This is a genomic window from Nocardia asteroides (assembly GCA_019930625.1).
In the GTDB taxonomy this organism is placed as follows: domain Bacteria; phylum Actinomycetota; class Actinomycetes; order Mycobacteriales; family Mycobacteriaceae; genus Nocardia; species Nocardia sputi.
Window position 1 is genome coordinate 6784892 of record CP082844.1, and the last position, 56298, is coordinate 6841189.

57 protein-coding genes and 1 pseudogene (2 of these 58 only partly in view) are annotated in these 56298 nt (G+C 68.2%); 19 read left to right on the top strand and 39 right to left on the bottom strand.

All coding sequences use genetic code 11. The annotated features are described in order from the left end of the window. Positions 1-214, bottom strand: the 5' portion of a protein-coding gene (locus tag K8O92_30610) for a hypothetical protein (protein UAK32034.1). It extends 2 nt beyond the left edge of the window; 214 of the gene's 216 nt are visible here — the first part of the coding sequence; its start codon is at positions 212-214; its stop codon straddles the left edge of the window (only 1 of its three bases is visible, at position 1). Between the two features lie 251 nt (positions 215-465). Here K8O92_30610 and K8O92_30615 point away from each other — a divergent pair, with 251 nt between their 5' ends. Beyond that, positions 466-1056 (top strand): DUF3558 domain-containing protein, encoded by a 591-nt coding sequence (locus K8O92_30615; protein ID UAK32035.1) that lies wholly within the window; start codon positions 466-468, stop codon positions 1054-1056. A gap of 18 nt (positions 1057-1074) precedes the next feature. Here K8O92_30615 and K8O92_30620 read toward each other — a convergent pair whose 3' ends face one another. Further along, positions 1075-1428 (bottom strand): cupin domain-containing protein, encoded by a 354-nt coding sequence (locus tag K8O92_30620; protein UAK32036.1) that lies wholly within the window; start codon positions 1426-1428, stop codon positions 1075-1077. A gap of 120 nt (positions 1429-1548) precedes the next feature. On the opposite strand from K8O92_30620, the gene K8O92_30625 reads away from it, so the two are divergent. Then, a complete protein-coding gene (locus K8O92_30625; protein ID UAK32037.1) occupies positions 1549-2547 on the top strand; it encodes an aldo/keto reductase in 999 nt (332 codons plus the stop codon). Positions 2548-2644: 97 nt separating this feature from the next. On the opposite strand, the gene K8O92_30630 is transcribed toward K8O92_30625, so the two are convergent. From K8O92_30630 to K8O92_30655, 6 genes and pseudogenes are all read right to left on the bottom strand, one after another. Continuing rightward, the gene (locus K8O92_30630) at positions 2645-3886 is read right to left on the bottom strand and encodes an oxygenase MpaB family protein (GenBank protein UAK32038.1); all 1242 of its coding nucleotides are present in this window, start codon (positions 3884-3886) and stop codon (positions 2645-2647) included. 964 nt (positions 3887-4850) lie between these two features. After that, positions 4851-5051: a hypothetical protein gene (locus tag K8O92_30635; protein UAK32039.1), complete on the bottom strand. Its 201-nt coding sequence runs from the start codon at positions 5049-5051 to the stop codon at positions 4851-4853. A gap of 154 nt (positions 5052-5205) precedes the next feature. Further along, the gene (locus K8O92_30640; GenBank protein ID UAK32040.1) at positions 5206-5745 is read right to left on the bottom strand and encodes an ATP-binding protein; all 540 of its coding nucleotides are present in this window, start codon (positions 5743-5745) and stop codon (positions 5206-5208) included. Positions 5746-6101: 356 nt separating this feature from the next. Then, a complete protein-coding gene (locus K8O92_30645) occupies positions 6102-7340 on the bottom strand; it encodes a PepSY domain-containing protein (protein UAK32041.1) in 1239 nt (412 codons plus the stop codon). 279 nt (positions 7341-7619) lie between these two features. After that, positions 7620-7727 (bottom strand): annotated as a pseudogene (locus tag K8O92_30650) (TetR/AcrR family transcriptional regulator). A gap of 286 nt (positions 7728-8013) precedes the next feature. Beyond that, on the bottom strand, positions 8014-8490 hold the full coding sequence (locus K8O92_30655; protein ID UAK32042.1) for an SRPBCC family protein: 477 nt from the start codon (positions 8488-8490) through the stop codon (positions 8014-8016). 112 nt (positions 8491-8602) lie between these two features. Between K8O92_30655 and fabG the strand changes: the two genes are divergently transcribed. From fabG to K8O92_30675, 4 genes are read left to right on the top strand one after another with little or no spacing between them, the layout of a single operon-like run. Then, positions 8603-9355, top strand: a complete 753-nt coding sequence (gene fabG, locus K8O92_30660; protein ID UAK32043.1) for a 3-oxoacyl-ACP reductase FabG — start codon at positions 8603-8605, stop codon at positions 9353-9355. A 44-nt stretch (positions 9356-9399) separates the two neighbouring features. Continuing rightward, complete coding sequence (locus K8O92_30665; GenBank protein UAK32044.1) at positions 9400-10266, top strand: sugar ABC transporter permease; 867 nt, start codon at positions 9400-9402, stop codon at positions 10264-10266. Beyond that, positions 10256-11077 carry a carbohydrate ABC transporter permease gene (locus tag K8O92_30670; GenBank protein UAK32045.1) on the top strand — a complete coding sequence of 274 codons (822 nt, stop codon included), beginning with the start codon at positions 10256-10258 and terminating at the stop codon, positions 11075-11077. The genes K8O92_30665 and K8O92_30670 overlap by 11 nt, the downstream gene beginning before the upstream one ends. Beyond that, the gene (locus tag K8O92_30675; protein ID UAK32046.1) at positions 11074-12348 is read left to right on the top strand and encodes a sugar ABC transporter substrate-binding protein; all 1275 of its coding nucleotides are present in this window, start codon (positions 11074-11076) and stop codon (positions 12346-12348) included. Before K8O92_30670 ends, K8O92_30675 begins: the two co-directional genes overlap by 4 nt. A 55-nt stretch (positions 12349-12403) precedes the next feature. On the opposite strand, the gene K8O92_30680 is transcribed toward K8O92_30675, so the two are convergent. The 6 genes from K8O92_30680 to K8O92_30705 form a co-directional block, all read right to left on the bottom strand. Then, positions 12404-14155 (bottom strand): hypothetical protein, encoded by a 1752-nt coding sequence (locus K8O92_30680; protein ID UAK36032.1) that lies wholly within the window; start codon positions 14153-14155, stop codon positions 12404-12406. Positions 14156-14313: 158 nt separating this feature from the next. Then, on the bottom strand, positions 14314-14994 hold the full coding sequence (locus K8O92_30685) for a hypothetical protein (GenBank protein ID UAK32047.1): 681 nt from the start codon (positions 14992-14994) through the stop codon (positions 14314-14316). 126 nt (positions 14995-15120) lie between these two features. Then, entirely contained in the window at positions 15121-16026 is a 906-nt protein-coding gene (bla, locus tag K8O92_30690) for a class A beta-lactamase (GenBank protein ID UAK32048.1), read from the bottom strand. A 67-nt stretch (positions 16027-16093) separates the two neighbouring features. Beyond that, complete coding sequence (locus K8O92_30695; GenBank protein UAK32049.1) at positions 16094-17257, bottom strand: hypothetical protein; 1164 nt, start codon at positions 17255-17257, stop codon at positions 16094-16096. Between the two features lie 33 nt (positions 17258-17290). Next, positions 17291-18208, bottom strand: coding sequence for a metal ABC transporter substrate-binding protein (locus tag K8O92_30700; protein ID UAK32050.1), 918 nt, complete (start codon positions 18206-18208; stop codon positions 17291-17293). Further along, positions 18205-20211 (bottom strand): metal ABC transporter permease, encoded by a 2007-nt coding sequence (locus K8O92_30705; protein UAK32051.1) that lies wholly within the window; start codon positions 20209-20211, stop codon positions 18205-18207. The genes K8O92_30700 and K8O92_30705 overlap by 4 nt, the downstream gene beginning before the upstream one ends. Before the next feature lie 57 nt (positions 20212-20268). Between K8O92_30705 and K8O92_30710 the strand changes: the two genes are divergently transcribed. Continuing rightward, the gene (locus K8O92_30710) at positions 20269-20964 is read left to right on the top strand and encodes an ATP-binding cassette domain-containing protein (protein ID UAK32052.1); all 696 of its coding nucleotides are present in this window, start codon (positions 20269-20271) and stop codon (positions 20962-20964) included. Here the strand turns inward: K8O92_30710 and K8O92_30715 are convergent. After that, positions 20961-22160 carry an MCE family protein gene (locus K8O92_30715; GenBank protein ID UAK36033.1) on the bottom strand — a complete coding sequence of 400 codons (1200 nt, stop codon included), beginning with the start codon at positions 22158-22160 and terminating at the stop codon, positions 20961-20963. The genes K8O92_30710 and K8O92_30715 overlap by 4 nt on opposite strands. 182 nt (positions 22161-22342) lie before the next feature. On the opposite strand from K8O92_30715, the gene K8O92_30720 reads away from it, so the two are divergent. After that, positions 22343-23710 (top strand): cytochrome P450, encoded by a 1368-nt coding sequence (locus tag K8O92_30720; protein UAK32053.1) that lies wholly within the window; start codon positions 22343-22345, stop codon positions 23708-23710. A gap of 52 nt (positions 23711-23762) precedes the next feature. On the opposite strand, the gene K8O92_30725 is transcribed toward K8O92_30720, so the two are convergent. From K8O92_30725 to K8O92_30755, 7 genes are all read right to left on the bottom strand, one after another. Next, entirely contained in the window at positions 23763-24989 is a 1227-nt protein-coding gene (locus tag K8O92_30725; GenBank protein UAK32054.1) for a cytochrome P450, read from the bottom strand. A gap of 31 nt (positions 24990-25020) precedes the next feature. After that, positions 25021-26151 carry a dihydrodipicolinate reductase gene (locus K8O92_30730; protein UAK32055.1) on the bottom strand — a complete coding sequence of 377 codons (1131 nt, stop codon included), beginning with the start codon at positions 26149-26151 and terminating at the stop codon, positions 25021-25023. Between the two features lies 1 nt (position 26152). Next, on the bottom strand, positions 26153-27760 hold the full coding sequence (locus K8O92_30735; GenBank protein UAK32056.1) for an acyl-CoA synthetase: 1608 nt from the start codon (positions 27758-27760) through the stop codon (positions 26153-26155). A 24-nt stretch (positions 27761-27784) separates the two neighbouring features. Beyond that, positions 27785-29035, bottom strand: coding sequence for a hypothetical protein (locus tag K8O92_30740; GenBank protein UAK32057.1), 1251 nt, complete (start codon positions 29033-29035; stop codon positions 27785-27787). Between the two features lie 5 nt (positions 29036-29040). Beyond that, entirely contained in the window at positions 29041-29592 is a 552-nt protein-coding gene (locus tag K8O92_30745; protein UAK32058.1) for a nuclear transport factor 2 family protein, read from the bottom strand. Next, complete coding sequence (locus K8O92_30750) at positions 29592-29816, bottom strand: ferredoxin (protein UAK32059.1); 225 nt, start codon at positions 29814-29816, stop codon at positions 29592-29594. Before K8O92_30750 ends, K8O92_30745 begins: the two co-directional genes overlap by 1 nt. A 61-nt stretch (positions 29817-29877) precedes the next feature. After that, positions 29878-31080 carry a cytochrome P450 gene (locus K8O92_30755; GenBank protein ID UAK32060.1) on the bottom strand — a complete coding sequence of 401 codons (1203 nt, stop codon included), beginning with the start codon at positions 31078-31080 and terminating at the stop codon, positions 29878-29880. A gap of 352 nt (positions 31081-31432) precedes the next feature. Between K8O92_30755 and K8O92_30760 the strand changes: the two genes are divergently transcribed. Further along, positions 31433-32308: an LLM class F420-dependent oxidoreductase gene (locus tag K8O92_30760; protein ID UAK36034.1), complete on the top strand. Its 876-nt coding sequence runs from the start codon at positions 31433-31435 to the stop codon at positions 32306-32308. 93 nt (positions 32309-32401) lie between these two features. Continuing rightward, positions 32402-32980 carry a TetR/AcrR family transcriptional regulator gene (locus K8O92_30765; GenBank protein ID UAK32061.1) on the top strand — a complete coding sequence of 193 codons (579 nt, stop codon included), beginning with the start codon at positions 32402-32404 and terminating at the stop codon, positions 32978-32980. 16 nt (positions 32981-32996) lie between these two features. Here K8O92_30765 and K8O92_30770 read toward each other — a convergent pair whose 3' ends face one another. After that, the gene (locus K8O92_30770; GenBank protein ID UAK32062.1) at positions 32997-33863 is read right to left on the bottom strand and encodes a mycofactocin-coupled SDR family oxidoreductase; all 867 of its coding nucleotides are present in this window, start codon (positions 33861-33863) and stop codon (positions 32997-32999) included. Between the two features lie 183 nt (positions 33864-34046). Between K8O92_30770 and K8O92_30775 the strand changes: the two genes are divergently transcribed. The 3 genes from K8O92_30775 (at position 34047) to K8O92_30785 (ending at position 36010) form a co-directional block, all read left to right on the top strand. Then, a complete protein-coding gene (locus K8O92_30775; GenBank protein ID UAK32063.1) occupies positions 34047-34532 on the top strand; it encodes a nitroreductase family deazaflavin-dependent oxidoreductase in 486 nt (161 codons plus the stop codon). A 137-nt stretch (positions 34533-34669) separates the two neighbouring features. Further along, the gene (locus tag K8O92_30780; protein ID UAK32064.1) at positions 34670-35053 is read left to right on the top strand and encodes a helix-turn-helix domain-containing protein; all 384 of its coding nucleotides are present in this window, start codon (positions 34670-34672) and stop codon (positions 35051-35053) included. 192 nt (positions 35054-35245) lie between these two features. Continuing rightward, positions 35246-36010 (top strand): hypothetical protein, encoded by a 765-nt coding sequence (locus K8O92_30785; protein UAK32065.1) that lies wholly within the window; start codon positions 35246-35248, stop codon positions 36008-36010. A gap of 57 nt (positions 36011-36067) precedes the next feature. Here the strand turns inward: K8O92_30785 and K8O92_30790 are convergent, their stop codons facing one another. Further along, positions 36068-36562, bottom strand: coding sequence for a hypothetical protein (locus K8O92_30790; GenBank protein ID UAK32066.1), 495 nt, complete (start codon positions 36560-36562; stop codon positions 36068-36070). Positions 36563-36887: 325 nt separating this feature from the next. On the opposite strand from K8O92_30790, the gene K8O92_30795 reads away from it, so the two are divergent. Both K8O92_30795 and K8O92_30800 read left to right on the top strand, forming a co-directional pair. Beyond that, positions 36888-37538, top strand: a complete 651-nt coding sequence (locus K8O92_30795; protein UAK32067.1) for a hypothetical protein — start codon at positions 36888-36890, stop codon at positions 37536-37538. A 194-nt stretch (positions 37539-37732) separates the two neighbouring features. Then, positions 37733-39091 (top strand): wax ester/triacylglycerol synthase family O-acyltransferase, encoded by a 1359-nt coding sequence (locus tag K8O92_30800; GenBank protein ID UAK32068.1) that lies wholly within the window; start codon positions 37733-37735, stop codon positions 39089-39091. Between the two features lie 60 nt (positions 39092-39151). Here K8O92_30800 and K8O92_30805 read toward each other — a convergent pair whose 3' ends face one another. Next, positions 39152-41170, bottom strand: a complete 2019-nt coding sequence (locus K8O92_30805) for an AMP-binding protein (protein ID UAK36035.1) — start codon at positions 41168-41170, stop codon at positions 39152-39154. Between the two features lie 386 nt (positions 41171-41556). Here K8O92_30805 and K8O92_30810 point away from each other — a divergent pair, with 386 nt between their 5' ends. After that, a complete protein-coding gene (locus K8O92_30810; protein ID UAK32069.1) occupies positions 41557-41790 on the top strand; it encodes a hypothetical protein in 234 nt (77 codons plus the stop codon). 5 nt (positions 41791-41795) lie between these two features. On the opposite strand, the gene K8O92_30815 is transcribed toward K8O92_30810, so the two are convergent. The 3 genes from K8O92_30815 to K8O92_30825 all read right to left on the bottom strand — a co-directional run bounded on the left by K8O92_30815 (position 41796) and on the right by K8O92_30825 (position 43541). Then, positions 41796-42635 carry an RNA polymerase sigma factor SigF gene (locus tag K8O92_30815; GenBank protein ID UAK32070.1) on the bottom strand — a complete coding sequence of 280 codons (840 nt, stop codon included), beginning with the start codon at positions 42633-42635 and terminating at the stop codon, positions 41796-41798. Next, positions 42625-42972 carry an anti-sigma factor gene (locus tag K8O92_30820; protein ID UAK36036.1) on the bottom strand — a complete coding sequence of 116 codons (348 nt, stop codon included), beginning with the start codon at positions 42970-42972 and terminating at the stop codon, positions 42625-42627. The genes K8O92_30815 and K8O92_30820 overlap by 11 nt, the downstream gene beginning before the upstream one ends. An 89-nt stretch (positions 42973-43061) precedes the next feature. Next, entirely contained in the window at positions 43062-43541 is a 480-nt protein-coding gene (locus K8O92_30825; protein UAK32071.1) for a DNA starvation/stationary phase protection protein, read from the bottom strand. A 242-nt stretch (positions 43542-43783) separates the two neighbouring features. On the opposite strand from K8O92_30825, the gene K8O92_30830 reads away from it, so the two are divergent. Together K8O92_30830 and K8O92_30835 are read left to right on the top strand one after the other, a co-directional pair. Further along, entirely contained in the window at positions 43784-44731 is a 948-nt protein-coding gene (locus K8O92_30830) for an NAD(P)/FAD-dependent oxidoreductase (GenBank protein UAK32072.1), read from the top strand. A 63-nt stretch (positions 44732-44794) separates the two neighbouring features. Further along, a complete protein-coding gene (locus tag K8O92_30835) occupies positions 44795-46243 on the top strand; it encodes a mannitol dehydrogenase family protein (GenBank protein UAK32073.1) in 1449 nt (482 codons plus the stop codon). Here K8O92_30835 and K8O92_30840 read toward each other — a convergent pair. Further along, entirely contained in the window at positions 46240-46998 is a 759-nt protein-coding gene (locus K8O92_30840) for an acyl-[acyl-carrier-protein] thioesterase (protein UAK32074.1), read from the bottom strand. The two genes, K8O92_30835 and K8O92_30840, sit on opposite strands and share 4 nt — an antisense overlap. 264 nt (positions 46999-47262) lie before the next feature. Between K8O92_30840 and K8O92_30845 the strand changes: the two genes are divergently transcribed. Next, complete coding sequence (locus K8O92_30845) at positions 47263-47412, top strand: hypothetical protein (protein UAK32075.1); 150 nt, start codon at positions 47263-47265, stop codon at positions 47410-47412. A gap of 51 nt (positions 47413-47463) precedes the next feature. Here K8O92_30845 and der read toward each other — a convergent pair whose 3' ends face one another. The 10 genes from der to K8O92_30895 form a co-directional block, all read right to left on the bottom strand. Beyond that, on the bottom strand, positions 47464-48882 hold the full coding sequence (gene der, locus K8O92_30850) for a ribosome biogenesis GTPase Der (GenBank protein ID UAK32076.1): 1419 nt from the start codon (positions 48880-48882) through the stop codon (positions 47464-47466). After that, entirely contained in the window at positions 48879-49586 is a 708-nt protein-coding gene (gene cmk / locus K8O92_30855) for a (d)CMP kinase (GenBank protein UAK36037.1), read from the bottom strand. The genes der and cmk overlap by 4 nt, the downstream gene beginning before the upstream one ends. A 35-nt stretch (positions 49587-49621) precedes the next feature. Further along, positions 49622-50701: a pseudouridine synthase gene (locus tag K8O92_30860; protein UAK32077.1), complete on the bottom strand. Its 1080-nt coding sequence runs from the start codon at positions 50699-50701 to the stop codon at positions 49622-49624. 12 nt (positions 50702-50713) lie between these two features. Beyond that, complete coding sequence (gene scpB, locus K8O92_30865) at positions 50714-51295, bottom strand: SMC-Scp complex subunit ScpB (protein UAK36038.1); 582 nt, start codon at positions 51293-51295, stop codon at positions 50714-50716. Positions 51296-51422: 127 nt separating this feature from the next. Then, on the bottom strand, positions 51423-52229 hold the full coding sequence (locus K8O92_30870) for a segregation/condensation protein A (protein ID UAK36039.1): 807 nt from the start codon (positions 52227-52229) through the stop codon (positions 51423-51425). A gap of 701 nt (positions 52230-52930) precedes the next feature. After that, on the bottom strand, positions 52931-53683 hold the full coding sequence (locus K8O92_30875; GenBank protein ID UAK36040.1) for a ParA family protein: 753 nt from the start codon (positions 53681-53683) through the stop codon (positions 52931-52933). Positions 53684-54065: 382 nt separating this feature from the next. Further along, the gene (locus K8O92_30880) at positions 54066-54530 is read right to left on the bottom strand and encodes a cupin domain-containing protein (protein ID UAK32078.1); all 465 of its coding nucleotides are present in this window, start codon (positions 54528-54530) and stop codon (positions 54066-54068) included. Positions 54531-54659: 129 nt separating this feature from the next. Next, complete coding sequence (gene xerD / locus K8O92_30885; protein ID UAK32079.1) at positions 54660-55604, bottom strand: site-specific tyrosine recombinase XerD; 945 nt, start codon at positions 55602-55604, stop codon at positions 54660-54662. A 7-nt stretch (positions 55605-55611) separates the two neighbouring features. Further along, the gene (locus K8O92_30890; GenBank protein UAK32080.1) at positions 55612-56268 is read right to left on the bottom strand and encodes an NUDIX hydrolase; all 657 of its coding nucleotides are present in this window, start codon (positions 56266-56268) and stop codon (positions 55612-55614) included. 4 nt (positions 56269-56272) lie between these two features. Beyond that, on the bottom strand, positions 56273-56298 hold the 3' portion of the coding sequence (locus K8O92_30895) for a CTP synthase (protein ID UAK32081.1). 1696 nt of this gene lie beyond the right edge of the window; the window shows 26 of its 1722 coding nt (coding positions 1697-1722); its start codon lies beyond the right edge, outside the window; the stop codon is at positions 56273-56275.

The window sequence follows — 56298 nt, forward strand, 5'->3', positions numbered from 1 at the left end:
ACTCGTCGAAAGCCGTGCGAGCAGAGAACTGGCCGAGATCCCCAGACGCGACCCGTCCACTGACCACGCCGACCGGGCACAGGCGGAAATGTTCTTCGAGTTGCTCGTCGCGGAGGCCGAAGAACTGGACTCGTTCATCAAAGCGATGGCGCGGACAGGGGCGAATCCGGTGCAACACGCCACCGAATTGCGTCGGCTCCGGACCGAACTTCACGAGGTTCTGCGTTGCATCGCGCAGCTTCGCCGCCGCTTCCCCGGGATAGCCGCTGGGGGATCGTCCTCCGCGAGGGAAATAGCACCCGATGTCGCGGTTGCGACATAGAGCGCCGCGGCCGGGGAACCAAGTCTGCTCACCGACCCCGTCGAGTGGATCTGGAAACGCCGGATCCGAGCGTCGGCAATGCTCGACCTGTGCGACTTCTGCTGGGGTCGTGTAACTCTGATGTGATCGAGCGGGAGGTGACGGTGACGCGAAGGGTGCGACGCGACCGGGCGTGGCTGGTCGTCGGGGCGGTCGTGGTGGCGGTGACCGGGTGCGACACTCCCGCTGCGACCGAACCCGCGGCCTCGCCGAGTTCGGCGACGACACCGGCGCTGGGGCCGCCCCCGTGGACGGTCGCGGAGCTGACCGATCATCCATGCGCGGTGCTGGGCCCCGACGAGATCGCCGGTTTCGTGCTCGAACCCCACGAGGTGCGCGCCGAGACCCCGCCGCAGGCGTTGCCGCGCTGCTCGTGGTTCTCGGTGCAGACGTCCCAGGCAGGCCGGTTCAACATCGGGTTCGCCCCGCGCAGTAGCGGCCTGACCGATCTGTCACAGCGCACGCGGCCCGACCCGCTCGAGACCGAGATCGAGATCGGGGGCCGCCGCGCCACCCTGCGACCGGAGATCCGCCCCGACGGCCGCAACGGCGGATGCGGCACCCACGTCTCGGTGCCCTCGGGCGGCTCGTTCCACCTCGGGATCGTCGCCCCCGGCATAGCCACGGGTGTCGACTGGGACGTGTGCGCCAAGACCGTCGCGGTGGCCACGGCCATCTCCGCACGCCTGCGCTGAACCCCGCCACCAGGCCGCCTACCCGGCCGGGTAGAAGACGAACAGTGTGCAGCCGGTCGTGGTCGCGGGCACGTGCCAGGACCCGGCCGGGGCGTGCAGGAACGTTCCGGCCGGGTAATCCCGCACGCCGTCGTTGAACGTGCCCGCGACGACGTAGACCTCCTCCGGGCCGGGCTCATGGACGTCGCGGCGCGGCCACGACGTGCCCGGGTCCATCTCCAGCACGTTGGCGTGCGCGCCACCCGGTCCGGTCCAGAGGGGACGCAGCCGGATTCCTGGAAAGAGTTCGCGGACAGGTGAATCGGCGACGAATACGGAGGTGTAGCCCTCGGCGGTGAACCTGCGCCGCCGCTTCCGCGACCAGGTGGGCACGACCCCGGGCGCCTACCGGCGCACGTTCCGGAGGCCATAGCGCGGAGAGTGGACGCGGCGCCGGCTTACTGGCACTGCCACGGCCTGTCTACGGCCGCGTCGGCGAGGCATGCTGCACTCATGATGCGATATCGACTGTTCGGCCGAACCGGTCTGCGTGTATCCGAACTCGCGCTGGGCACCATGGCGATCGACGACATCGATGAATACCGGCGAATCGTGCACGTGTTCGCCGACGCCGGAGGCAACTTCATCGACACGGCCTCGGCCTACGGTGCGAGTGAGGAGATGCTCGGCACGGTGCTCGACGACCGCGACCGATTCGTCATCGGCACCAAGTACACGTTGACCCGCGATGCGAGCGACCCGAATGCCTCGGGCAATCACCGCAAGAACCTGATCAAATCGCTCGAGCAGAGCCTGCGACGCCTACGCACCGACTACATCGACGTGTACTGGGCGCACGTCTGGGACCGGCACACGCCGATCGAGGAAACGATGCACGCGCTCGATGACGTGGTGCGCGCCGGCAAAGTGCTGTACCTCGGCATCTCCGATGCCCCCGCATGGGTCGTGGCCCAGGCCAACACCCTGGCCGAATGCCGGGCCCGGACACCGTTCTCCGGCTTGCAGGTGCCCTACAACTTGCTGCAACGCGATATCGAAAGAGAACTGCTGCCGATGGCCGAGGCGTTCGGCATGACCGTGACCACCTGGGCACCGCTGGCCCGCGGGATCCTGTCCGGCACCACAGGGCGACGCACCGACCCCGGCCGGTACACCGAACGGGAGCACGCCGCAGCCGCGGCTGTCGGCACCGTCGCGGCCGAACTCGGTGTGCCCCCGGCCCATGTGGCGCTCGCCTGGACCCGCCACCGGTCGCCCGCCGTCCTACCGATCATCGGAGTCAGCAGCGCGGCCCAGCTCACCCAGAACCTCGACGCCGCCGCCCTCGCGCTACCGGCCGACGCGGCAGCCACGCTGGAGGCGGCAGTCCCGTTCGAACTCGGATTCCCGCGCGATTTCATCGTCGAATGCGACCGGTCCGCACATGTTTACGGCGACACGGTGTCCAGGGTCGACGCCCGACCGATAGTCCCGTCCGGATACGGCGCATGATCTGGCACGGCCTACAGATCCCGCTGTTCTCGCCGCACGGAAGGTTCGATGAGCCGGTCAGCTACAGCGGCAGGCGAAGTCGTTCACCACACCTGGGTCAGCGGGGTGGTCGGCTCATGTCTCGGTTCATCGTCGGGAGCTCGATGCTGATCGGCATTCGTAGTTCGGCCAGGTAGATCAGTGCTGCTTGACGAAGGAATTCGTCGAACAGCCAGTAGGCGTCCGGCGCGAGCGGGACCACGGGCAGCAGGCCTTCGCGCACGGCGATGAAAGGGCCCCAGCTCACCCGCAGCAGCGGGTCCCAGACCGGTTCCCTGGCGATGGCCAGCCCGTCGGCGATCTTGTCGCCGAGCAGGAAGCGGGTGAACGCGCCGAGCACCGGCTTGCTGAGAATGGCCAGGTCGAGGTTGACGCCCAGGCGCAGGAGCCGGTCGGCCAGTTTGGCGCCTTCCGGGGTCGGCGCCAGTATGGGATCCAGGACCTGCGCAGCCTGGGAGTTGGCCTCGGCCCAGGAATTGGGGATGTACTCGTCGCGGATGCCGAGCATGTGCGCGCAGACCTGCCACGAGTGCAGGAATGCCTCCGACTCGTGCGCCGGAATCGGCACCTTCCACGCGGTCAGGTGCCGCATGACGGTCGTCGGCAGGCTGTGCCAGGTGACCATCATGTCGTTCTGGCTGATGGGGATGTCCTCGTCGGCGGAGTGCACCCAGTGTGGGGACTGCGGCAGCAGATGACGCACTGCCGCGTGCACCAACCGGGTCTTGACGCAGGTGACGACCATTTCGCCATCGGGGCCGTAGGCATTCGCGGTCCCGATGTCGTAGCCGAGTTTCGCGGTCTTGAGGATGCGGTCCTTCAGATCGTGACCGCCCTTGGAGTAGTAGACCGCGCGCGCCTCCTTGGGAATGACCGTGCTCATCATGCCGCTGGCCAGCCCGTAGAGCACACCCAGATACAATCCCCGCTTCTTGTTGAACTCGATCGCGGTGCCCAGCTTGCCCTGATCGGCCCAGGGTGGCAGTCGGCGGGCGTACTCCATGAAATCCCGCAATTCCGACGGCAGACCAGCAGGCAACGGCTGACCGTTCCTGGTCCAGGTCCGCAACAACCCATTGATCATGGGGACTTCACCCCGGTCGATCAACGAAGCCACCAGCTCGTCGGCTTCGGGATCCCACACGGTCATCGGGTCGGCCCCTGCACCGGTACCGGCCACCGAACCCTCCGGGGACCACGTCCACGGCTCCGCCCGTGCGGGACTCACCATCGCCAACGCGCCGAACGCACCCAACACGCCACCGGCCTTCAACGCGTTGCGCCTACTGAGGTCATCCATGTTTTCGCTACTCCTCATTGAGCCCGAGCGCGACCGCGATGATGCGACGAAAGTTGGCTGCGCTCGTTCCACTCCGTCGCAGAGTGATAAGAACAGTCATTAACTTATCAAGCAACCGCGCATGATGTCAGGACTTTCCGCAACTTGCTCGTACTTGACCTCCCCGCAATCCGAATCTGGCTCACTCGGTGGAATCATGCAGTTTGAACAGCACATCAGCGGCAATCATTGTTAGCTCACACCCGTCGGCGCCGTCGGGGAGGGCAAGGCGAGTTACCGTCAACACGTCCGACCTCCAGTTACTGACAGGCACTAATAGCCAGTTACATAGCTAGCAGATGACACCGCAGGTCTCGGTGCGGCACTTCCCGTGCTGTTCGAAGTACTGTTCGGGGTCGGCACGATCGCGGCGAGCGTCGAGATCGCGCTGAATCGGAAACCAGCGCGCGAACATTCGGCCTCGTGACGTCAGCACGGCGGTCGGTGCCCGCTAGCGCCGACGCGGCGCATCGGGCCCGGTCGCATCGGAAGCCATACCGGGAGTGCTGAGCGGACGTGTTGATGCGCGAGGGCGATGCGTACGGGGGTGGGTGACTCCTGTGGCGCTGCGGCCTATCTGTGCGTCGAACCGGGGCCGGGGAGAACAGCTCGGCAACCGCATCGACGAGGTGCGCCGTATCGCGGCGGGCCTGTTCTACCTGATCGGCATCCCGTTGGGCATCGCGACGCTGCCGCTCTGGCCACTCGGTGGCGGTACCGGCGCAATGCGATCACGGCTCGGCTCTTGCTCCGCTGCGCGGACATCCGGCGCTGCTCGATCGGCTCACCCGATGACGCTGATCGGACTGATGACTTCGAGCCTGGTGGCTGTCGTGCCGCAGCGGCCGGCGCAGCCGGTTGCGGCGAACCGATGACACGAAACGGGCCGGGCCGGTTGTTCCGCCCGGCCCGTATTCGATCGGTGTCAGCGATTGGCGTGGCTGTGCTCGCCGCCACGCACCTTGGCTTCGGTGGGCTGAGCTTCGGCGCCCTTGCGTCCGGCCGCGCTGGGATCGGCGGAGTTGCTGCCGCCGAAGCTGCCGGTGCTGGCCTGGCCGCCGCGGCGCGCCTGCTCCTCGGTGTCGGAACGGTTGCCGAACTGCCCGGGGTTGTTCTTGTCTGCCATCACTTGCTCCTTTCGGTAGCGGATGAAACCGACTGTGGCTCTTTGCGCCACATCCGTGCACTACCCGGGTCGGGGTAGGCGAATCAGCCTCGAGGCTTCTTCACACGATCGAAAAGAACTGTCCGGATCGGACTTCGGCGCGGACGCGCTGGTTTCACGCCAAGCGGTGTTCGCCTGCTGCGAGGACACGCCGGACTTCGGCGGCTGTCTGTTCCGCGTCGAGGTGCCCGGTGTCGATCGCGTGGCGCTCGAGGTCTCCGAGTTGCTCGAACGCGGTGTATAGGCCGGTGATCGCGTCGACATCCTTCAGCTCGCGGTCGGCGCGCCGCTGCGCGCGTGACAGCGTGATGTCCAGGCCGGGCCGGAGAACCACGTAAGACAGAGCCAGGCGGTCACGTTCGGCGGCCGCACGAAACGGCGGCAGGAACCACGGCCCGACGATTCCGTCGACCACGACGTCGTAGCCGCCGCGGGCGAACGTCGCGACGGTTGCGACGATCGCGTCCACGACCACTTCGTTCTGCCGTTGCGCTTCGGGCAGGTAGGGCAGGACGAATCCGGTGCGGATCGAGCGATAGAACAAGTCGGTCGTCACATGCACTGTCGGAACATGCGCGCCGGAGGCCAGGAGCTCGGCCACAGTCGTCTTCCCCGCGCCGGGCGGGCCGGTCAGGATGGTCACTTCTCGGTTCACGATCCGGAAGTTAGTCGCGGGATCGGGCGAGAAACAGTCTTTTTCCGCGCTTCAGCCGTGCGCCCGATCCACGCTCTCGAGCGCCTGAGGTGGGCAGTCGTTTCCGCCCGCTCGCCGTCTCTGCCACGGTCTCACCGGCAGCGGCCGCGGAAGGTCTCTCGGCGGGTCACGAGCGGGGGGTGTCGAGTTTGTCGATGTCGGCGAGTACCTTTTTCGAGGTAGCCGCGTAGCAGCTCGCGGTCCAGATCGTCGCTGACCGCCAGCGCGAGATCGACCGGGTCGGGCCGGATGTCGACTTCGGTGAAGGCTTCATCGCGCAGAGCCTGTAGTTCCCGCTGACCTTCGCGGGTGTATGGCTACGCTCTCGCGCGTTCGCGGCGGAATCGGGTTCGACGCCGCAAGAGCCAGGTCGACAATCCGGTGACAGCGAGCGCGAGCGGAGTCAGGCCGAAGGCCAGCCATACCAGTCGCCACCACCCGTTCACCATCCAGCCGAAGTGCGCGGGCTCGAAGACCTTGGCGTAGAAGGTATTCGCGAGCGGCCGGTCGTGGCTGGCGTCGACCACCTTGATGTCGGACTCGTCGTAGACGTTCACATACACCATGACGTCACCGCTGTAGAAGAGGCGGTGTTCGCGGGGCGAGTAGGCGCCGGCGACGGTGGCGCGATAGTACGGAGCGGCGTCCGTGGGTAGCAGCAGGTAGGCCAGTCGGCCCGGCGCGGCTCGGTGCACGATCGCACCCACCTCGCCGATGGGTATCGGCGCCCGGCCGGTGTCGACCGTACGCGGCACGAAGAACTTTTCGGTCCGAAGGAGATTCGCGTTGCCACCGGTCGCGACGAGCCAGGCCCGCTGCACGGCGGGCAATTCGATGGTGATGCCGGTGATCCCCCACATCAACAGGAACGGCACGGCGAGGACGCCGATGACGTTGTGCAGGTCGCGGTCGCGTGCGAAGCGGCCCTTCCGCCATCGGACGCGAAACCCGTGGCGCAGCCGTTTGAGCGACGGCCACCAGATGACCGCACCGGACACCGCGAGCGATACCAGCAGTAGGCCGAGCAAGCCCAGAATTATTGCCGCCCAGGTGATGTCGATGAGCGGAGCCTGGTTCTCCAGCATGGGTATCACGCCCGAGTAGCGCGCGCAGCCGAAGGCGCAGTCGTGCAGATTGACCAGCCAGCCCAGCACACCGTCGGTCAGGTTCGCCCGCCCGTTGATCCGCCCGGTACCCGGATCCACCGAGTACGCGGCGGTGTACTGCGCGTTACCGATGACGATCACACCGCCGTCCATGCCGACCCAGCCGACGTCGAAACCTGGATCGGTCTCCCGCACCAGCGTGACGGCTCGCTCGGTATCGATCACCGGCGGCGCGTCCGTGTGGTGATAGAAGGAGGCGTGCCGGGCTCGGAACAGTTCGGCGCGGTAGAGCAGGATCGCGCCCGACGTCGACTGGACGACAAGGACCACGCCGAGAATCAACGCGGACCAGCGATGTATCGAGATCAGTTTGCGCCGCAGCGGCTTTCGGGACCGCTTCGATCGGACGGCCCGCGGGCCCGGCTCGTGTACCACCGCCGTCGCATTCATAAGGGTAGGCTAACTTGAAAAGCAGGCCTTCCCAGCGTGGGCAGCATGTCGACCGCCCGCCCTCGGCGTTCTTTCCGCCCTGCGGACCGGGCCGCACGCGCCCGACACCCTCAGTCCGGCCGGGCATCGGTATCGGCATCGGCATCGAGCCCCCGTGCCTACCTACGGCTTCGGCTCCCGTTAGCCGGCACACGGCGCGGCGAGCCTCGGGCGCGGTGACGTCCCACCCGCGCGGCGCGCACCGCGCTGATCCGGATCCTCCAGCTTCTCCGCGATGAGGGCGTCGAAGCCGCTCTCCGCGAAGACCTCCCGTGCCGCCTGGATCAGAGCCGCCCGGTTGCCGGCCGCCGCCTTCGGCCCCCTGTTCACACGGCGTGGCGAGGTCATCGGGCAAGGTTACCGGACCACCACCGACCAGCCGCATGCGCGCCGAACGCCCGGCTCGAACGGGCATGCGGCCGTGACGTGATCGCCCCGATCGACGCGCAGCGGTGATTTCGCGCCTCTTCCCGGGGGGTTACCTGCCGTGCAGTCCGCGCCGAGTCACGCTCGTGAGGTCAGCCCGGACGACCACGTCGTGCCTGTGCACGCCGTTCGGGCACCAGATCGAGACCTGTGTCGGGCCACGGAAAATTGGCGACGACCAGGTTGCACGGGGCAGGGACCGCGAGGCTCACGGTGTCGCCGGATTCGCTTCCTGTTCGACCAGTGCCGCGAGGCGGTCGAGCGAGGCCGAGAGCTTGTCGGCGGTGGTCGCACGGGCGCGGACGAGGCGCTTCTCGTCGGTCAGCGATGTCCAGTCATAGGTGTGGGTCACCCGGGTGCGGCCCTCGCCCACCGGTTCCAGCTCCCAGCGCCACAGGTGGCCGGGCGGCTGACTGCCGGGCTCCGACGGGCGCCACGCGATTCGGCTGCCCTCCTCGAACTCCACCACGTGGTTGTCGCGCACGGCGCCGTTGGTCAGTGTCGTGCTGAACACCGACCCGGCTTGCCGCACTCGCTGCCCGATGGCGGCCTGCGCCAGATTGTCGTTGCCGTCCCAGCGCGGCTGCTGGGCCGGATCCGCGATGAGCTCGAAGATTGCCGCGGCGCTCGCGCCGATCTCGCGGCTGGCGCTGACGATGCGGGGTACGTCGTTCTGATCGGTCACCTGGCGATCGAATCACCGGGTCGACCGCCGAGCAAGCCTTCTGCTCGAGAATGTGGTAATTCAGCGGTACGGAATGACCGCCTCGACATCCGATCGACGAAGGGACGCGCTCATGGCCGAGCGAGTTGCAGTAGTGTCCGGCGCCGCACGAGGAATCGGTGCGGCGATCGCCCAGCGATTGGCGGCGGACGGGCTACGGCTCGGCGTGCTGGACCTCGACGCGGCCGCGTGCGCCGACACCGTCCGCGCGATCACCGAGGCGGGCGGGCAGGCCGTCGCGCTCGGCGCAGACGTGTCGAACGAGGAGTCGGTCGCCGCCGCCGTCGGGCGACTGGAGGATGAGCTGGGCGCGCCGACCGTCGTGGTGAACAACGCGGGCATCCTCCGGGACAACCTGTTGTTCAAGATGAGCGTCGGCGACTGGGACGCGGTGATGAACGTGCACCTGCGCGGAGCCTTCCTGCTCACCCGCGCGGTGCAGAAGTACATGGTCGAGCAGAAGTGGGGCCGGGTCGTCAACATGTCCAGCACCTCGGCGCTCGGCAATCGCGGCCAGGCCAACTACTCGGCGGCCAAGGCGGGCCTGCAAGGTTTCACCAAGACCCTGGCCTTCGAGCTGGGCAAGTTCGGCGTCACGGCCAACGCGATCGCTCCGGGGTTCATCGTCACCGATATGACCGCCGCCACCGCCGACCGCGTCGGCGTCTCGTTCGAGGACTTCCAGAAGGCCGCCGCCGCGCAGATTCCCGTGCAGCGTGTCGGCACTCCCGAGGACATCGCGCACACCGCCTCGTTTCTCGTGAGCGAGGGCGCTGGTTTCGTTTCCGGCCAGGTGATCTACGTGGCGGGCGGCCCGACCGACTGACGCCCGCCGGGCGGCGGCGGGCGGGGGCGGTAACGTCGCAGCACATGAACCGGCGTGCGGCTCGTCGTAGCGTGACGAGCTATGTCCTCCTGCTGCCGAGCCTGATCGGCGTCGGGGCGTTCCTGCTGCTGCCGATCCTGGTGGTGGCATGGCTCAGTCTGCACAGTTGGAACCTGTTGGGGCCCAGGGAGTTCGTGGGCCTGCGCAATTGGCGCTCGGTGCTGGGCGACGCCGCGTTCGGCCATGCCCTGCTGGTGACGCTCGCGTTGACGGTGATCGTGGTGCCCGCGCAGACCGTGCTGGGTTTCACGATCGCGGCTCCGCTCGCGCGACGGCGCGGCGCGCGGAGTCTGCGGGTGATGTACGCGCTGCCGTGGATGTGCGCGCCGGTGGCGGTGGGTGTGGTGTGGCAGTGGATGTTCGCGCCGACCGGGGGCGTCGTCAACGCCGTGCTCGGGCGGCGTATCGAATGGTTGTCGGATCCGGCGCTGGCGCTGCCGTCGGTGGCCGCGGTGAGCGTGTGGGCGAACTTCGGGTACGTGGCTCTGTTCTTCGTGGCCGGGATCCGCGCGATACCCGGCGAGATCCTCGACGCGGGGGCGCTGGACGGGGCGACCGGCTGGCGCCGGACCCGCTGGCTGATCCTGCCGCTGCTGCGTCCCACCATGTTCTTCGTCCTCGTCACCGGCGTGCTGAGCGCGTTCCAGACCTTCGACACCGTCTACGCGTTGACCAAGGGCGGGCCCGGCGATCGCACGGATGTGGTCGCGATGCGCATCTTCTCCGAGGCGTTCGACGCCGCACGGCCGGGCCGGGCCGCCGTCATGGCGCTGGTGGTCTTCGCGGTGATGTTCGCGATCACCGTGGCGCAGCACCGCTACTTCCGGAATCGGACCACCTATGAGTTCTGATCGCCTTCGTTCGGCGGCGGCGTACGCGGCGCTCTCGGCCGCGGCGTTGCTGACCGTGGCGCCGCTGCTGCTCAGCGCGCTCACGGCGGTGAAGACGCCGGACCAGTTCGCAACCGGGTCACCGCTGGCCCTGCCGCATCCGGCCACCGCGGACAACTTCCGGACCGTGCTCGACTACGGATTCGGGCGGGCGGTGCTGGTGACCGCGCTGATGACGGTGTTCGTCACGGGCGGCCAGCTGATCACCTCGGTACTCGCGGCTTATGCGTTCGCCCGCACCGACTTCCCGGGCCGTGACGCGCTGTTCTGGGTGTATCTGGCCACGATGATGGTGCCGCCGATGGTGACGTTGATCCCGCTGTATCTGATGTTCGCGGAAGTGGGCCTGCTCAACACTTTCTGGGCGCTGGTGCTGCCGTTCGTGTTCGGCTCGCCCTACGCGATCTTCTTGCTGCGCCAGTACTTTCGCGCGATTCCGCAGGAGTTGATCGGTGCGGCGCGGCTCGACGGCGCCAACACCCTGGACATCATCGTGCATGTGATGGTGCCGATGAGCCGGCCGGTGCTGGCGACGCTGACGCTCATCACGGTCGTCTCGCAGTGGAACAACTTCATGTGGCCGCTGGTCGCGAGCAGCGGCCGCTCGTGGCAGGTGCTGACGGTGGCGACGGCGAATCTTCAGACCCGGTACAACGCGCAGTGGACGTTGGTGCTGGCAGCCACGACGCTGGCCATCGCGCCGCTGGTGGCGCTGTTCGTGGTCTTCCAGCGGCAGGTGCTGCGGTCGATCGCGTGGACGGGGGTCAAATGAGAACCTCGACCCGCCTGGCGCTCGCCCTCGCGCTCGCCGCGGCCCTGCTGGTCGCGGCCGCCTTGTGGCTCGGTCGCGGCGGCGACGGGTCCGGCCGCACGGTGGTGGGGTTGCGGATCTGGGACGAGAGTTTCGTTCCGGTTTACCGTGCCTCGCTCGCGGAGTTCGAGCGGGCGAATCCGGACGTCGAAGTGCGGATCACGGTGGTGCCGTGGGCGTCCTACCAGCAGAAGTTGCGCCTGGACGTCGCCGGGGGCACCGCCGACGACTTGTTCTGGACCAACTTGTACGAGGACTACGCCGATGCCGGGCGTTTGATCGACATGGGGGCGGCGCTGGGTCCCGAAGCCGCGCGATCCTGGGACCCCTCGGCGGTCCTGCGCTACACGCGCGGCGGAAAGCTTTGGGCCGTACCGCAATTCGTGGATGCCGGCACAGCGGTGTACTACAACCGGGAATTGCTCGCGGCCGCGCACGTCGATCCCGCGGAGCTGACCGCGGTGCGGTGGAGTCCGAGCGACGACGACACCTTCCGGCCGCTGCTGCGCAAGCTGGCGGCGGCCTCCCCGTGGGCGTACAACGCGGGCCATGATTTCCAGTCCATCGAGCTGCCGTTTCTGGGTTCCGCGGGCGCCGCTTTCCAGGACGACCGGGACCGCTTCGTCTTCGACAGCCCGCAGGGCGTATCGGCGTTCGCCTATCTGGTGCGGTTGATCGCCGACGGGCTCGCGCCCGCACCCGCGGATACGAACACCAACCCCGAGTTCGCGAAGAATGCCTTCCTCCAAGGCAAACTGGCGCTGCTCCAGTCGGGGACGTTCAATCTCGCGCAGATCTCCCAGCAGGCCCGGTTCGAGTGGGGTGTAGCGCTGTTGCCGGAAGGGCCGACTGGGCGAGTGAGCACGAACAACGCGATCGGCGTGGCAGGCAACGCCGCCACCCGCCATCCGGACGCGGTGCGCCGGGTGCTGGCCTGGCTCGGAAGCGGCGCGGGCAATCGCCACCTGGCCGAGAACGGCGCCACCATCCCGGCGGTCGTCGCCGAACAACAGCGCTATCGCGACTACTGGCGCGGGAAAGGGATAGACGTCTCCCCCTTCTTCGATGTGCTGCGCGGCCCGCGCATCTCTTCCAGTGGCGGTCCAGGTTTTCCGGCCGCACTCCGCGCCGTCGAACCCCTTCTCGCCGAGATGTATCTGGGCCGGATCCCGGTGCCGGAGGCGCTGTCGCGCGCCCGCACCGCGGCCGAGGCCGCCGTCGCCGGGAACTGAGCGAGCACGTGATCGCCGGGCCGCGCCGCTTGCGATATGACGCCGCGGTGGTGGTTCAGTTGTCGTAGGAGGCGACGCCGACCGGTCCGACGCCGACGCACAGATCCAGTCCGGTCGTCCGGGAGGCGATCCGAAGTGCGGATCCGCCTCCGACGAGGCGGACGAACACGGTGTTGGGCCCCTTCCGGACCGGCGCCGTCACCGCTTCGCCGTGTTCCAGAGCGACGGTTATCCGACCGTCACGGCTCGCGAGGTAGTTGAGTTGCGCCGTCCATTTGTTCTCGAGCATCGGACCGTCGAGCAGCAAGCGGGCCTGCGCTGCGCCGTGGATCCGGTACCCGCAGCCGGGCTCGGGGCCGGGGAGGATGATCCGGTTCCACCACACCGCCGCCTCGACGATCCGACCGTCGTCGGTGATCATGCGCAGGTGGGGTGTCGAGTCCGCGAACGTGCCGGGAGCGGCGATGGGCGCCAGCACATTGCTGGTGAGATTCTGGGGATAGGCCAGGGGGTTCAGCACAGTCCACGGGACCTCCTGCTCCAGAAGGGGTGCGCCGTCCCATGCGCTCAGCGCCGATCGCACATTCGCTAGATAAGTTTCGGTCGGACCCGCACGCCACGATCGCACGAACGTCCAGGTGGACGACAGACTGCTCACGAGGAAAACCACGGTCACCGCGACCGTCACGGGTCCGCGCGGAAGCGCCACGCGCGTCGGGCCACTCGACGGCCGGGGACGGGCGCGCAGCATCAGCGCACCGGCGGCGGCCGACACCACCGCCATGTCGGCGACGTAGCGCAGCGACTGCATCAGCTCCGCCGCGGTGTTCGGCCCGCCGCGAGCCAGGGCCACCGCCAGCTGAACGACCAGAACGTACGCCGCGGCCGTCGACCAGACCGCCCAGACCCGCTGCCTGACGCGGATCGTCAGCGCCACCACGACCAGCAGCACCAGCCAGGCCGACACCACCGCCCATCCGGGCGGATCCGCCCACGGCGTCGACGGTAGCCACCGTTCCCACACCCAGGGCCCGCCGAACAAGGCGGGCACGATCCCCAGAGACGCCGCACCGGGCAGTAGGTCGCGCAACTCCTCCCACCCATCGGGTAGGCCGGGACCGTCCACCACCACGAAGTATCCGATCGACCAGCAGGCCAGCACCGCGCCCGATCCGATCCACAGCGCCGCGCCCCTGCGCAGCACCGTGCGTATGGCGCCCTCGCCGCCGTCGACGTAGTGGGCCAGCGCCGTGACGGCGAACGCGACGAACGGCACGATCACCGACTTCTCGAAGAAGAGCAGCGCCACGGCCGTCACGGCGACCCCGGACAGCGCGTATCGGCGCCGCCCGCCGCGCACCAGCAGCACCGCGTCGCCGATCACCCAGGCGAGGGCGAATTGCAGCGGCAGCGCGTTCAGAGCGGCTGCCCACCAGGCGAAAGCCGGGATGGTCAGTGGACAGAAAAGGTAGAAGACCAGCGGGAGCAGGATCGGCCACCGCGGGCCCGCCACCAGCAGCAGCATGCGAACCACAGCCACCGACGCGCCGAGCTGCATGACCAGCAGCACCACCACCGGCCCGGCCCAGGCCAGGGGCGCCACCGCGTTCACCGCCCACGCCGTGGCGAAGGCCAGCGGCATGAAGTGTCCGTCGTGGTCGTACAGCAGCAGGTCCGTTGACCACAGCCCGTATCGAGCCGCTCGGCCTGCCAGGATGAGATCGTCCCAGTAGAAATAGCCGCTGTCGGCTACCCACCAACGGATCGCCAGCTGCGCTACGACCAGACAGCAGGCCACGACAACCACCGGCTGCGCTTTCGAGATGCCACGGAACCGGACGCGCGCCGACGCCCCGGACCGAGGGGCGGGCGCGGACTCCGGCAGGGCCAGCACAGCAGTGTCCATGTCATCCCACCGTAGCGTCGGTCAGGCCGGGATCGCGTCCCTTCGGGTCGCCGGACAGTTCAGGTCCGGTCCCGCCAGTACGGCGGGGAGTCCGACGGTTGCGTCTCCTCGACGTCCAGTGCCGCGTCGGCCCGCAATGCCTCGATCAGCGCGGCGCTTCCCGCGACGCCGGTCCAGGGCAGATCGATCTCGGTCGCGACGAACCACGCCCGGTCGGCGGGCCAGATGAGATTCGGGCTGTTGATCGGTCGTGACCAGCCCGGAAGCAGGTCCGCGGCGCCCCACTGCCCGGCCTCGCGCAACGGCCCGCGGAACAGCAGGTAGTCGCGCGCCGGAATCCGCACCCGGGGGCCGTCTATGACCTCCGGCGGGAAGGCCGGTGCGACGCTGGGTGCGGCCGCGAGATTCGTGGACGAGTCCATACTGAACGACACGACGACCGACGAGCCACCGTAGATGTCGCCGAAGCCGTCCCAGAGCCCGAAATAGCAGTCGTCCGGCGTCTCGGTGTGCCCGGCGAGGATGTTCGACAGCCGCTGCAGGACCTCGGAGTCGAGGTCGCCCGCGCGGTCTCGCAGCGCATCCGGATCCGACGGGTCCTCATCGGGTGTGGCGGGGTGGAACAACCGGGCATACCGGGTGAACCCACTGGGACCCATCGAACACAACTGCGTCCATGGATCGCCACGCTCGGTGAACCAGTCAGCCTTGGAGACGTCCGGTTCATGTCGCAGTGGCATCCTGCCAATCTAGCTGCCGCGCAACGCTTTCCCGCCAGCGCGAATAGCGGGAGCCCGAGAACTCCGACTCGGACATCGCGAGGTTCCCCTCCGGCACCCGATCGAGAGCGCGGGCACCCCATCGGGCTAAGTGAGGGTTTCTACGACGTACGCGGCGGCGTCGGCGAGGAGGGCTTGGTCGTAGGCGGCGTCCCGGGTGGCTTTACCGGACATGATGGCGACGACGAGCGGCGCCGAGTCCGGGGGCCACACGATCGCGATGTCGTTGAGGGTGCCGTAGTCACCGGTTCCGGTCTTGTCGGCCACCTTCCATCCCTGCGGTACGCCGGCCCGGATCCGCTGCGCACCCGCGGCCGTGGCGTTGCGTTCCAGCAGGTCGCGGAGGAAGTCGCGCTTGTCGACCGGCAGGGCGTCACCCAGCACGATCCGGTCGTAGACCTCGCCGAACGCTCTAGGAGAAGTCGTGTCGCGCGGATCGTCAGGGGTGGCCTCCGTGATCGCGGGCTCGATCCGGTCCATCCGGGTGACCATGTCGCCGAGACTCCGCGCGTACGCCGTCAGCTCGGCCGGTCCACCCAGATCACGGAGCAGGAGATTGCCGGCGGTGCCGTCGCTGTAGCGGACCGCGGCGTCACACAGCTGACGGATCGTCATTCCAGTGTCCACGTACCGCGGGGTCACCGCGGCGTTCTTCAGGAGGTCGTCGCGGGTGTAGGTGACGACGGTGTCCAAGTGCGACAACGGATTACGCTGGAGCACCGCCGCCGCGGCCAAGCCCTTGAACGTCGAGCAGAACGCGAATCGTTCGTCCGCGCGGTGGGCGATGGTGGCGCCTGTCCCGGTCGCGCGGGCATACACGCCCAGGCGTGCGTCGAACTTTCGTTCCAACTCGATCAGGCGATCGTGGCGCTCGTCCGCTTGGACGGTGGGGGCAGAGGACGGGGTCTTCTCCCGTGCGCACGCGGCCAGCGGTAGGAGCGCTGCCGCGGCCAGCAGAGTGCGGCGACCGATGGTCGAGGGCGACAGCGTCATACTCGTCCTTTCACCGAACTCGTCATCGCGGTCATCATCCTCTGTCCCCACCGACGAGAGCCAGGAGTCAGTGAGCGACCACACCGCTCATTTCGTTCGGGGTGCTCGGCAGCGTGACACTCGCCGTCTTCGCTCCGGTCTCCAGCTCGATGCGGTGGACCTGCTTGGTGGCGGGGTCCGAGACGTAGGCGGTGCCGCCGCGGACGAACAGCGCGGGCCGCGGCTTCTGCCATTCCAGCGGTTCCTGCCAGGTCCCCGTGACCGGGATCGTGCGCACGACGGCGCCCGCGACGGGATCGATGACGTGGATGCGGCCATCGGTGCCCAGGACCAGGGCTTCGCCGCGCGGGCCGCGGGCCAGCGAGCGGAAGGTGTAGCTGGTGCCGATATCGACCAGACGCAACGCGCCGGTGACCGTGTCGATGAGCGAGATCTGCTGCGGTCGTTCGAGTTCGGCGTCCTTGTCCTGCTTGTAGTCGCCGAGGACGATGGGCGAGGTCTCGCTGCCCGCCTGGTTGCCGATCCGGCCGTACTCGGTCGGGCTGGTCACTTTGGTGATCGTGCCGTTGCGGTAGACCAGCACGCCGTTCTGGCAGCCGATCACGACGGCCTCGCCCGCGGCGGTCGCCTCACCGTGCACGCCGGGGCAGTCCTCGTTGCGCGCCTTCTCGGTGCGGTTCTTGTCGAGCACCACGATTCCGGTCCGCTTCTCCTCGGTGCCGAGCGTCACGACGAGGTCTCCGTTGGCGAGTTCGATCGCGACGCCGTGGTGCGGGGCGGCCGCGCGGTAGGTGGAGGTCTTCGGTTGCCCCTCGGTGAGTTCGGCCGAGTCGAAAGCGACCACTTCACCCGTTCCGTCGCTGAACAGCACGGTCCGTCCGGCATGCCGCACCACGTGGCCGGGCTCGGGGGCGGGGAACGCGGTGCCGGTGAATTCGGCCGCGGCGGCGTCGAAGACTCGGAAGCCTTCTTTGGTCGAGACGATCAGGTGGCGGTCGTCGCCCGCCGGGTTGAGCCGGTTGAAGCCGTCGAGGTCGACCGTGCTCGCGAGTCGGAGGGTGGTTCCGTCCAGTACGTGGATTCCGCCGTCGTAGGTGACCGCGACAGGCTCGGCGATCTGTTCGCGCCGAGAGTCCTGCGCCGGGGAATCGTCGGCGCCGCATCCTGCGACGGCGAGGGTCAAGGTCAGCAAGCCGGTCAGGGCAGCCGATTTCGTGGTTGGTGACCGCATGGGTGACTCCGTCTTTCGTTCTGTGGGTGGGCGCTAAGGGGCGGTGAGGCCGCGCACGATGGACTCGGTGTTGGCCCGCATCATTTCCAGGTAGGTGCCCGCGCCGCCGCCCGGTTCGGTGAGCGACTCCGAGTACAGGGGGATCACCTGCACGTGCACACCCGCTTGGTCGGCGAGCACACGCGCCAAACGGTCGGGTTGCGAAGAATCGGCGAAGATCGCGCCGACCCCGGCGGCCCGGATGGTTCCGGCGAGGGCGGACAGATCCGACGGGCTCGGCGAGGCCAGCGTGGTTCCGCCCGGGATCACGGCGCCGACCACGTCGAAGCCGAATCGCTGCGCCAGGTAACCGAAGACGTGGTGGTTGGTGACCAACTTGCGCCGCTCGGCGGGGATCGTCGCGAATCGCTCGGCCATCCACTGGTCGAGTCGATCGAGTTCGGCGAGGTAGCGGTCGGCGCCGGTGCGGATGGCCGCCGCGTCGACACCGTCGACATGCTCGATGATCCGGTCCCGGATGACCTCCACCGCCCTGCGCACACGGCGCGGATCGGTCCAGAAGTGCGGATCCGGCCTGCCGTTCCCATCGTCGGCGGAGTAGTTGATCGGATCGATCGCCGCGCCGACGGAAACGCCTGCCACTCCGGACTTTTCGGCAGCCTCGACATTGCGCAGCACACTCTCCTCGAGACCGAGACCGTTGTAGACGATCAGGCTCGCGCGTTCGAGCAGGGCCGCCTGCTGAGCGGAGATCGCGAAGAAGTGCGGGTCCGCGTCCGCCTGCATGAGCACGGTCACCTCGACGGTGTCGCCCGCGACGGCGCGGGTGAGGTCACCGAGGATGTTGGTGGTGACGACGACTCCTTCGCGGTTCGCGCCGGAAGTCGAGCATGCGGTGAGCGCGAGCAATGCGACGCCGATCAGCGCGCACAGCCGTGCGGTGAGTTTCATCGGCCGGTCTCCACCATCGTTGTCGGGTTGATGTCGAGGTCGAATGTGCGTGCGGTGCGCAGGTTGTCGGTGTAGTCGATCTCGTGGACCGCACGCCCCGCGGGATCGTTGACGTAGGCGCGGTGCTCGTCGACGAGGATCAGCGGCGCAGGCGCACCGGGGCGTACCGGCGCGGTGAGCGGTCGCGCCGCCGCGGACTCGCGGCCGGACGCGGCGTCATAGCCGTGCAGGAGGCCGTCTTCGGTGAGGGTCAGCAGTGCGGCGCCCTCCCCCGCCGTGTTCGCCGCTACCACCGGCCCGGTGTCCACCGAGGTCCAGGTCTTGCGCCTGACGTCGAGCACCCAGACGCCCCGCCGACCGGCCTTCGCCACCAGCGTCGCGCTGCCGGGGCGATGGAAGAACTCGACCGCGCGGTCGGCCTCGGCGGTCCCTTGCGGATAGGGGATCTTCTCGCCCGTGAACTCCGCGTTGCGTGCCGTCACCACCAATGCCCCATCGGCGCAACCGAAGACGACGCCGCGCCTGGTCACCGCCGAGCCGCGCGGATGCGGGCAACGTTGCGGCACGACCGCGACCTGCGCGCCGTCCCGGGTCCGGACCTCGATGTGCTCACGGCCGGGCACGGCCACGAGCAGGTGCTCTGCGTACGGCACGGCGGCTCCGTCCGCGATCGCGCCGCGTTCGGTCGGCGACCCCGCGCCGAGCGCGGAGCGGTCCAGCAGCCTGGTGCCGCCCGTTTCGAAAGCCACTGCCGTGACCGCGCTGTCACCGTGCGTCGCGGCCACCGGACCGCCGGTGAGCGTGCCCACATCGCGGGCGGACGCGCGGTAGTAGTGCACGTGGTCGCCGTGGTCGACCGTCCACGCGCCCGCGTCCACGATCCGCACCCCGCCGCGGGCGGACAAGAAAGCGAAGCGCCCGTCGGTGCTCACGCGGTCGACGCCTTCCATCCTGCCGAGATCGATGACGTCCTCGGTGATGAGGTCGAGCACCCGCACGGCGCCGGTCCCGTTGTCGGCCACGACCAGACGCGGCTGCGCTTCATCGGTCTCCTCCGCGCCCGCCACGTATCCGTGGGGCGTCGGCGCCGCAGGTGGCGGGGATTCGGTGGTCCCGCAACCGATCAGAGGTGTGATCGCGGCGAGGACCAGCAGCAGTGCCAGTGGTCTCGGGGTCGCGCGCGCGGAGCGGACCCGATCGCGCAGCCAGGCCGACAGCGCGGAGACGAAGAACAGAGCGACGGCGGTCGCCGCGATGGTCGCCCCCGCCGCGGTCCCCGCGTGCCAGGAGATCAGCAGCCCGGCAACGGTGGCCACCGCGCCGAGCGCCGCGGCGGTGAGCATGATCAATGGGATGCGATGCACCCAGTAGACGGCCGCCGCGGGCGGCGCGATGAGCAGACCGAAGACCAGCAGCGTGCCGACGATGTGGAAGGACGCCACGATCGCGAGGGTCACCAGGCCGATCAGCGCCACGTTGGCCACGCGGGGACGCATCCCGAGGGTGTGCGCCTTGCGTGGGTCGAAGGTGAGTGCGACGAACGCCCGGTAACCCAGCACCGAGACCACGAACGCGATGACCAGGGCCGCAGCCAGATACCACAGGTCACGCTCGCCGACGGCGAGCACATCACCGAAGAGGAAGCCGGTCAGGTCGACCGCGAACGAGGGCGAACGCGACACGATGATCACGCCCGCCGACAGCATCCCGACGAACAGCAACCCGATGCCGGTGTCCGCGGCGAACCTGGTGCTGCGGCCGAGCACCGAGACGCCGACCGCCATCGCCGCGGCGCTGCACGCCGCACCCAGCAACAGGTTGCCGCCGAGCAGCGCGGCGATCGCGACGCCGGGCAGCATGCCGTGCGCCATCGCGTCGCTGAGGAAGGCCATGCCGCGCACCACCACCCATGTTCCGGCCAGCGCGCACAGGCACGACACGAGCAGTCCGCCCCACAACGCCCGCTGCACGAACGAGACCTCGAACGGGGCCAACCACTCCATGACGCATCACTCTACAATGAGAATGATTTTCATTTCAACAAGGAGATCGGAGTAGCCATGCCGCCGCCAGCTGTCCATGTCGCCGGGGTGACGGCCGGGTACCGGGGACGCCCCGTCCTGCACGAGCTCACCGCCACGATCCCGGGCGGACAGGTGACGGCGCTTGTCGGCCCCAACGGGTCCGGAAAGTCCACTCTGCTCGGCATCCTCGCCGGAGTCATCGCGCCCACCGTGGGCACCGTCCACCGGGAGCATCTGCGGCGCCCGGCATTCGTCGTGCAGCACAGCGGCGTTCCCACGACTCTGCCGATCACCGTCCGGGAAACGGTCACCATGGGTCGTTGGGCACACCGCGGCGCATGGCGGCGCCTCACCCGGCAGGACCGCGCCGTCGTGCGCGCGTGCCTCGACCGGATGGACATCACCGACCTGGCCGAACGCAGGCTCGACACCTTGTCCGGGGGGCAGCGTCAACGAGCGCTGCTCGCCCAGGCGCTCGCGCAGGAATCGGATCTGCTCTTGCTCGACGAACCGACCACCGGCCTGGATTCGGCCGCGCAGCAGGAGATTTCCGAGGCCATCCGCCGGGTGGGAGCCCAAGGCGTGACGGTCGTACACGCCACGCACAGCCGCGAGGACGCCCTGCGCGCCGACCATTGCCTGCTGTTGGACGACGGTCGCGTGACCGGCCACGGTGATCCGCACACGATCTTGCACCAGGACGCCGAACCGGTTCGCGCCGCCGTCGACTAGCGCGGCACTCCGGGCATGCCGGCGAACAGGATCTGAAAGACCTTGGGTGGATTGGGCATGACTACGGTGGACGGCGCGAAGGGCGCGCCCTCGTTCGTGTCGGTGACCACGTAGTCGGTATGACTGCCGGGGACCCGGTCGAGGATCCCGGCGCAGCGTGGCCCGCCGGTCGCGTTCACTTTCGGCAAGTCATCGGGGTATTCGTAGGGTTGCGCGCCGTACATGAAGCTGGCGTTGAAGATCGCGCCGGGCTTGTTCCCTCCGATGATGGCCTCGGCCGCGGGAAGCGCTGTCGCTATGCCGACGACTACGCAGTACAGCACGGGTGAGTACGTGCCCAGCAGCGCACTGGTAGGCCGCAGGATCTCCAGCGCGGTGGCGAGCTCTCGCTCGTTCTCCGCGAGCGCCGACCGGGTGGTGTCGGCCAAGCCGATGAGGTTGAGCAGCACGGCGTCGAGGTCTCGCGAACCGTGAGTGAGCGTCCCGCTCGTCGTGGTGAGATTGTCCGCCGTACGCAACAGATCGGGTGCGGTGTCGGCATACAGTCCGGTGGCCTCTCCCGCGGCCGACAGATCCCGCCGCAGCGCGGGCAGGCTCGGGTTGAGCTGCCGCAGGTAGTCGTCGGTGCGGGCGAGCAGATCGCCCAGCCGGTCGCCGCGCCCGTGCAGTGCTGTGCTCAGCGCGGCCAGAGTGGCGTTGAGTTCGGCCGGTTCGACCTCGGCCAGGATCTCGCTCAGGTGCTGGAACAGCGTGTTGTATTCGACGGTGACCGATTCCGCGCGGATCGTCGCGCCCGGTCGGATGGACGTCGGCGCGGGAATGTTCGGCACGACGAAATTGACGTATTTGGCGCCGAATACGGTGGTGGAGCGGATATCCACCGTCGCGTTGGCGGGCACCAGCTCCAGGAGTTCCGGGTCGAGCGCGAGACGTAGGCGCGCCTGGTCGCCACGAGACTCCACCGCGCTCACCCTGCCGAGCTCGACACCCCGGATGCGCACCTCGGCATCGGTATCGAGGACCAGTCCCGAACGCGGTGTCTCGACGGTGACGGTCACCGTCGAGCGGAACCGTCCGGCGTACATCGAAACGGCGACCACGACTATCGCGCCGATGAGCAGGATCATCCCCGCACCCGCGACTTTCAACCGCACCAGCCGCCACGTCACCACAATGGTCTGTCTGCCGAAATTCATTGTCGAATCCACCGATCACTTCTTGTCGCGGGCTGTGCGGAGACGGCGGTGCGGCACAGCTGCGGCCCGAGCCGTCCGGCCTGGGCGACGGCGATCGCCTTGCCGGACGGCCGCTAGCCGTAGTACTGTCCAGACACGTGTCCATCATAAAACTTGGACACTTATCTGGGGAAGGATTTCCAATGACTCTGGTGAAACCACGTCGGGTATCCGGAGGCGACCACGAGCACGGTCATCTGGAGGAGTTCCGCGTCGACCCGATCGGCCTGATGCGCCGGGTCCGGGAGGAGTGCGGCGACGTCGGATCGTTCGATCTGGCGGGGCGTCAGGTGATCCTGTTGTCGGGCGCGGAGGCCAACGAATTCTTCTTCCGTTCCGGTGACGAGGACCTCGACCAGGCCGCCGCCTACCCCTTCATGAAGCCCATCTTCGGCGACGGCGTCGTCTTCGACGCCAGCCCGGAGCGCCGCAAGGAAATGCTGCACAACCAGGCGTTGCGTGCCGAGCACATGCGCGGGCACGCCGCGACCATCGCCCGTGAGGTCGAGCGGATGCTGGCGCGCTGGGGCGACGAGGGCGAGATCGACCTGCTCGACTTCTTCGCCGAACTGACCATCTACACCTCCTCGGCGTGCCTGATCGGCGTGAAGTTCCGCAACGACCTCGACGACCGATTCGCCCACCTCTACCACGACCTGGAACGAGGCACCGACGCGCTGGCCTACGTCGACCCGTACGCGCCGATCGAGAGCTTCCGCCGCCGCGACCAGGCACGCGCCGAGCTGGTCGAGCTGGTCCAGGCGATCATGGATCGCCGGGCGGCCGACCCGCCGACGGGCAAGGACGACCGGGACATGCTCGACGTGCTCATCTCGATTCCCGGCGACGACGGCAAGCCGCGATTCAGCGCCAGCGAGATCACCGGCATCTTCATCTCCATGATGTTCGCCGGCCACCACACCACCTCCGGCACGGCGGCCTGGACGATCATCGAACTGCTGCGCCATCCCGAGGTGCTCGGCCAGGTCGTGGCCGAGCTCGACGAGCTCTACGCCGACGGCTCGGACATCAGTTTCGGAGCGCTGCGGCAGATTCCGCACCTGGAGTCCGTCCTGAAGGAGACGTTGCGCCTGCACCCGCCCCTGATCATCTTGATGCGGGTGGCCCGAGGCGAGTTCGAGGTCTGCGGTCATCACATCGAACCCGGCGACCACGTCGCGGCCACCCCCGCGATCTCGAACCGGATTCCGGAGGACTTTCCCGATCCGGACGCTTTCGATCCCGGCCGCTACATCGATCCCAACCAAGAGGACATGGTCAACCGCTGGACCTGGATTCCGTTCGGCGCCGGCCGCCACCGCTGCGTCGGCGCGGCGTTCGCGCTCATGCAGTTGAAGGCGATTTTCTCGTTGTTGTTGCGCGACTGGGAGTTCGAGATGGTCCAGCCGTCGGAGAGCTACCGCAACGACCACTCCAAGATGGTCGTGCAACTGGCCCAGCCCTGCACCGTCCGCTACCGACGGCGCCGCAAGGACGACGACATCCGCTGATGGGCCCGGCGTGGGCTCCCCGCCGGCAGCGCCGGGGAGCCCGCACCCGAAGCTATTCGTATCGCACCCGCCAGCTCTTGATGCCGTTGATCCACCCCGACCGCAGCCGCACGGGTTCGGATACCTGACGCAGATCGGGCATCACGTCGGCGATGGCGTTGAACATCAGATCGATCTCCAGCCGGGCCAGATTCGCCCCGACGCAGTAGTGCGTGCCGGTGCCGCCGAAACCCACGTGCGGGTTCGGATTGCGCAGGACATCGAAGGCGTACGGATCCTCGAAGCCCTCTTCGTCGAAATTGGCCGAGCTGTAGAACAGTCCGAGCCGCTGGCCCTGCCGGATGGACTGCCCGCCCAGCTCCAGATCCGCTGTCGCGGTGCGCTGGAAGGCCGTCACCGGCGTCGCCCAGCGCACTATTTCGTCCGGCGCGGTGCGCGGACGCTGTTGCTTGAAGATCTCCCATTGTTCAGGATTGTCGATGAAAGCCTTCATCCCGTGCGTGATGGCATTGCGGGTGGTCTCGTTGCCCGCCACGGCGAGCAGGATGACGAAGAAGCCGAACTCGTCGGAGCCGAGCGCCTCGCCGTCGACATCGGCGTGCACGAGCTCGCTCACGATATCGCCCACCGGACAGGCGCGGCGCTGCTCGGCCATGTTCCAGGAGTAGCCGAGGATCTCCGCCGAGGCCATGGCGGGATCGCCGTACTCGGGATCGTCGTAGTTGAGCATCTGGTTGGACCAGTCGAACAGCTTGCGCCGATCCGACTGCGGCACACCGATCAGCTCGGCGATCGCCTGCAACGGAAGTTCGCAGGCGACCTGTTCGACGAAGTCGCCGCCACCGGCCTGTTTGGCTCCGTGCACGATACGAGCGGCGCGTTCGGTGAGTGCGGCTCGCAGGTTCTCCACCGCGCGCGGCGTGAATCCCTTGGAGATGATCCGCCGGATCTTGGAGTGTTTGGGCGGGTCCATGTTCACCAGCAGCGCGCCGGTGACCGCCATCTGATCGGGCGTGATGTCGCCGGGCAGGCGGATGATGGCGCCTTTTCGCTCCGAGGAGAACAGGTCCGGGTGCTTCGAGATCTCCTTGATGTCGGCGAGTTTGCTGACCACCCAGTAGCCACCGTCGCGGAAACCACCGGATGTCTCGTCGGATTGCGCGTTCCACCACACGGGTGCGGTTCGCCGCAGCTTCGCGAATTCCTCGACCGGACGACGGTTCTGCCATAACGCCGGGTCGGTGAAGTCGAATCCGACCGGCAGTGCCGGTGCTGCCATAGCTACCTCCTAGATGAAACGTGCGAGCCGATCAGCGCGGCGAACTGCGTTGTGCGGCCGTGTGTTCGGGACGGACGGACGAAAGGTCGGCCGCCTCGTCACCCTCGGCTCCGCACAAGGAGGCGGCGGCACGCCCCGCGACGAGCGGCAGGTCGAGATAGGTCCGCACACCCGGTTCGGCGGCGACGACGTAGGGAATCGAGTTCACGCAGTGCATGGCCGTGGCGACGATGCCGGGATTGCGGGCCAGACCGGCGGCGGTACTGTGGGCGTGCATGCCGGTGAACGTCACCGTCGCGCCGGGATCGCCGACGATTTCGACCTCGTAGCGCTCACCCGAGGGCCCGAACGTCCACGGCGGATCCAGGTTCTCGGTGCCCATGAACCAATTCACCGCGGCCGTGATCACCGCCTCGCCGTGAACGGTCCCCTGCCAGCGGAATCGTTGCGCGGCCACGCGTCCCGGCGCGATCGGGCCGATGGGCGAATCGATCGGCGCGGTGGCCACCGCCACCTCGTGCGTCACCCGCAGCCGTTCGTCGAGCGCGATGCCCAGCGCTTCGGCGATCATCCACACCGACTGGCTGTAGCCGCCCGCGAGCACGTTCGCCATGACACTGGTCGCGGCCTGTTCCGGCGTGGCGCCGAACAGCATCCAGTCGCGGACCACCTCGGGCGCGCCGTAGGTGCGGATGTCGGAGAACTCTTCGGCGCGCACTTCGGTGATCGCGCCCGACAGCGCCGATACCACCAGCGGGATCTTCTCGGTGATCCCGCCGGGATGTATCCCGGTGCCGTGCAGGGTCACCCCGGCCGCGCGGCACAGCTCGTCGTAACGCTGCCGCTCCGCGCGCCGCGGATGAAACCAGCCCAGCGGAGTGACGATGTTCTTGCCGGACCGCAGGATCGCGCGCACCGTCTCGGTGTCGGCCATGAATGGGCTGTACAGCACGCAGTCGGCCGGCGTGGCGAGCAAGCGGTCCACGTCGGTGGTCGCCCGCACCCCGATCGGCGGGCGGCCGACCAGCTCTCCCAGATCCACGCCGTCCTTGCCCACGCTGTGCACCCAGGCTCCCACCAGCTCCAGCTCGGGATGGTCGAGTACGCCCTCGATGGCGGCCCGGCCGACCCCGCCGGTCGCCCACTGGATCACGCGGATCATGTCAGTCCACCTTGTGATCGGGTCCGCGATCGGCCACATACTGTTTGGCCCACCGGTAGTCGGGTTTGCCGCTGGGCGCCCGCACGATGGCGTCCGCGACCCAGATCTGTTTCGGCACTTTGTATCCGGCCAGGAAGGCGCGCACGTGCGCCTGCAGGTCGCCGAACTCGACCGGCCCGGGGCCGGACAGCGACACCACCGCGGCGACCTGATGCCCCCAGCGCTCGTGGGGCACTCCGATCACCACCGCGTCGTCGATCGCGCCGTGCGCCTTCACCACGCTTTCGACCTCTTCGACGAACACTTTCTCGCCGCCGGTGTTGATCACCATGTTGCCGCGGCCGATCAACGTGATCGAGCCGTCGGTCTCGGCACGGGCTCGGTCGTCGGTGACGACCATGCGCAGGCTGTCGACGGTCTTGAACAACTTCTCGGTCTTGCCGGGATCCTTGTAGTAACCGATCGGCACGTTGCCGGTCTTGGCCAGCCAGCCTTCCGATCCCGGGGCGACGGGGTGACCGTCGTCGTCCACGACGACCGCGCCGCGGCCGGTCTGCACGCGGGGTCCGCGCGCGGGATCGTCGTGCTTCTGGGCGAACCCGATACCGCCGAAACCGGTTTCCGACGATCCGATGGAGTCCGAGACGACCGCCCAGGGAAACAGTTCCAACAGCGTGTTCTTCACCGGTTGCGACAGCAGCGCGGCGCCGGAGGCGATCGCCAGCAGCCCCGAGGCGTCCACCGGCTCGCCTCGGTAGGCCTCGATCAACGGTCTGGCCATGGCGTCGCCGGTGATCACCATGACCTGAGGTCGTTGCTCGGCGACGGTCCGCCAGACGCGTCCGGCGTCGAAGCGGGACTCGAAGATCACGGTGTTGCCCGACCACAGCGCGGTGAAAGTGGGCATCATGGCGGCGGCGTGGATCAGCGGCGGCAGCACCAGCCAGGTACCCGGATCGTTCCGGGCACCGGCGCGCGACTGCTGGAACTCGTCGGCGACCGGTTCGCCGGTGTAGAAGTCGATGCCGCCGCCGAGGACCCGCCACATGTCCTCTTGCCGCCACATGACGCCTTTCGGCATGCCGGTGGTCCCGCCGGTGTACATCATGAACAGGTCGTCCCCGCTGCGCGGCACCACCGGGCGTTCCGTCGGCCGGGCGGCGAGGGCGGACTCGTAAGCCGTCGCCGCGGCATCGGCCACGCCGGAGAATTCGTCGGCGACGCAGATCGTGTGCCGCAACGTGGAGGTCAGCGCAGCGGCTTCCCGGACGGTTCCGACGTAACAGGAGTGGTGCACGAGCACCTCGAGATCCGCGTTGTCGTAGACGTAGGCCAACTCGGTGACGCCGTACCGGTAATTGATGTTGATCGGGACGGCGGAGAGCTTGAAGCACGCGATCAGCGTCTCCATCGTCTCGATACTGTTGTGCATCTGGAAACCCACGTGGGTGCCCGCGCCGACGCCGATGCTCGCCAGATGGTGCGCGAGCTGGTTGGCGCGGTCATCGAGTGCACGGTAGGTCACCCGGCGGCCGGACTGGATCAGAGCCACCCGTTCGGGCATGGCGTCCACGGAGTGCTCGAAGAGGTCGGCGAAGTTGTTGGCCATGGCAGTCCATCTCTGAGTGGGCGGTCACACGACGGTGAGGGGAAGGGGTATCCCCCGGTCGGTGAACGTGAACGCGGCGCCGGTGCTGAACCGGGTGATCGCGACCTCCGTCGCCTCCCGGATCGGTTTCTCGCCGAGCGTGACGGCGGCGCTCCAACCGTGTTCGCCCGCCGCGACGACCTCCGCGCTGAAACGCGGATTCACGCCGCGTACCAGGGCGTTCAGCGGCTCGATGTGCTCGGGGGCGAGCATCGACGGCCAGGTTCCGTCGGTGTGCGCGCCGCTGGCGGACGGGAACGCCACTGTGACGGTGTTGTCGGTCATGCCGATCTCGACACCCGTGTAGGGCAACGGGTTCAGGGCGGGATGCAGGCGCAGTACCGTCGCCAGCGCGGCGGCGTCGTCGCCGAGGCCCAGGCAATTCCGCAGCCGCTCGCTGGTGATCCCGGCGATCCCGGCGAACTGTTTGCGGCCGATCTCCAGCGCCGCCGCCGCGTCTGCCCGCGCGCGCACCGCGATCATGAAACCGAGGGTGAGCAGATGGTGTTGCAGGCAGACCTCGTCGGCCAGACGCACCAGCGCGGATCGGGAGAAGTCCGCGAAGCGCACATCGCTGAGCAGTGGACCGGAGTAGTCCGCCCGCCCTTCGTCGTCGCGGTCGATCGCGGTCAGCTCCAGCCCGGCCGCCGCCGATCCGGCGACCAGGTCGGCGTCGGGCGGCACCGGCGGCGGCACGTGAGCGGGGTCGATGACGACCGTCCACGCGCACACCGGTTTCCGGCCGGCCGGCCGTCGCGGCGGGCGGTGGATCGGCCGGACCTGAGCGTGCGGGTTGGTGGCCAGCGCGGTCGCGTCGAAAGTCGGGTCCTCGATGTCGTGGCACATCGACACCACGAAGTCCTCGCCCATGGGTTCCACGTCGGCCAGTGCGCCGCAGTGGTCGAGCCAGAACTCTCCGCGGTGGTCATCGTCGACCCGGAAACGGAAGTCCATGAACTGCGGTGGAGCGCCGATATCCAGTTGCAGGCCCTTGAAGATGGTCTCCACGCCGTCACCGGCGAAGCCGAGCGCTCGCTGCATGCGCCGGGTGTAGACCGGGCTGGCCACCTGCCACTCCGCGATGGCGATCTCGGTCATGCCCTCGCGACCGAACGCGCCGAGCGAGTGCGCCATGCCGGAACGGTCGATGAGGTGTCCGCACAAGAGCAGTTCGGGAAGCAGCGCGGCCAAGGTGTCCCGACCCAGGTCGGCGAATCGGCTGTGTGGTGCAGTCATGTCGGTCACCACAGCGCGACGGGCGATTCGCCGACGCGATACCAGCCGGGCAGCGGCTTGCCGGAGGTCGAGCGCTCGATGCGCTTCTGCATGCCCGGCGTGAGCGCTTTGTTCGTGATCATCTCCAGGAACAGCGCCGAGACGTTGCCGAAGTCGAAGAAGTCACGCTGCCAGGACCATTGGAAGTCGCCGCCGTAGCGGAACCAGCTGCCGCCGATGCCTTCCGGCGAATAGTTGCGCCCATCCGGTCGTTCGGCATCGCTGATCTGCTTCCAGAATCCGATGACGTTGCCGGTGCGTTCGTCGACCACGAATTCCTGATAGGGGTAGGTCCAGCCCTCCAGCCCGGCCATCTCCTGGCCGAGTGCGAGTTCGCGGATCTCCTCACGTCCGACGGCCATGAATTCTTGGGTGGGACCGTAATTCCACCCGTAGGTGGCGTCCTCGGTATACATCTGCGCAAGCGGCTTCCAGTCGCCCTTTTCCTCGCAGCGCTGGTTCTCCACGATCCAGCGCTGGATCATTTCGTCGAGCTCGGCGCGATCGAAATCTGGCATCAGTCGGTACCTTTCGGTGCGGAGTCGGTCGCGCCTTCAGCGATCGACAGGGCTTGGGTGGGGCAGTAACGGATCGCATTCGCCACGGCGGACCGCAGGTCGGCGTCCGGGGCGTCGTCGAGGATTTCGACCTGGCCGCGTTTGGGGACCGTGAACACCTTCGGCGCCTCGGCCTGACAGACCGCGTGTCCTTGGCACAGATCGAGGTCGGCCCGGATTCTCATGATCGGCTCCTCGCGGCCGCGCGCGGACACCTCGGCACACGGATCCGGTGGGATCGACGGCTCATCGGGTCTCCACGGTGATGGGCAGGTGCGCGAAACCACGCACGTTGGACGAATGAACACGCACGATCCCCGACTCCACAATCTCGAAGGACCGCACCCGCGACGCGAACTCCCCCAACGCGACCCTCGCCTCCAACCGCGCCAGATGCGCACCCAAACAGAAATGCACCCCCGCACCGAAACTGGCCAACCCCGACTTGCCGGCACGATCGATCCGGAAACAATCCCCATCCTCGAACACCGCCGGATCACGATTAGCCGAACCGATCAACAACAACACCTTCCCCCCCGCCGGAACCACACCCCCGTAATAACCCAAATCCGCCGTAGCAGTACGCGCGATCACCTGACTAGAGGTGTCATACCGCAACGTCTCCTCCACCCAATCCCCCACCAACCCCCCATCCGCCACCACCTTCGCATACTCCCCCGGACACCGCCCAGCCCAATACAACGCATTACCCAGCAACTTCGTGGTGGTCTCGTTCCCCGCCACCACCATCAGAAACAAAAACCCCACGATCTCCTCATCAGTCAGCGTGTCCTCGCCGATCTCGGCATCCAGCAACGCCGAAGTCAGATCATCACGCGGCACCCGGCGACGCTCAGCCACCATCTCCGCGTAATAACCCAACAACGTCACCGACGCCTCCACCGCCGCCATCGGAATATCCAGCACACCGTCCTCCCGATGCACCACCAGATCCGCCAACCGCCGAATCTCCCCCCGATCCACCACCGGAACCCCCATCAACTCCGAAATCACATCCATCGGCAACTTCCCCGCCACCTCATCGATCCAATCGAAACCCCCACCCCCCAACGCCGGCACCAGATACGACAACGTCAACTCCCGAACCCGCGCCTCCATCCCCGCCACCCGCTTCGGCGTGAACCCCTTGAACACCAACCGCCGCATCCGCATATGCCGCGGATCATCCATCGCCAAAAACGACATCACCCGATGCGCATCCGGCCCCCACGCCGCCGGATCCAACGACACCCCATTCGCACTCGACAACCCCACACAGTCCCGAAAACCCCCCACCACATCCACATACCGCGACAACGCCCAAAACCCCACATCCGCGTTGTGATACAACGGCGCCTCCTCCCGCAACCGCCGATACACCGGATACGGATCCTCATGAAACCCATAGTCATACGGATCGAACACCAGCGGCCCCACCACAACCGTCATCACACACACTCCCAATCCGATAACACGTTCTCGACGGGAAACGCCCTCGCGCCGCGCCGCAAAGACACATAGCTGGACATGTGTCTGGACGGTACCACCGACAGTTTTTCAGGACAATCCCCTACCGCCGATTCGACGGAAACGAGCCCTCCCACGCCCAGCCCCGACCCGACATGGCACAAACGAGAACCCATTCTTGCAGCCACCAGCCATCCGGACTATATTCCGAACAGTTGTCCAGACACTGCGCCAACGGGACTCCGGTTTTCAACCGGCGCGGCGCCGACAGAGTGCGCCCGTGAGCGGAACACCGATCGCAGGCACCGCACGACTCGATCAGACAGGGGTACTCATGCGATTCGGCATCGTGCTGTTCACCAGCGACCGCGGCATCACCCCGGCCTCGGCCGCCCGCGCGACGGAGCAGGCGGGGTTCGACTCCTTCTACGTCCCCGAGCACACCCACATCCCGGTCGCACGCAACGCGGCGCACCCCCAGACCGGCGACGCCTCCCTGCCCGATGACCGGTACCTGCGCACGCTCGACCCCTGGGTGGCGCTGTCCATGGCGGCAGCCGTCACCGAACGCATCGAACTGGCCACCGCCGTGGCGCTCCCGGTGGAGCACGACCCGATCACCCTGGCCAAGACGATCGCCTCACTCGACCATCTCAGTGGCGGCCGCGTGGTACTCGGCGCCGGTTTCGGCTGGAACACCGACGAACTCGCCGATCACGGCGTACCCGCGAACAAGCGGCGCACTGTATTGCGCGAATACCTGGCTGCGATGCGGGCGCTGTGGAGCCAGGACGAGGCGCGTCACGACGGCGAGTACGTGACCTTCGGTCCGAGCTGGGCGTGGCCGAAACCGGTGCGGCGCTCGGTGCCGGTGCTGATCGGCGCGGCGGGCACCGAACGAACCTTCCGCTGGATCGCCGAGTCCGCCGACGGCTGGATCACCACCCCGGGCGAGACCGAGATCTCGGGCCGGCTCGCGCTGCTGTACGAGATCTGGCAGCAGGCCGGCCGGACCGGACGACCTCGCGTGGTCGCCCTCGACTACAAACCGGACGCCGCGCGTCTGGCCGAGTGGGATCACGCCGGAGTCACCGACGTCGTGTACGGCCTACCGGACAAGGACGAGCACGACGTCCTCGCGTACCTCGAGCGCTTGTCGGGCAAGCTGACGGACATCGACAGGCCGCTCGGCGCGTTTCGCACGCCGTAGCCCACAGACCGACGCCGAATTCCGTGGCCGGAGACACACCGGTTTCCGCGTGGAAGTTGCTCGAACAGAAATGCGATACTAGCATCTAGACACATGTCCGAAAGCAATTCCAGGATCGTCGAAGCGACGCGACGGCGCCTGTCGGAAAAACAGGCCGACACCGTCGACAAGCTCACCAGATCGGCGTTGGAAGTGCTTTCCCGGGAGGGCTTCGCGGGAATGACCATCCGATTGGTCGCCGCCAACGCCAAGGTGGGTACCGCCACCGCCTACACCTACTTCTCCTCCAAGGAACACCTGGTCGCGGAGATCTTCTGGCGCAGGTTGCGCGCGACGCCCTCGCCCGTCAGCGAGGATCCGGACGCCACAGTGCGGGTGATCGCCGAACTTCGCGGCATCGCGCTGTTGGTCGCCGACGAGCCGGAATTGTCCGGCGCGGTCACCAGCGCACTGCTCGGTCGCGATCCCGACGTCGAACATTTGCGAGCACGTATCGGGTTGGAGATTCGCGCACGCCTCGCGCAGGCCCTGTCCGGAAATCCGGACGCGGATATTCTCGAATCGCTCGAATTGCTCTACGCGGGTGCGTTGGTCCACGCGGGGATGGGTTACAAATCGTATTCGGACATCGCGGACCGCATCGAGCGGTCCGCGTTGCTCATCCTGAAGTGACACACCGCATTCCGCGTCACTGACCGGCCAGGCCCAGTTTCAGGGATGCTCCGCCGTCGACGAACATCTGCAAACCGGTCACATAGCGCGACTCGTCGGAGGCCAGGAACGTGACCGCGTGCGAGATATCCGAGGACTCGACGAACGGAATCGGCATGGCCTGCATGAAGGGAAAGGTGACCTCGGCGTCCTCGCGCGTCGGATGCTGCAGGTCGGGACGGAAGATCTGATACATGCCCGGGTTGTGCAGCATGTCGGTGTCGACGTTGGTCGGGTGGACCGCGTTGATCCGGATCGAGCTCGGCCCCAGCGTCAAGGCCAAAGTCTGCGTGTAGGAACGGATCATCTTCTTCGACAGGCCGTAGCCGTCGCCACCGGGGCCTTGCAGCGCCTGCTGGCCGTTGAATCCGGTTTGCGGCACCAAGCCCGCGACCGACCCCGTCACGATGATCGAGGCGCCCGCGCCCAGATGCGGCAGGGCGGCGTGCACGGTGTTCACCACGCCGACGAAGTTGACGTCGAAGACATCGATGAATCCCTGCAACGGTACGTGGTGGCCGAGGGGGCATATTCCGGCATTCGCCACGACCACGTCCAAGCGCCCGAGTTCGGCGACGGCCGCCGCTATCGCCTCCTGCAACGCGGGACGATCCCGTACGTCGACCTTTCGAGCCACGACTCGGCGGCCGATCTTCGCCACCAGATCCTCGGTCTCCGCGAGATCCGCTTCGGTCGCCAGCGCGTAGTCGTTGCTGGCGATGTCGGAGCAGATGTCCAAGGCGATGATGTCGGCGCCCTCTTCGGCCAGGGTGATCGCATGACTGCGGCCCTGCCCACGTCCCGCACCGGTCACCAAGACGACTTTGCCGTTGACCCGATCCATGTTTCCTCCACCGTGCTCGCCACCGGTTCCATCACCTCTGATACGCGACCGGCGCATTTATGGAATAGTAACCGGACATCTGTCTGGACGATACTACGGACATAGATGTGGATCAATCGCTCGCCGCTGCAATGAATTTCCCGGCAACACCCGCGCCCACCGGGCCGAACAAGAAGGGCGCCGATGCCGAACCGACCGCGCAACCTCGATTCCCCGCTCGTCGCGAAACTGGTCAAGTACATGTCCAAGACCCAGGTCTGGGTATATCGCCGGACCAAGGGGCGCATCGGCGGGCGCTGGCGAATCGGTGCGGGGTTCCGGAAGCCGGTGCCGACCTTGCTGCTCGAACATCGGGGCCGCAAAACGGGCAAACTGTTCACCGCTCCGCTGCTGTATCTCGTGGACGGCGACGATCTGGTGGTCGTCGCCTCACAAGGCGGGCTGCCACGCCACCCCCAGTGGTACTTCAACCTCCTGGCACAACCGGTGACGCGGGTGCAGATCGGGGCCGAGCACCGCCGCGTCCGCGCCCGAGTGGCGACGCCAGAGGAGAGAAGCCGACTGTGGCCCGACCTCGTGGCCCTCTACGCGGACTTCGACACCTACCAATCCTGGACGCAGCGCGAGATTCCGGTGCTGATCCTCCATCCGGAGGACGGGGCGCGATGAGCCGAGACCCGGCGCGTCGAGCAGGGTCCGCACCCGCCCTCCCCCATGATGTTCAGCGTTCCCCGGCGTGCTGGGCGCTGCCCGCCGCCGGAGCAGTGCGACGCATTCGATCGACTCGACAGAGGATGGGAGAGCGTGTGGCGAAAATGGGTAGGCGGAAACGGTCCAGGCTGATCACCAGCGGAATGCTGCGGGAAAAGCACCGGGCGGAAGAGCTCGGCGCGGCGGCGGAACCGGCGCCGGAGCGCGCGGACGTGGCCGAGACGGCGCTCGCGCTCGACCTCGACGCTCTCGCCGCGCGCGTGCGTGCGCGGCGGCGGGAGATGAAGTGGACCCAGGCGGAGGTGGCCGCCAACGGCGGCCCGCCGGCCAAGGTGGTCAGCGAGATCGAGCGATCCCGCAACCCGCGGCCCGGCGCCGAGGTGCTCGACCGGCTCGACGCGGGACTCGGTTGGCCACCCGGCACGAGCGCGGCGATCCTGCGCGCCGAGCAGGCGAGCGAACTCGCCGCGGCGCGCTGATCGCCGGGTTCGAAACTCGGCCGGTCGGAGAATTTTTCGATATCTCCGGCCGGCCGGGCCGGAACGCTCATCGGTTGCTGTGAGCGCTGCTAGGCTGCTCAGCGACCTAGCCGACTGCTCTTGCGCTGCCGGAGTGCGCGGGTCCGGGCGTGCTGGACGCAGGTAAGAACCCGATGAAGGAATGGACGAATCATGCAACTCCGCGGCATCACTGCGGCAGCGATCCTCGCCATCGGCTCGCTGACCATCGGCGCCGGCGTCGCTCACGCCGAGCCCGCTCCCGACATCACCTACTCGGCCAGGATCGTCGATCAGACGGTGGTCGCCGCGCTCCGGGGCGGAACCTTCGAGTTGTCCAAGGCGCTGCGGGATCAGCCCGCGGGCGAGCAGAGCGCTCGGTTGACCGAGCGCAACGGTGTGCTCGTCGACCACACCGGCGCCCCGGCCGACGTCGCCCAAGTGATCGACGTGGTCGACATCCGTGACCGCGACGGCCATGTCGCGATGACGTTGCCGTTCGACTTCCGCATCGCGGGCACAGCCATTCCGGTCCGTCCGGAGGTGAAGAAGGACAGCACGGTTCTGGAGCTTCGGCCGACCAGGCCGGAAGGCCTCGCGACCACCGAAACGCTCGTCGCGAAACCGGTCGCGTCCATGACCGAGAACCAGCGCGCCCGTGACGAATTCGCCAGCCAATTCGGCCTTGCCACCGCCATCGGCGGTTTCGTCGGCACCGCCATCGGCGCCACGATCGGCTGCCTGGTCACCATCGCCGTCGGTTGTGTGGCCGGTCTGCTGACCGGCGCGAGCCTCGGCGGCATCCTCGGAACCATCGCGGTCGGCGGACCCGCCCTCGTCGTGGCCGGTGTCGATCTGCTCACCACGCTGCAGGCCGCCGAGGGCACCACCCGCTTCGCCGACAAGCCCGCGCAATCCGCACCGGCACAACCGAAGTGACCCGCCTCTCGGCGGCGCGCACCACGCCGCCGGGACACGGAAATCCCGACCGCGTCGCTACAGCGGCGCGGTCGTCGTGTTGGAGCGACCCACCCGCTCGTCGTTGATCAGGTGATAGGCGCGCCCCAAGTCGTCGAGCGCCCGCTCCCATCGGGAGTCCGCGTCGTGGCCCCGGGGGTTGCGGCTGAGCAGCAGCAGGACTTCGGCCGCGTCCGTCGACCGCGCGGCCGCGTCCAACAGGACCGGCACCGGGTCCACCTTGGTGCCCGCCGCCAACGCGCCGATGCGGTCGTGCAGCCAGTGCGCGTCGAATCGCGCCTGCTCGGTGGGGTTCTCGCCGTTCACCGGCAGGGTGCTCACCGCGGCGGCCTTGGCGGCCTCCTCGTCGTCCATCGTCGTGGTGACGACCTGACGCAGCTCACTGCTCGCAATCCGGTGTAGCAAACCGATCAGTAGGACTCGCTCCGCGTCCGGACCACGCAGACCCGTGTCGCCCAGCCGTGCGCCGACCTCGTCCGGGTCGACGCGCAGGATCGACAGAACCGCTCGCAACTGCGCAATCGTTACCACTTCGTCCGCCCCTCCTCATCGTCGCGGCCCCACCATCACATCTGCGCGACAGCCTGCCAAACCCGGGGCACGTTAACCATCGGGTAGCCCCTTTGCCGATCCGGCGTGTCTTACTCGAACACGGTATTCGGCGGGCAACGCGCCGACCGAGACCGCGCGGCGCGTCCCGCCGGCCTGCTCGGCACACCTACGGGCACCGGGCGGTACATATCGCGTTTCCAGGCGCGGGACCCTCGATCCCACTCTGCGGTCCAGGTCACCTCGAACCGCAGGGTAAACCGGGAGGCAACTTGGGTACTCCCCCACCATGAGAGCGATACCGGCGCGGGTCACCGGCGACACGACCACGGCCGCAGTGCGCGAGTCCGAACACGGCGGTGCGATCGCGAGCACGAGATGGCGGCGCATCCGGGAGGTGATCGCCACCCGCACCGTCTCCGACGCGACGCGGGAAGTGGCGATCGAGGTGGGGAAACCACAGATGGCGCCGGGTGACACCGGCGTGGTGTGCGGATTCCGCATTCAGGGAATCGGCGAGCGATGGGCGCATGGTCCCGATTCCATCGCGGCGCTGTACCGCGCCTTCCAGGAGATCGCGCTGGAGTTACGGCAGGCCAACAGTCACGGCGCGCACTTCGCGGTGACCGAGCCGTCCGACCCCTGCTTCCCCGCGGCCCCCGCGCGGCCCTCGCGCGCCGCCACGACAGCCGAGCAGGAATCGCAGGCCCTGATCGCGGCCCGCACCCTGCGCGACGCCGACAGTTCGCTGTCGATCATCATCGGCAGGCCGTATCTGGCGGCCGACCGGCGCGAACACCTGTGCCGGTTCCACATCAGCGAGCAGGGCGCGTCCGTGGCCAGCGGCGTCGACGAGATCCAAGCGCTGCACACCGCGATCAGCATGATCAGCCAGCGCCTCGAGCTTCCGCAGGATTGGCCGGTCAGCCGTCTGTCCTGACGCGCGGGCGCACAATTCCCCGACGAACCGCCCAGCCGGTGCGGATTCGGCATCGAATCATCGGTTGTGGATCGTCGTTCGACCGGCGTAGGTCACACATCGCCATGAGCACCTCCGGCACGCTTGTCGCCGACTGTTCCACGTCCGAAACCAGAACGTGGCGCGGCCGCAGCGTCGCCAGAAGGGAACTGCCCATGGAATTCATCTCGCCGGTAGACGCTCTGTTCCTCGTGGCGGAATCACGCGAGCATCCGATGCACGTCGGTTCGCTGTCGGTCTTCGACCCCGTGGACGGCTGCGGACCCGAGTTCGCCCGGCGCGCGTACGCGGCGCTGGCGGCCGACGAGGATTTCCATCCCATGTTCCGCAAGCGGCCTGCCCGCTTGTTCGGCACTCCGCAGCTGGCCTGGACGGTGGACCGCGCCGTGGAACTCGATTACCACGTGCAGCGGCGGGCGCTGCCGGGACCGGGTGGCCTGGACGCCCTGACGGAGGTGGCGGCGGGACTGCACAGCACCCTGCTCGACCGGCACCGACCGCTGTGGGAAGCGCATCTGATCGAAGGGCTCGCCGGCGACCGCGTCGGCTTGTACTCGAAGATCCACCATGCCCTCATCGACGGCGTCGGCGCCCAACGCCTGTTGCAGCGCACATTGACCACCGACCCCGAGTCCAGCGAGGCGCTGGTGCCTTGGCATCTCCCGCCTTCGCCCGGGCGCCGCGAGGACACGGCGCGGCGGCACACGCTGGGCAGCCGGGCGCGCGCGCTGCTCGGGGCGGCGGGCTCGGCTCCCTCGATTCTGCGCTTGGCTCGCGCCGCACTGCTCGAGCAGCAATTGACGCTGCCCTTCGCCGCCCCGCGCACCATGTTCAACGTCCCGATCGGTGGGGCTCGCCGCTGCGCCGCCCGCTCCTGGCCGCTGGATCGGATCCGCCAGGTCAAGAAGATGACCGGCACCACGCTCAACGACGTGGTACTGGCCATGTCGGCGGGCGCGCTGCGCGCCTATCTGCTGGAACACGTCGCACTGCCGGACAAGCCGCTGATCGCCATGGTGCCGGTCTCGCTGCGGCGCGAGTCCGACGACGGCGGCGGGAATGCCGTGGCCGCACTGCTGTGCAATCTCGCCACCGACCTACCCGACCCGGCGGCGCGGCTCGCGGCGATAAGTACCTCGATGCACCGCAGCAAAGAGATCTACCGGGCGCTCTCCCCGGTGCAGGCGGTCTCGCTCTCGGCGCTGACGCTGAGCCCGCTGGCGCTGTCGCTGCTGCTGCCGGCCACGGTCGCGCTGACCAGTCCCCCGTTCAACATCGTCATCTCCAACATCCCCGGCCCGCGGGAACCTCAGTACTGGAACGGGGCGCGGGTCGACGCCAGCTATCCGCTGTCCATCCCGCTCGACGGCCAGGCGCTGAACATCACCCTCACCAGCAACGCCGACAGCCTCGACGTCGGTATCGTCGCCTGCCGCCGCAGCGTGCCGGACGTGGCAAGGCTGCTCGACCACCTGGAATCCGCGTTGGCCGAACTGGAGGACACCGCCTACTGACCCGCCAGGTCCACGGCCTTTCAGGACGCACGCAGGGCGAGCCGGGTCGCCGCTCGCGGATCAGGACGAGCCCGCGGTTCCGAGCCCGTTGATCGACGGGGGCAGATCCGGTTGGGTCGCGCCGGGACCGGCGAGCAGGCGCTTGAGGATCTTGCCGGTGTCGCCGCGGGGCAGCGCCGAGAGGAAAGTGACGTCACGCGGGACCGAGAAGCGGCTCAAGCGGTTGCGGATGTAGGTGCGGACCATGTCCGAGTCGAGCCCGGCTCCGTCGCGTTTCACCACGAACGCCACGAGTCGCTGACCGAATTCACGGTCCGGCACCCCGACCACCGCGACGTCGCTGACCTGCGGCAGGTGCGCGAGCGCCTCTTCGACGGGGCGCGGGAAGACGTTCTCGCCGCCGGAGATGATCATCTCGTCGTCGCGTCCGGCGATGAACAACCGGCCCGTGGCGTCGAGATAGCCGAGGTCGCCGGTGTCCAGCATCCCGTGTGCCTCGTCCGGTGGCGCCGAGTTGACGTAGCCGTCGAACAGCATGTGGTTGCCGACGAAGATATGCCCGGTGGCGCCGATCGGCAACCTGCGGTGATCGGGCCCGAGCACGGCGACCTTGGTGCCCAGCGGCGGGCGGCCCGCCGTGGTCGGCGAGGTGTGCAGGTCCTCCGGGGTGGCGACCGTCGCCCACGAGACCTCGGTCGACCCGTAGACGTTGTAGAGGACGTCGCCGTAGGCGTCCATGAAACGCTCGACGGTCGCCCCAGCGAGCGGCGCCCCGCAGCTGATCATGTGCCGCAGGCTGGAGGTGTCGTAGCGAGCGCGCACGTGCGGGGGCAGATCGAGGATGCGCTGCACCATGGTCGGCACGACGATCACCGTGTTGACCTGGTGCTCGGCGATCCGGCGCAGACAGTCCTCGGCGTCGAAGCGTTCCGCGAGCACCACAGTGGCGCGCAGCGCGGTGCTCAGTTGCAGACCGGCCAGCCCCCAGGTGTGGAACAGCGGCGCGGGAATCAGCATGGTTTCGTCCATCTGCATCGGGATGCGCGAGAGCAATGCCGCAATGGATCCGAAACCCTTCGGGTGCGGCCTGCGTGCCCCCTTCGGGGTCCCGCTGGTCCCGGAGGTGAGCACGATGAGCCGCCCGGGCTGAGCGGGCGTGCGAAACGTGGTGTGCCCCTCGGCCACGAGTTGATCCACGGTCGTCCGGTCGGGAGCGGGCGGGCGTTCGTCGGTGTTGTAGCGCGGGATGTCGGCATGCAGATAGCGCACCAACTCCTCCAGGTCACCGTCGACGAACAGCGCCGACAGCCGGTCTCGCTGGACGATCTCCTCGATGGTGCGCCCCGCGAGCCCGGAATTCAGCAGGGCCACGTCCACGCCGAGTTTGCCTGCGGCGACCATGCATTCGACCATGCCCGCGTGGTTGCGCGCCAGCAGTCCGATGGCGTCACCGGGGCCGAGATCGTGTGCGGCCATCGCCGCGGCCAGCGCGGTGGTCCGTTCGTCCATTTCGGCGAAGGACCGGGTGCCGCGGTCATCGATGATCGCGGCGCGCTCCGGCGCGTATGCCGCGCCCGCCGCGTACCCGCCCGCCAGGTTGAAACCCCATTTAGCCAGCGAGCGCAGCTGTTTCACGGTGCGATCGAGCCGCACCGGCAGCACGACACCGGTGGCCACCATCTGCCGTGCTACGCCCGCGTTGCGCAGGATCGGCGAATCCTCGCCGTTGACCACCAACGAGGTCCGTGCGCCCTTGGCGACGTCGGCTACCCGCTCGAGTCCGCTCTTGGTCCACTCCGCGATCGCCGCATTGGACAGCTCGGCCACGCGTGGGTGCACCCGGCTCGGCGCGAAATAGGTGACCGTGACCTTGGTGCGCTCCTCGTCACCGTGCAACCGCACCGAGGCGAAGCTGCCCAGCGCGGCGTACTGCATCTCGAAACTCTCATACCACCGGCCCACGCTCAGCCGGATCTGGTGGGTGCGGATGCCGGTCTGGTAGGTACCGACACGCATCTGCCAGACCACGTTGCCGTCGGCGGATTGAATCTGCTCGCACGCGCCGATTCCGGTGAACATGCGCGGATATGTCTGTGGTTCGAGCAACAGATCCCAAATGGTCTTGCGGGCGATCGCGAACTCCGCGACTACATCGATGACATCGGTAACCAACTTGTGCACTTCTCGTCGGCCGGTTCGAAGAACTTCGGGTCGGCGGGTAGCTCCTTTGTAACGTCAGTCACAGGCGAGGTCAAGTAGCGCCCGCTTCGCCGCCACTACCAGCGATACGCAGGAAATACCCTGCGATTGCCCAGCATTCACCTGAAGCTGGGAACCCACCCAATCGTCCCGCGCGGCGCCTGTGAATCCACCCAACGAACACGGAATTCCCAGTGGGCGCCCGCGGGCCGATCGTAACGTCTCAGACGCCTGCTCGGCAGGACCGCACGCTGGCTGGAGAGGTTATGGACGACAAGCCCGCCCGACGAATCGCGCACTCCCGCACCGAAGAGATCCTCGATTTCTTCGGCAAATGCCGAGCGTGTGGATATCCCGCTTACGCGGAAACCACCACGCTGCGTTACGACAACGGCGAGCGGGAGACCAAGGTCATCGCCAATTGCGCCCTGCCGTGCGGCTGGAGCGGAGAGGTCTCCGCCACGCCGATGACCGGCTCGGCCGCCCGGCCGCGCACGTAGGGAAGTCAGGCCGCGCGTGTAGCGAGTTCGTCGGAGCCCAGCGCGCGCTCGCGCAAGTCCGCGAGTATCCGGGCGAGTATGCGCGACACCTGCATCTGGGAGACGCCCAGGTGTTCAGCGATTTGACTCTGGGTCCGGCACTCGAAGAAACGCATGATCAGCACCTGCCGATCGCGCTGCGGCAGCTCGGCGATCAGCGGGCGCACCGCCATCGCCTGCTCCAGCAGGTTGTAGCACGGTTCCTCGGCGCCGAGCGTGTCGGCGAGCGCTTGCGGCGCGCCATCGCCGTCCTCGCGGCCCCCCGTGTCCAGTGAGTTGGTCTGATAGGCGTTGCCTGCGATCAGCGCCTGGGTGACCTCGCCGACCTCGACGTCCAATTCGGCGGCGATCTCCCTGGCCGTCGGCATCCGCCCGAGCCGGTGCGACAGCGCCTCGGTGGCCGGGCCGATACGCAGCTGAATCTCCTTGAGCCGCCGCGGCACCCGCAACGACCACGTGTTGTCCCGGAAGTGCCTGCGCACCTCGCCCATGATGGTGGGGACCGCGAACCCGAGGAACGAGCTGCCGCGCGAGACGTCGAAACGGTCCACCGCGAGCACCAGCCCGACCCGGGCGATCTGCAGCAGGTCCTCGTAGGACTCGCCGCGTCCGGAGAACTTGCGGGCAATGTGCTCGGCGAGCGGAAGACAGCGCCGCGTCACCTCCTCGCGCAACGCGGCGCGGTGCGGATCGCCCTCCGCCATAGCGGCCATCTTCTCGAACCACGGCTCGATGTTGTCGTAACTGTCGCCCGCGCGCGTCCGGCCCGTCGTGCCATTTCCGTCGGTCGTGAACTCACGTGTCATCAAATGGTCCTCGTTCCCAACTGAATTCGATAACGGTCGGATACCCGGCGATCTCCGAATCAAAAGGGTCACGAGAAATCGACAGGGAACTGGTGAGCATGCGAACCAACTCCCAGCTCAACGGATCGCCGCGCAGCTCGTCGCAGGCCGCGACGGCGTCGACGCGCACGCTCATCCGGTCCACGCCGTAGGTGAACTCGCAACCGAGCATCGAGCCGGGCACGGAGCCTGCCATCAGCATCGTGGCGGCTTCGTTGATCGCCAGGCGGATGTCGGCGGCCGCGTCGAGCGGGAAGTCGGCGACCAGGCACACGGTGTCGGCCATCCCGCGGACCAAGGCAAGGTGTCGCGGGTCGGCGGGGATCCGCACCGCGACCGCGGTGGTCTCGGTGGCGGCCGCGCCGAACGCGCACGTGATCAGGCGCATCAGACCGTGGCGAGCTGCGCTTGCCACATCCAGTGCAACTGTTCCAGCCGGCCCGCGATCGCCAGGAACAGATCCTGGGTCACCGGATCGGCCTTCTCCGTCGCGGCGATGCGCTCACGCAGCCGTTTGATCACGGCGGCGAGGTTGCCGACGATCGTGTCGATGATGTCGGTGTCCTGCTGCCAGCCCTCGCCCATGCCGAGCGTGCCGGAATCCCTGGCCACGGTCGCGGCGCGACCGTCCGGGCTGACGCCGACGGCGGTGGCGCGCTCCGCGGCCGAATCCGTGAACTCCCGTGCCACCGTGACCAATTCGTCCAACGCCAGGTGCACCGAGCGGAAGTTGGAGCCGACCACGTTCCAGTGCGCCTGCTTCGCGATCAGCGACAGGTCGATCAGGTCGACCACCGTGGCCTGCAGCGTTTCGCCCGCGATGCGCTGCTGCTCCGGGTCCAAGGTGCTGGTGATGGGTTGGGACATCGCTCTGAGCCTTTCTGCCGTCGATCCGGACATCGACGGTCTACCCAGCCATGCGGCGATAAACCTCCCGGTAGGTTCCCCGACCGGGAAGAGTGGGTGGTCGCCCCGGCAAGTCGCACGGGTGCGTCTCGGTCGGGTAGCGGGTGCGGTCCACCGGTGTTACGAGCGGAGACAGCTCGGCCCGATTTGCCGTAACGGCAACAATAGTTGCCGATGCGCGCCTGTTGTCGGCACGGTGAGGCATGGCTGAGGAAAAGCAAGTGGACGTGGTGGTGATCGGCGGCGGCGCGGCCGGGTTGTCGGCGGCGTCGACCCTGGCGCGGGCGCGCCGCTCGGTGCTCGTCATCGACGCGCGCGAGCAGCGCAACGCTCCCGCCGCGGGAGTGCACGGGTGGCTGACCCGCGACGGCATTCCACCGGCGGAGCTGGTGACGATCGGCGCGCGGGAAGTGGAGCAGTACGGCGGGCGGATACGGTACGCGCGAGCGGTGTCCGCGCAACGGACGCCAGGCGGGTTCGTGGTGGAGACCGACCGCGGTGAGCGCCTGCGCGGTCGCCGATTGCTCGTCACCACCGGCTTGGCGGACGAGTTGCCACCGATCAGCGGCTTGCGGGAACGGTGGGGCCGCGACGTCGTGCACTGTCCGTATTGCCACGGATGGGAGATCCGCGACCAGCCGATCGGCGTGCTCGGCTCGGTGCACCACGCGCTGCTGTTCCGTCAGTGGAGCTCGCGGGTGACGCTGCTTCGGCACACCTCTCCCGCGCCGACAGCGCAACAGGCCGAGCAGCTCGCGGCTCGCGGCATCGCCGTGGTGGAGGGTGCGGTGCGCGCGCTCGAGGTGGTGAACGACCACATCACGGGAGCTCGGCTGGAATCCGGGCCGGTCGTGCCGATCGCCGCGCTGGCGTTCGCGCCTCGGCTGGTCGCACGCGATGCGCTGCTGCTCGCCCTCGGCGTCGAAACCGCCGAGCACCCGTCAGGAGCGGGCACGCATGTGGTGGCCGACGCCGCTGGACGCACCTCGGTTCCCGGCGTGTGGGTGGCGGGCAACGTCACCGACATCGTCGCCGGGGTGGTGCAATCCGCTGCCGGTGGCGTGACAGCCGCCGCCGCGATCAACGCCGATCTCGTCGAGGAGGACACCCGGATGGCCGTCGAGCGATGGCTACTCGGGGATATGGTGTGATCCACACGACACGGGAGGTGCGGGATGCCGGAGGGGACGGCAACGCCCTTACGGGCGGCGACAATGACGGAGTTCAGCGGTCGCGTCTCGACACCGACCTACGACCGTTCCCGGATCAAGACGGGGGTAGTGCATTTCGGCGTCGGCGGATTTCATCGCGCGCACCAGGCGATGTACCTCGACCGATTGCTCGAACGCGGCCTCGGGCACGAGTGGGGCATCTGCGGGGTGGGCGTCCTGCCCGGTGATCGCCGCATGCGCGATGTGCTCCGGGCGCAGGATGGCTTGTACACACTGTCGGCGGTCGCGCCGGAAGGCGCCTGGACCACGCGCGTGATCGGCTCCATCATCGAGTACCGATATGCCCCGGACGATCCCGAGGTCGTCGTGGAGAGACTCGCCGATCCGGCCACCCGGATCGTCTCGCTCACCATCACCGAGGGTGGGTACCGGATCGCGGCCGCCACCGGGGAATTCGACGCCGACGATCCCGCGATTCGCGCCGATCTCGCCGGAAATTCCCCGCCTGCCACCGTCTTCGGTCACCTCACCGAAGCGCTAACCCGGCGCAGATCCCGGGGAATCGCACCGTTCACCGTGCTGTCCTGCGACAACATCGAAGGCAATGGGAACGTCGCGCGCCGCGCGTTCAGCGCCTTCGCCGATCTGCGCGATCCCGAACTCGGATCCTGGATCGGGGAGCACGTGCGCTTCCCGAATTCGATGGTGGACCGGATCACCCCGGGGACCCCACCCGAGGCGAGCGGTGAGATCGAGCGGCGTTACGGGCTCATCGATCGCTGGCCGGTCGTGACCGAGCCCTTCGCGCAATGGGTGCTCGAGGATTCCTTCGAACTCGGCCGTCCGGCCTTCGAGGAAGCCGGCGTACAGGTCGTCGCGGACGTCACCCCGTACGAACTGATGAAACTGAGGTTGCTGAACGCGAGCCACCAAGCGCTGTGCTACTTCGGATACCTGAGCGGCTACCGGCTGGTCCACGAAGCCGCGCGGGATCCGGTCTTTCGGCGATTCTTGTCGCGCTATATGGACGCCGAGGCGACACCGACGCTGCGCGCGGTACCCGGTGTCGACTTGGACGCCTACAAGCGGACATTGCTCGACCGGTTCGCCAACCCCGCGATCGGCGACACCATGGCCCGATTGTGCGCGGAATCCTCCGATCGGATTCCGAAGTGGCTGCTGCCGGTGGTGCGCGCGCAACTCGCCGCCGACGGCGAGATCGATTGTGCCGCGGCGGTTGTCGCGAGCTGGGCGCGCTACGCCGAGGGTGTCGACGAGCAAGGCGAGCCGATCCGGATCGTGGACCGGCTCGCCGACCGGCTGGTTCCCCTCGCCCGGCGGCAACGCGAGCAGCCCACCGCCTTCCTCGGCGAACGTTCGCTGTTCGGCGATCTGATCGACCACCCCCGGTTCGTGACCGCGTATCTGGCGGCCCTGGACACACTGCACACCCGGGGCGCACACGCCACCGTCGAGGCGTTGGCGCGTTAGCGAGGGGTGACGCGGGCTATCGCCCGGCAGTCCGCGCCGACCGCGAACCATACGTCCAGGCTCGAGTCCGTACAGCGAGTGACGAGGTCGACGTGCTCCCCGGACCGCACGGGCTTCCCGTATTCCATCACCACGCGGTGCGGACCGGATTTCAGTTCGGCGTGATCGGCGAGGACCTCCTCGAGCGCGGTGAGGTAGACCGCGTTGTTCATGTGGTCGAGCAGGTCTATGTCGGTGACCCGCAGCGGGAAAGGCCGGATCTGGACGCCGGGCTCGCCTGCCGCGGGCATCGGATCGGTGAGCGAGGCCTTCCAGCGCAACCGGTGCTCGGTCGTGCAGGCCAGCATCGGCGCCAGGAACCGGTCGCTCATCCGCGCGGGCACGCCCGACTCGGTGCCGAAGTGGATCAGGAAGCTCTCGGTCTCCACCAGACCGCCCGCGCTGCCGCAGACCTGGACCCGCATCGTGCACCACCGGGTCGAGGTCGCCGAAGGCCAGCGCCGCAGCGTCGCCCACTCGCCGAACCCGAGCGGTTTGAGCGCGTCGATCACCGTCCTGCGGATGACCCACAGTCGGTGGATATCGCCGTCCTGGAGAACATCGAGGTGGTCGTACCCGACGTCCTGCAGGTAGCGCGCGACACCGTCGAGCCGCAGGCGCTGGTCACGGTCGGTATCGGCGAGACGTACGGGCCATCCCGTCTCGAACGGCGTCAGGACGGCTGGGGGTTCCGGCAGCACGCTGGGAATGACCATAACCGGATGATGCCAGTCATTTGCTGACATCGCGATCGACATGGTCATATCGTCATCTAGCTGAAAGATAACTCATCTCATCAGCAACATTGGTCGAATGCCCGACATCAAGGTAGATCGCCAATAGTTAGCCACTCTACTGGAAATGGGTGGGTATACGGAAACCCGGTCGCCGGGCCGCGGGATCGGCCCCCGTTCGACGCCCACGGCGACCTCTGCGTCGAAGAGCATCGGCACACCATCGGCGACGCCGCGGACCACCCGGTGTTCGATAGTCGGCGCAACGATCGCGGTACGGCAGGCCAGTACGGCGCCGAAGCAGTCGCCACGCACGAGGTCACCCTCGCGCGCGGCGATCGCCAGCACGGTGTCCTGCGCGTGCAGGGCGGCCGCGCCGGTGGCACCGCGGGATGATCAGCCCTGGTCGCAGCGACGCCACCCCTGACCACCCCCGCACGCGCGCTCCTACTTCCTCGACCGATCCCGCTTCTCCCGCACCCGCACCGAGATGCGGACCGGTGAGCCGTCGAAGCCGAACTCCTCGCGCAACCTGCGTTCCAGGAAGCGCCGGTAGCCCGCCTCCAGAAAGCCGGTGGTGAACAGCACGAACGTGGGCGGACGAGTGGTCGCCTGAGTGGCGAACAGCACGCGGGGCAGCCTGCCGCCGCGCATCGGCGGCGGAGTCGCGGCGATCACTTCCTTCAGCCAGGTGTTCAGCCTGCCCGTCGAGATGCGCTTGTCCCACGACTCCAACGCGGTCTCCATGGCGGGCACCAGCTTCTGCACCGCACGGCCGGTGTGCGCGGAGATGTTCACCCGCTGCGCCCACGGCACCCGGATCAGATCGCGGTCGACCTCGCGGTCCAGTTGCAGACGACGATCCTCGTCGACCAGGTCCCACTTGTTGAACGCCAGCACCAGCGCACGCCCGGAATCGGCCACCATGCTGATCACCCGCAGGTCCTGTTCGGTGATCGGCTGCGAGGCGTCGATCAGCATGATCGCCACCTCCGATGCTTCCAGCGCGGACTTGGTACGCAGCGAAGCGTAGAACTCGGTGCCGCTGGCGTTGGCGACCTTACGGCGCAACCCCGCGGTGTCGATGAACTTCCAGACCTTGCCGCCCAATTCGACGAGGGAGTCGACCGGGTCGACCGTGGTGCCCGCGACATCGTGCACCACCGAGCGCTCGTCACCGGCCAGCTTGTTCAGCAAGCTCGACTTACCGACGTTCGGCTTGCCGACCAGCGCCACACGGCGCGGGCCCGCGCCGCCGGTCCCCTCGCGCGGGGTCTCGGGGAGCACTGCGAGGACGTCGTCGAGCAGGTCGCCGGTGCCGCGGCCGTGCGCGGCGCTGACCATGCGCGGCTCACCGAGTCCGAGCGACCACAGCGCCGCTGCTTCGGCTTCCACCCGCTGGTCGTCGACCTTGTTGGCCACCAGGATGACCGGGACGCCGGAGCGTCGCAGCTTCTTCACCGCCGCCTCGTCGGTGGCGGTGGCGCCGACGACGGCGTCGACCACGAGCAGGATCGCGTCGGCGGTCTGCATGGCCAGTTCGGCCTGCCGGGCCACCGATTGCTGTAGCCCCTTCGCGTCGGGCTCCCATCCGCCGGTGTCCTGGACGAGGAAGCGCCGCCCCGCCCAGTTGGCCTCGTAGGACACGCGGTCGCGGGTCACCCCGGGAATGTCCTCCACGACCGCCTCGCGACGGCCGAGAATCCGGTTCACCAGCGTGGATTTGCCCACGTTCGGGCGGCCGACAACTGCCAGCGTCGGCATCGCGACGTGCGTCTGGTCCTCGAATTCGCCCTCGAGCCCGGCCAGCTCCCAGTCGGCTTCGTCACTCCAGACGCCGTCGCCGGCGAGCACGTCCTCGTTCATCGGGTACCTCCGGCACCGGTCGCCGAGATCTGCCGCGCGACGACGCGATACAGCTCGTCGATGACCTCGTCCATGGACAGGTCGCTGGTATCGACCGGCACCGCGTCCTCGGCGGGGCGCAGCGGGGATACCTTGCGGGTCGAGTCGAGCGTGTCGCGGCGCTGCACGTCGGCGAGCACGCCCGCGTAGTCGTCGCCCCGGCCCTCGGCGATGTTCTGCTGATTGCGCCGGTGTGCCCGCGCCTCGGCCGAGGCGGTCAGGTAGATCTTGGCGTCGGCGGCGGGCAGCACCACGGTGCCGATGTCGCGGCCCTCCACCACGATCCGCCCCGCGACAGCCGTGATGTCGCGCTGCATGGCGACGAGCAGGTCACGTACCTCGGGCACCGCGGAGACCGCCGACACGGCCTTGGTGACCGCGTCACCGCGAATCTCCGACCGGACGTCCTCGCCGTCGAGCTCGATCACCTCGCGGCTGGGGTCGGTGCCGATGGACAGCGGCAGCTCCTTGACCGCGGCGGCGATGGCCGCGGTGTCGGTCAGTTCGACGCCCGCCCGCAACACGCGCAGCGTCGCCACCCGGTACATGGCGCCGGTGTCGAGATACCGGGCGCCGAGCCGGGTGGCCAGCCGCCGCGACACGCTCGATTTCCCGGTGCCGGACGGCCCGTCCATGGCGACCACCAGCGGGCTCGTACCGGCCATCCGCGCCGGCGCCTGCACCGGGATCTCCACACCGTTCACAACGACACCGCCTCATAGAGTTTGCCGATTTCATCGCGGCCGAGCACACGCAGCGTGCCGGGCCGTTGGTCGCCCAGCGCGACCGGACCGATATGGGTGCGGACCAGCCGGATGACCGGATGGCCCACCGCGTCGAGCAGACGGCGCACGATGTGCTTGCGCCCCTCGTGCAACACCACCTTCACCAGGGAACGTCCCTCCCCCAGCTCGAGCACCTGGAACCGGTCGACCTTCGCGGGACCGTCCTCCAACTCGACGCCGTTCTTCAATTGCTTGGTGACCGCGCGATTGTTGACCTCCCCTTGCACGGTCGCCAAGTAGGTCTTGGAGACCTCGAAGGACGGATGCATGAGCCGGTGCGCCAGATCGCCGTCGTTGGTCAGCAGCAGCAGACCCTCGGTGTCGGCATCCAGTCTCCCGACGTGGAAGAGGCGCTGACCCGCGGCGATCCGCTCGGCGACGATGTCGCCGACGCAGGGGCGCCCCAGATCGTCGGACATGGTGGACTGCCAGCCCTTGGGCTTGTTCAGCGCGACGTGCACCAGCTCTTCGCGCACCACCACGCGGGTGCCGTCGACGCGCACGACCGCGTGCTGGGGGTCGATGCGCAGTCCCTGCTCGCGCACGATCATGCCGTCGACCTCGACGCGGCCCTGCGCGATCATCTCCTCGGCGGCGCGACGCGACGCGACGCCCGCCTTGGCGAGGACCTTCTGCAGTCGCTCCCCCTCGCCCCACGGGAGCTTGGTGTGGCCGCCGGTCTCGGGGATCTCCACGTTCTGGTGGCGCGCGGGCTTGGCGTTGCTCAGCAGCGGCGGCTGCGCGACCTGACGCTGCGGCTTGGGCTTCTTCTTGCCGGGCTGGGCGGCGGTATGCCGCTGCGGGCTCGGAGCCTGGGCCGATCCGCGTTGCGCCGCACCCCGGCCCGCGCCACCCGGCTGGGCGCCGCGGGCGTTGATCCCCCGCTGGGCCGAACGGGCGTCGCGTGAGCCCGAGTCGCGGCCAGCGCCGCCCCGTTCGGGCTGCGCTCCGCGTTTCCTACGATCCGGTGTGCCATCTCGGCGAGCGGTATTCATCGTGTCCTGTCACTATTCGGTGCCGAGGTCCAAATCGGCCTCGGCGGGTTTTTTCAACCTGGTGTACCGGGGGTCGGTCTCCAGGCTCTCGTTGATCTCATCGATCAGGTCGACGCCCGGAAGCAGGGGCGCCAGCGGCGGCAGGTCGCTGAGCGAAGCGAGCCCGATCCGTTCCAGGAACAGCTCGGTCGTGCAATACAGCGTCCCGTTGGTCTCCGGGTCGACACCTGCCTCGGCGATCAAACCTCTGGCCAGCAGTGTGCGCATCACGCCGTCGACGTTCACGCCACGCACCGCGCTGACCCTGGTCCTGGTCACCGGCTGACGGTATGCCACCACCGCCAGCGTTTCCAACGCCGCCCTGGTCAGTTTCGATCGGGAGCCGTCGAGCAGCATCCGCTCCACATACGGCGCGTACTCGCTGCGAGTATAGAAGCGCCAGCCGTCACCCACGAAACGCAGATCTATCCCGCTGGACCGCGCCGACAGCTCGGCGGACATCGCGCGCAGCGTGTGCTCGACCCGCTCCCGGGTGTCGCCGAGGGCGGCGGCGAGCTGGTCAACCGGTGCGGGAGCATCGATGACCAGCAGCATGGCCTCCAGCGCCGAACGGAAATCGGCGTCCTCAAGCGGCTCGGGGGTGAGTTCCACCACTGCCTCACTCACGACCGCACCTCGCCGGAGCCCGGCTCCGTCGTGCGCGATCGCGCGCTGTGCTCGCTCACCCGTAGTCCTCCTCGATAGTCACGGTCTCCACCTGTTGCGCGGCTTCGTCGCCGATCCAGCTCACCGCCAAGGGACCGAGCGGATCGGGCTGGTCGAACTCGATCGTCTTCCCGCGATACAGCTCGAGCAGCGCCAGGAAGCGGGCCACGATCTGCACCGGGACCTCGCAGTCTGCGACCAGTTCACCGAAGGAGGTCCACGCACCCGCACCACGCTGTTTGAGCCGCTCCAGCACCAGCGCCGCCTGCTCGGCCACCGATATCGCATGTGTATGCAAGTGGTCGAGCCCGACCTTGGGTACCGGACGGGGCCGGAAGGCCGCCGCGGCGATCGCGGCGAACTCGGCCGCCCCGACACCCAGCCTAACCTCGGGCAGCAGGTCGGCGTAGCGCTCCTCCAGGCCGACCGCGCGCGGATAGCGGCGCAGCGCGGCCGCCTCCAGCTCGCCGAGCAACTCGGCGACCTGCTTGAACGCGCGGTACTGCAGCAGCCGGGCGAACAGCAGGTCGCGCGCCTCGAGCAGTTCGAGGTCCTCGGCGTCGGTCATCTCACCGGACGGCAGCAGCCGCGCCGCCTTCAAATCGAGCAACGTGGCGGCCACGACCAGGAATTCGGTGGTCTGATCCAGGATCTTGTCCGCCCGCAAGGTGTTCTGCCGCGCCATGCTCGCGGTCAGGGCCTTGGTGTAGGCGATGAACTCGTCGGTGACCTTGTGCAACGCCACCTCGGTGACGTCCAGCTTGCGCGAGCTGATCAAGGTGAGCAGCAGGTCGAACGGACCCTCGAAGTTGCTCAGGCGCAGCCGGAATCCGGATGCCTGCGGGTCGGCCGCCGGTGGTTGTTGCGTCTCCGGTGAAACACCGCTTGGAGCAGGTGCATTCGGCGGAGAGCTCGGTGCGTTCGGCGGAGAGCTCGGTGCATTCGGCGGAGAACTCGGTGCGTTCGGCGGAGAGTCGGGCGCGTCCAGCGGAGAGTCGAGAGCGTCCGGCGAAGAGTCGAGAGCGTCCGGCGAAGAACCGAGAGCGTCCGGCGAAGAACCGAGAGCGTCCGGCGAAGAACCGAGAGCGTCCGGCGAAGAACCGGGCCCGACCGACGACAAGCCAGAAGCGACCGGGGAAGAACCGGAAACGTCCGGTGCGTCGGTGGACCGATCGGCCCGCGTCTCGGCGACGTCCGGCGCGGCCGCCTCGGTGCGCTGATCGGAGACGTCCACGAACGGTCGGTCGGTGTCTTCCCGCGGACGTGGGGCAGCCGCGCTGACCGGTTCGGTTCGTCCAACCGTGTCGCCGGCGACGGCCGCGTTCGGGCGGCGAGGCACGGCGTCCCGGCCCGCGGCTATGAATGCGGCCGCCGCGTTCCCGAGTGCGGGAACCGGACGCACGGGTTCGTCCGGCCCACCGGAGTGGGACGAACGGTCGTCCGGCGCGGGTGTCGATCCGGCCGCGGGAGACCCCTGGCCGGACGGGTCGTTGTGGGACGCAGACGAGGGGTCGGAGCGGCCGCTCACCGGCCCGATCGGTGGATGACTTCTCGGGCCATCGACCGATACGCTTCGGCGCCGCCGGATTTCGGCGCCCATGTGGTGATGGGTTCGCCCGCGACACTGGCATCCGGGAATCGGACGGTCCGAGCGATGGCGGTGTCGTAGACCAGGTCACCGAACACCTCGACGACTCGCGCCATGACCTGGCGGGAATGCAGCAGTCGGGCGTCGAACATGGTGACCACTATTCCGTACAGGCTCAACCGCGGGTTCAGCCGGTCCCGCACTTTCTCCACGGTGTCGTTGAGCAGCGCGAGCCCACGCAGCGAGAAATACTCGCATTCCATCGGGATGATCACACCGTCGGAGCAGGCCAGGGCATTGACCGTGAGCAGGCCGAGCGAGGGCTGGCAGTCGATGAGGATGTAGTCGTAGCGGCCGCGCACGGGCTCCAGCGCGCGGCCGAGCGACTGTTCCCGGCCCACCTCGTTGACCAGTTGGATCTCCGCGGCGGACAGGTCGATGTTGCTCGGCAGCAGGTCCAGGTTCTCGACGCGGGTCTGCATCAGCACGTCGTCGATGGACACTTTGGAACCGATGAGGAGGTTGTGCACCGTCGAATCGAGATCGTGGTGAGCGACACCGAGACCGGCCGACAACGCGCCCTGTGGATCCAGATCGACCAGCAGCACGCGACGGCCGTATTCGGCCAGTGCGGCACCGAGATTGATGGTGGAGGTGGTCTTGCCGACCCCGCCCTTCTGGTTGCACATGGCCACGATCAGCGCGTCACCGTGCTCGCTGACCGGCGGCGGGTCCGGCACCAGCCGCAACGGCCGTCCGGTCGGACCGAGCGTCGCGTCCTCCGGGACCGGCTCCACTCCGTGGCCCCACAGCGTTTCCGCCGCGGCTTCCGAGTACGGACCCGGTCGCGAGCCCGTAAGCGGCTCCGCCCCAGCACCCATCGGCGGCTCTGCCGCGCCGGCTGTAGTCACGATCCGCTGCTCCTTATACGTTCCTGCCCGTTGCCTCGCCGAGCGTAGCGAGGCCGATCAGGGCCGACCTCGCTTTCGTGCGGTCCAGCTCTGAATAGACGCTACCGCTTGACGGCACTCGAGTGCCGCGCCTGCGCGCGGCGTGTTCGGCCCGCCCTGGTCAGCGCCATTGCGGTCCGCCATCGAAATGAACGTCGAACCGGTCGTGCAATTCGTTCATGCTGTCCCAGTCCGCCTCCCCGCGTGCGATCCGGCCGAGTTGCCGGAAGTATTCGAAGCGGACGATACCGGGTGTGAGCACAGCCAGGAATTCAGCAGGCCCGTCGGCGGTGGCGCCGAAGGCGTGCACGACGCCCGGCGCAACCACCACCAGGCCACCTTTGCCCACCACGCTCCGGGTGCCGTCGACGAGAAACTCCATCGCGCCGCCGAGCACATAGAAGATCTCGGTCGACTTCATATGGTGGTGTGGCCGGGTGCCGTCCGCGCCCGCGGCCAGAGTCAGGCGATTGGCGCCGAACAGCCCTCCGGAGTTCTCGCTGTCCTCGAGCAGCCGGAACGACCCGCCGCCGGGCAGCGGAACCGCTTCGACATCGGCCTCGTGGACGATGAAAGACCCTGTCATACAACTCTCCTCGCGTCGTGGTCCGAAGGCCGCGATCGAATGCGCACGCCCGCTCCACAACAACCGGACCGCAGTCCGATTTGTTCCGCTCTGGATTCCGTCTTCCCCCAGAGGGACTCGCGGAGACGGTCACCGCGCTCTCGGATGTGCGGTGGCCCAGACTTCGCGCATGGTGTTGACCGTGACGAGGGTGTAGATCTGGGTGGTGGTCACCGAGGCGTGGCCGAGCAACTCCTGCACCACACGCACGTCGGCGCCACCGTCGAGCAAATGAGTGGCGAAGGAGTGGCGCAGCGTATGTGGCGACACCACCGCCGCGATACCCGCGCGTTCGGCCGCGGTGTGCAGGACTTGCCAGGCACTCTGCCGTGACAATCGCGCCCCGCGGGCATTCAGGAAAAGGGCTCCGGCGTTGCCCTTTCCCCGCGCGGCGAGCACGGGCCGTCCACGGACCAGGTAGGCGTCCACGGCAGCGAGCGCGGGACGTCCGATCGGCACCAAGCGCTGTTTGCCCCCCTTGCCGCGCAGCACGACCGCCCGTTCCTCGATGTCGAGATCATCGACGTCCAAGCCGACCGTTTCCGAGATCCTGGCGCCGGTGGAGTACAGCAATTCCAGCAGCGCGCGGTCACGCAGGCCGCGCGGTCCGCCGTCGGCTCCTCCCGCGGCCTCAGCGGGCCCGCCGCCCGCCGCCTCCAGCAATCTCAGCACCTGGTCGTAGGGCAGCGCCTTGGGCAACCTGCGTCCTGGCGCGGGCGGCTTGACCGCGTGCGCCACGTCGGTGCCGGTCAGTCCCTCCGCGGCGGCGAAGCGATGCCAGCCGCGCACCGCGATCAGCGCGCGGGCCACCGAACTCGCCGCCAGCGGGGGGTGCCCGCCACCGCCCGAGCGCAACGCCACGGTGAACTCGGCGACGTCGGATTCGGCGACCCCGTCGAGCGAGCCGATGCCGCGCCCGGCCAGGAAGTCGAGATAGCGACCGAGGTCGCGCCGGTAGGCGCCCAAGGTGTTGGGCGCGACGCCGCGCTCGACGGCGAGGTGGTCGAGATAGGCGTCGAGCTCGCGACCGAGCACCTTCGGGTCAGTCTTCGGACCCCTCCGCCTTGCGGCGGAGGAAGGCCGTGGGCTGCCCGTCCCAGGGTGCGTCCGGCGGCCTCGGGTCGATGCCGCCCGCTCGCGCGGCCGCCAGCGCGAGCACGCCCGCGACCGCCGTGGCGTTGACGATCTCCCCGGCCAGCGCGGCGCGGACGGCCTCGTCGACCGGCATGCGGACCACTTCCAGGTCCGCCTCCTCCAGTTCCGGCTCCGGGCGGTCGGTTTCGTACAGATCCCGCGCCAGGTAGACCCGCAGCGCTTCGTCGGTGAATCCGGGCGAGAGCACCACGTCCACCAGAACCGCCCATTCCCGGGCGGCCAACCCGGTTTCCTCGGCCAGCTCCCGGCGCGCTGCCAGGAGCGGATCCTCGCCGGGGAGGTCGAGCAGGCCTGCGGGCAGCTCGAGCAGCCGCCTGCCGATCGGGTGACGGTACTGGTTGATCAGCACCACGTTGTCGTCGTCATCGATAGCGGCGACGGCGACGGCGCCGTGGTGCTCGATCACCTCGCGCTCGACGACCCGCCCGCCCGGCATCCGCACCTGGTCGAGCCGCAACGCCAGGATGGCGCCGCTGTAGACGGTCTTGCCGGAGACGATCTCGAAGTCGTGGCTACCCGGCTCGGCAGCTCCCCCGTCGGTCATGCCGTCACGCCTTTTCCGTCGCACCCGCGA

Bases quoted from the DNA above. Each gene is read 5' to 3' on its own strand.
- K8O92_30625 (UAK32037.1), top strand. From the start codon at position 1,549: ATGATGCGATATCGACTGTTCGGCCGAACCGGTCTGCGTGTATCCGAA.
- K8O92_30630 (UAK32038.1), bottom strand. From the start codon at position 3,886: ATGGATGACCTCAGTAGGCGCAACGCGTTGAAGGCCGGTGGCGTGTTG.
- K8O92_30635 (UAK32039.1), bottom strand. From the start codon at position 5,051: ATGGCAGACAAGAACAACCCCGGGCAGTTCGGCAACCGTTCCGACACC.
- K8O92_30645 (UAK32041.1), bottom strand. From the start codon at position 7,340: ATGAATGCGACGGCGGTGGTACACGAGCCGGGCCCGCGGGCCGTCCGA.
- fabG (UAK32043.1), top strand. From the start codon at position 8,603: ATGGCCGAGCGAGTTGCAGTAGTGTCCGGCGCCGCACGAGGAATCGGT.
- K8O92_30665 (UAK32044.1), top strand. From the start codon at position 9,400: ATGAACCGGCGTGCGGCTCGTCGTAGCGTGACGAGCTATGTCCTCCTG.
- K8O92_30670 (UAK32045.1), top strand. From the start codon at position 10,256: ATGAGTTCTGATCGCCTTCGTTCGGCGGCGGCGTACGCGGCGCTCTCG.
- K8O92_30675 (UAK32046.1), top strand. From the start codon at position 11,074: ATGAGAACCTCGACCCGCCTGGCGCTCGCCCTCGCGCTCGCCGCGGCC.
- K8O92_30685 (UAK32047.1), bottom strand. From the start codon at position 14,994: ATGCCACTGCGACATGAACCGGACGTCTCCAAGGCTGACTGGTTCACC.
- bla (UAK32048.1), bottom strand. From the start codon at position 16,026: ATGACGCTGTCGCCCTCGACCATCGGTCGCCGCACTCTGCTGGCCGCG.
- K8O92_30695 (UAK32049.1), bottom strand. From the start codon at position 17,257: ATGCGGTCACCAACCACGAAATCGGCTGCCCTGACCGGCTTGCTGACC.
- K8O92_30700 (UAK32050.1), bottom strand. From the start codon at position 18,208: ATGAAACTCACCGCACGGCTGTGCGCGCTGATCGGCGTCGCATTGCTC.
- K8O92_30705 (UAK32051.1), bottom strand. From the start codon at position 20,211: ATGGAGTGGTTGGCCCCGTTCGAGGTCTCGTTCGTGCAGCGGGCGTTG.
- K8O92_30710 (UAK32052.1), top strand. From the start codon at position 20,269: ATGCCGCCGCCAGCTGTCCATGTCGCCGGGGTGACGGCCGGGTACCGG.
- K8O92_30715 (UAK36033.1), bottom strand. From the start codon at position 22,160: ATGAATTTCGGCAGACAGACCATTGTGGTGACGTGGCGGCTGGTGCGG.
- K8O92_30720 (UAK32053.1), top strand. From the start codon at position 22,343: ATGACTCTGGTGAAACCACGTCGGGTATCCGGAGGCGACCACGAGCAC.
- K8O92_30725 (UAK32054.1), bottom strand. From the start codon at position 24,989: ATGGCAGCACCGGCACTGCCGGTCGGATTCGACTTCACCGACCCGGCG.
- K8O92_30730 (UAK32055.1), bottom strand. From the start codon at position 26,151: ATGATCCGCGTGATCCAGTGGGCGACCGGCGGGGTCGGCCGGGCCGCC.
- K8O92_30735 (UAK32056.1), bottom strand. From the start codon at position 27,760: ATGGCCAACAACTTCGCCGACCTCTTCGAGCACTCCGTGGACGCCATG.
- K8O92_30740 (UAK32057.1), bottom strand. From the start codon at position 29,035: ATGACTGCACCACACAGCCGATTCGCCGACCTGGGTCGGGACACCTTG.
- K8O92_30745 (UAK32058.1), bottom strand. From the start codon at position 29,592: ATGCCAGATTTCGATCGCGCCGAGCTCGACGAAATGATCCAGCGCTGG.
- K8O92_30750 (UAK32059.1), bottom strand. From the start codon at position 29,816: ATGAGAATCCGGGCCGACCTCGATCTGTGCCAAGGACACGCGGTCTGT.
- K8O92_30755 (UAK32060.1), bottom strand. From the start codon at position 31,080: ATGACGGTTGTGGTGGGGCCGCTGGTGTTCGATCCGTATGACTATGGG.
- K8O92_30760 (UAK36034.1), top strand. From the start codon at position 31,433: ATGCGATTCGGCATCGTGCTGTTCACCAGCGACCGCGGCATCACCCCG.
- K8O92_30765 (UAK32061.1), top strand. From the start codon at position 32,402: ATGTCCGAAAGCAATTCCAGGATCGTCGAAGCGACGCGACGGCGCCTG.
- K8O92_30770 (UAK32062.1), bottom strand. From the start codon at position 33,863: ATGGATCGGGTCAACGGCAAAGTCGTCTTGGTGACCGGTGCGGGACGT.
- K8O92_30775 (UAK32063.1), top strand. From the start codon at position 34,047: ATGCCGAACCGACCGCGCAACCTCGATTCCCCGCTCGTCGCGAAACTG.
- K8O92_30785 (UAK32065.1), top strand. From the start codon at position 35,246: ATGCAACTCCGCGGCATCACTGCGGCAGCGATCCTCGCCATCGGCTCG.
- K8O92_30795 (UAK32067.1), top strand. From the start codon at position 36,888: ATGAGAGCGATACCGGCGCGGGTCACCGGCGACACGACCACGGCCGCA.
- K8O92_30800 (UAK32068.1), top strand. From the start codon at position 37,733: ATGGAATTCATCTCGCCGGTAGACGCTCTGTTCCTCGTGGCGGAATCA.
- K8O92_30805 (UAK36035.1), bottom strand. From the start codon at position 41,170: ATGTTCACCGGAATCGGCGCGTGCGAGCAGATTCAATCCGCCGACGGC.
- K8O92_30810 (UAK32069.1), top strand. From the start codon at position 41,557: ATGGACGACAAGCCCGCCCGACGAATCGCGCACTCCCGCACCGAAGAG.
- K8O92_30815 (UAK32070.1), bottom strand. From the start codon at position 42,635: ATGACACGTGAGTTCACGACCGACGGAAATGGCACGACGGGCCGGACG.
- K8O92_30825 (UAK32071.1), bottom strand. From the start codon at position 43,541: ATGTCCCAACCCATCACCAGCACCTTGGACCCGGAGCAGCAGCGCATC.
- K8O92_30830 (UAK32072.1), top strand. From the start codon at position 43,784: ATGGCTGAGGAAAAGCAAGTGGACGTGGTGGTGATCGGCGGCGGCGCG.
- K8O92_30835 (UAK32073.1), top strand. From the start codon at position 44,795: ATGACGGAGTTCAGCGGTCGCGTCTCGACACCGACCTACGACCGTTCC.
- K8O92_30840 (UAK32074.1), bottom strand. From the start codon at position 46,998: ATGGTCATTCCCAGCGTGCTGCCGGAACCCCCAGCCGTCCTGACGCCG.
- der (UAK32076.1), bottom strand. From the start codon at position 48,882: ATGAACGAGGACGTGCTCGCCGGCGACGGCGTCTGGAGTGACGAAGCC.
- cmk (UAK36037.1), bottom strand. From the start codon at position 49,586: ATGGCCGGTACGAGCCCGCTGGTGGTCGCCATGGACGGGCCGTCCGGC.
- K8O92_30860 (UAK32077.1), bottom strand. From the start codon at position 50,701: ATGAATACCGCTCGCCGAGATGGCACACCGGATCGTAGGAAACGCGGA.
- scpB (UAK36038.1), bottom strand. From the start codon at position 51,295: ATGCTGCTGGTCATCGATGCTCCCGCACCGGTTGACCAGCTCGCCGCC.
- K8O92_30875 (UAK36040.1), bottom strand. From the start codon at position 53,683: ATGTGCAACCAGAAGGGCGGGGTCGGCAAGACCACCTCCACCATCAAT.
- K8O92_30880 (UAK32078.1), bottom strand. From the start codon at position 54,530: ATGACAGGGTCTTTCATCGTCCACGAGGCCGATGTCGAAGCGGTTCCG.
- K8O92_30890 (UAK32080.1), bottom strand. From the start codon at position 56,268: ATGACCGACGGGGGAGCTGCCGAGCCGGGTAGCCACGACTTCGAGATC.